The sequence below is a fragment of the Chryseobacterium sp. MMO-72 genome, assembly GCF_037146035.1.
In the GTDB taxonomy this organism is placed as follows: domain Bacteria; phylum Bacteroidota; class Bacteroidia; order Flavobacteriales; family Weeksellaceae; genus Chryseobacterium; species Chryseobacterium indicum.
The window spans coordinates 1-57671 of record NZ_JBBCWG010000004.1 but is presented as its reverse complement, the minus strand read 5'-3'; the positions used below and the strand labels follow the sequence as shown (position 1 = coordinate 57671).

General features: G+C 35.4%; 48 protein-coding genes and 2 tRNA genes (1 of these 50 running past the window's edge). 25 read left to right on the top strand and 25 right to left on the bottom strand.

Annotated features, from left to right (window positions below; genetic code table 11):
* Together WFH39_RS07270 and WFH39_RS07265 are read left to right on the top strand one after the other, a co-directional pair.
* Window positions 1-1669: the 3' portion of a hypothetical protein gene (locus WFH39_RS07270; protein WP_336689360.1), read on the top strand. It extends 341 nt beyond the left edge of the window; only the last 1669 of its 2010 coding nucleotides appear in the window; the start codon falls outside the window, past its left edge; the stop codon is at window positions 1667-1669.
* Entirely contained in the window at window positions 1669-3534 is a 1866-nt protein-coding gene (locus tag WFH39_RS07265) for a hypothetical protein (RefSeq protein WP_336689359.1), read from the top strand. The genes WFH39_RS07270 and WFH39_RS07265 overlap by 1 nt, the downstream gene beginning before the upstream one ends.
* On the opposite strand, the gene WFH39_RS07260 is transcribed toward WFH39_RS07265, so the two are convergent.
* Both WFH39_RS07260 and WFH39_RS07255 read right to left on the bottom strand, forming a co-directional pair.
* On the bottom strand, window positions 3531-4652 hold the full coding sequence (locus WFH39_RS07260) for a tyrosine-type recombinase/integrase (protein ID WP_336689358.1): 1122 nt from the start codon (window positions 4650-4652) through the stop codon (window positions 3531-3533). The genes WFH39_RS07265 and WFH39_RS07260 overlap by 4 nt on opposite strands.
* 204 nt (window positions 4653-4856) lie before the next feature.
* Window positions 4857-4930: transfer RNA gene (locus WFH39_RS07255), tRNA-Arg, on the bottom strand.
* Window positions 4931-4989: 59 nt separating this feature from the next.
* Between WFH39_RS07255 and WFH39_RS07250 the strand changes: the two genes are divergently transcribed.
* From WFH39_RS07250 to WFH39_RS07240, 3 genes are read left to right on the top strand one after another with little or no spacing between them, the layout of a single operon-like run.
* Window positions 4990-6036, top strand: a complete 1047-nt coding sequence (locus tag WFH39_RS07250; protein WP_336689357.1) for an ABC transporter substrate-binding protein — start codon at window positions 4990-4992, stop codon at window positions 6034-6036.
* A gap of 40 nt (window positions 6037-6076) precedes the next feature.
* Window positions 6077-6721, top strand: a complete 645-nt coding sequence (mtgA, locus tag WFH39_RS07245; protein ID WP_336689356.1) for a monofunctional biosynthetic peptidoglycan transglycosylase — start codon at window positions 6077-6079, stop codon at window positions 6719-6721.
* A 13-nt stretch (window positions 6722-6734) separates the two neighbouring features.
* The gene (locus WFH39_RS07240; protein ID WP_336689355.1) at window positions 6735-8765 is read left to right on the top strand and encodes a recombinase; all 2031 of its coding nucleotides are present in this window, start codon (window positions 6735-6737) and stop codon (window positions 8763-8765) included.
* Window positions 8766-8769: 4 nt separating this feature from the next.
* Here the strand turns inward: WFH39_RS07240 and WFH39_RS07235 are convergent, their stop codons facing one another.
* The 4 genes from WFH39_RS07235 to WFH39_RS07220 are packed head-to-tail and all read right to left on the bottom strand — an operon-like array spanning window position 8770 to window position 11558.
* Complete coding sequence (locus WFH39_RS07235) at window positions 8770-9063, bottom strand: hypothetical protein (protein ID WP_235131001.1); 294 nt, start codon at window positions 9061-9063, stop codon at window positions 8770-8772.
* On the bottom strand, window positions 9063-9716 hold the full coding sequence (locus tag WFH39_RS07230; RefSeq protein WP_336689354.1) for a hypothetical protein: 654 nt from the start codon (window positions 9714-9716) through the stop codon (window positions 9063-9065). The genes WFH39_RS07235 and WFH39_RS07230 overlap by 1 nt, the downstream gene beginning before the upstream one ends.
* A gap of 3 nt (window positions 9717-9719) precedes the next feature.
* Window positions 9720-10799, bottom strand: coding sequence for a DNA replication/repair protein RecF (gene recF / locus WFH39_RS07225; RefSeq protein WP_336689353.1), 1080 nt, complete (start codon window positions 10797-10799; stop codon window positions 9720-9722).
* Between the two features lie 3 nt (window positions 10800-10802).
* Window positions 10803-11558, bottom strand: coding sequence for a hypothetical protein (locus tag WFH39_RS07220; RefSeq protein ID WP_336689352.1), 756 nt, complete (start codon window positions 11556-11558; stop codon window positions 10803-10805).
* A gap of 18 nt (window positions 11559-11576) precedes the next feature.
* On the opposite strand from WFH39_RS07220, the gene WFH39_RS07215 reads away from it, so the two are divergent.
* The 9 genes from WFH39_RS07215 (at window position 11577) to WFH39_RS07175 (ending at window position 22567) form a co-directional block, all read left to right on the top strand.
* Window positions 11577-17513, top strand: coding sequence for an alpha-2-macroglobulin family protein (locus WFH39_RS07215; protein ID WP_336689351.1), 5937 nt, complete (start codon window positions 11577-11579; stop codon window positions 17511-17513).
* A 113-nt stretch (window positions 17514-17626) separates the two neighbouring features.
* Complete coding sequence (locus WFH39_RS07210) at window positions 17627-18196, top strand: pentapeptide repeat-containing protein (RefSeq protein WP_336689350.1); 570 nt, start codon at window positions 17627-17629, stop codon at window positions 18194-18196.
* 11 nt (window positions 18197-18207) lie between these two features.
* Window positions 18208-18822: an immunity protein Tsi6 family protein gene (locus tag WFH39_RS07205; protein WP_336689349.1), complete on the top strand. Its 615-nt coding sequence runs from the start codon at window positions 18208-18210 to the stop codon at window positions 18820-18822.
* 45 nt (window positions 18823-18867) lie between these two features.
* Window positions 18868-19506, top strand: coding sequence for a hypothetical protein (locus WFH39_RS07200; protein WP_336689348.1), 639 nt, complete (start codon window positions 18868-18870; stop codon window positions 19504-19506).
* A gap of 61 nt (window positions 19507-19567) precedes the next feature.
* Window positions 19568-19798, top strand: coding sequence for a hypothetical protein (locus WFH39_RS07195; protein WP_256040380.1), 231 nt, complete (start codon window positions 19568-19570; stop codon window positions 19796-19798).
* 329 nt (window positions 19799-20127) lie between these two features.
* Window positions 20128-21030, top strand: coding sequence for a hypothetical protein (locus tag WFH39_RS07190; RefSeq protein WP_336689347.1), 903 nt, complete (start codon window positions 20128-20130; stop codon window positions 21028-21030).
* A gap of 19 nt (window positions 21031-21049) precedes the next feature.
* The gene (locus tag WFH39_RS07185; RefSeq protein WP_336689346.1) at window positions 21050-21505 is read left to right on the top strand and encodes a hypothetical protein; all 456 of its coding nucleotides are present in this window, start codon (window positions 21050-21052) and stop codon (window positions 21503-21505) included.
* Window positions 21495-22055 carry an alpha-ketoglutarate-dependent dioxygenase AlkB gene (locus WFH39_RS07180; RefSeq protein WP_336689345.1) on the top strand — a complete coding sequence of 187 codons (561 nt, stop codon included), beginning with the start codon at window positions 21495-21497 and terminating at the stop codon, window positions 22053-22055. The genes WFH39_RS07185 and WFH39_RS07180 overlap by 11 nt, the downstream gene beginning before the upstream one ends.
* 101 nt (window positions 22056-22156) lie before the next feature.
* The gene (locus WFH39_RS07175; RefSeq protein ID WP_336689344.1) at window positions 22157-22567 is read left to right on the top strand and encodes a 5-fold beta-flower protein; all 411 of its coding nucleotides are present in this window, start codon (window positions 22157-22159) and stop codon (window positions 22565-22567) included.
* Between the two features lie 133 nt (window positions 22568-22700).
* On the opposite strand, the gene WFH39_RS07170 is transcribed toward WFH39_RS07175, so the two are convergent.
* The 15 genes from WFH39_RS07170 to WFH39_RS07100 all read right to left on the bottom strand — a co-directional run bounded on the left by WFH39_RS07170 (window position 22701) and on the right by WFH39_RS07100 (window position 42401).
* Window positions 22701-23768: a glycosyltransferase family 4 protein gene (locus tag WFH39_RS07170; protein WP_336689343.1), complete on the bottom strand. Its 1068-nt coding sequence runs from the start codon at window positions 23766-23768 to the stop codon at window positions 22701-22703.
* Between the two features lie 18 nt (window positions 23769-23786).
* Complete coding sequence (locus WFH39_RS07165) at window positions 23787-24998, bottom strand: DUF1972 domain-containing protein (protein ID WP_336689342.1); 1212 nt, start codon at window positions 24996-24998, stop codon at window positions 23787-23789.
* 127 nt (window positions 24999-25125) lie between these two features.
* On the bottom strand, window positions 25126-26202 hold the full coding sequence (locus tag WFH39_RS07160; RefSeq protein ID WP_336689341.1) for a glycosyltransferase family 4 protein: 1077 nt from the start codon (window positions 26200-26202) through the stop codon (window positions 25126-25128).
* A 2-nt stretch (window positions 26203-26204) separates the two neighbouring features.
* Complete coding sequence (locus WFH39_RS07155; protein ID WP_336689340.1) at window positions 26205-27437, bottom strand: glycosyltransferase; 1233 nt, start codon at window positions 27435-27437, stop codon at window positions 26205-26207.
* The gene (locus WFH39_RS07150; protein ID WP_336689339.1) at window positions 27385-28125 is read right to left on the bottom strand and encodes an acyltransferase; all 741 of its coding nucleotides are present in this window, start codon (window positions 28123-28125) and stop codon (window positions 27385-27387) included. Before WFH39_RS07150 ends, WFH39_RS07155 begins: the two co-directional genes overlap by 53 nt.
* Window positions 28122-30431, bottom strand: coding sequence for a hypothetical protein (locus WFH39_RS07145; RefSeq protein WP_336689338.1), 2310 nt, complete (start codon window positions 30429-30431; stop codon window positions 28122-28124). Before WFH39_RS07145 ends, WFH39_RS07150 begins: the two co-directional genes overlap by 4 nt.
* A 133-nt stretch (window positions 30432-30564) precedes the next feature.
* The gene (locus WFH39_RS07140) at window positions 30565-31857 is read right to left on the bottom strand and encodes an O-antigen ligase family protein (protein WP_235130988.1); all 1293 of its coding nucleotides are present in this window, start codon (window positions 31855-31857) and stop codon (window positions 30565-30567) included.
* A 2-nt stretch (window positions 31858-31859) separates the two neighbouring features.
* Window positions 31860-32975 (bottom strand): glycosyltransferase family 4 protein, encoded by a 1116-nt coding sequence (locus WFH39_RS07135; protein ID WP_336689337.1) that lies wholly within the window; start codon window positions 32973-32975, stop codon window positions 31860-31862.
* The gene (locus WFH39_RS07130; protein WP_336689336.1) at window positions 32966-34192 is read right to left on the bottom strand and encodes a lipopolysaccharide biosynthesis protein; all 1227 of its coding nucleotides are present in this window, start codon (window positions 34190-34192) and stop codon (window positions 32966-32968) included. The genes WFH39_RS07135 and WFH39_RS07130 overlap by 10 nt, the downstream gene beginning before the upstream one ends.
* Entirely contained in the window at window positions 34189-36336 is a 2148-nt protein-coding gene (locus WFH39_RS07125; RefSeq protein ID WP_336689335.1) for a GumC family protein, read from the bottom strand. Before WFH39_RS07125 ends, WFH39_RS07130 begins: the two co-directional genes overlap by 4 nt.
* Window positions 36337-36347: 11 nt before the next feature.
* Window positions 36348-37079, bottom strand: a complete 732-nt coding sequence (locus WFH39_RS07120) for a polysaccharide biosynthesis/export family protein (RefSeq protein WP_214589537.1) — start codon at window positions 37077-37079, stop codon at window positions 36348-36350.
* A 5-nt stretch (window positions 37080-37084) separates the two neighbouring features.
* Window positions 37085-37525 (bottom strand): response regulator, encoded by a 441-nt coding sequence (locus tag WFH39_RS07115; protein WP_336689334.1) that lies wholly within the window; start codon window positions 37523-37525, stop codon window positions 37085-37087.
* Between the two features lie 119 nt (window positions 37526-37644).
* Window positions 37645-39903, bottom strand: a complete 2259-nt coding sequence (locus WFH39_RS07110; RefSeq protein ID WP_336689333.1) for a PAS domain-containing hybrid sensor histidine kinase/response regulator — start codon at window positions 39901-39903, stop codon at window positions 37645-37647.
* Between the two features lie 2 nt (window positions 39904-39905).
* Complete coding sequence (locus WFH39_RS07105; RefSeq protein WP_336689332.1) at window positions 39906-41045, bottom strand: FIST signal transduction protein; 1140 nt, start codon at window positions 41043-41045, stop codon at window positions 39906-39908.
* Window positions 41046-42401, bottom strand: coding sequence for a sigma-54-dependent transcriptional regulator (locus tag WFH39_RS07100; protein WP_214589541.1), 1356 nt, complete (start codon window positions 42399-42401; stop codon window positions 41046-41048).
* A gap of 620 nt (window positions 42402-43021) precedes the next feature.
* Here WFH39_RS07100 and WFH39_RS07095 point away from each other — a divergent pair.
* The 4 genes from WFH39_RS07095 (at window position 43022) to WFH39_RS07080 (ending at window position 47115) form a co-directional block, all read left to right on the top strand.
* Complete coding sequence (locus WFH39_RS07095; RefSeq protein WP_214589542.1) at window positions 43022-43237, top strand: hypothetical protein; 216 nt, start codon at window positions 43022-43024, stop codon at window positions 43235-43237.
* A gap of 392 nt (window positions 43238-43629) precedes the next feature.
* On the top strand, window positions 43630-44628 hold the full coding sequence (locus WFH39_RS07090) for an SDR family oxidoreductase (protein ID WP_336689331.1): 999 nt from the start codon (window positions 43630-43632) through the stop codon (window positions 44626-44628).
* A 294-nt stretch (window positions 44629-44922) separates the two neighbouring features.
* Window positions 44923-46446, top strand: a complete 1524-nt coding sequence (locus tag WFH39_RS07085) for an FAD-dependent oxidoreductase (protein WP_336689330.1) — start codon at window positions 44923-44925, stop codon at window positions 46444-46446.
* 6 nt (window positions 46447-46452) lie between these two features.
* Window positions 46453-47115 carry a DUF6766 family protein gene (locus WFH39_RS07080; protein ID WP_336689596.1) on the top strand — a complete coding sequence of 221 codons (663 nt, stop codon included), beginning with the start codon at window positions 46453-46455 and terminating at the stop codon, window positions 47113-47115.
* Window positions 47116-47172: 57 nt separating this feature from the next.
* On the opposite strand, the gene WFH39_RS07075 is transcribed toward WFH39_RS07080, so the two are convergent.
* Together WFH39_RS07075 and WFH39_RS07070 are read right to left on the bottom strand one after the other, a co-directional pair.
* Window positions 47173-47257 (bottom strand) — tRNA-Ser (locus WFH39_RS07075).
* Between the two features lie 242 nt (window positions 47258-47499).
* On the bottom strand, window positions 47500-48096 hold the full coding sequence (locus WFH39_RS07070) for a hypothetical protein (protein ID WP_336689329.1): 597 nt from the start codon (window positions 48094-48096) through the stop codon (window positions 47500-47502).
* 159 nt (window positions 48097-48255) lie between these two features.
* Here WFH39_RS07070 and WFH39_RS07065 point away from each other — a divergent pair, with 159 nt between their 5' ends.
* Window positions 48256-49128 (top strand): AraC family transcriptional regulator, encoded by an 873-nt coding sequence (locus tag WFH39_RS07065; RefSeq protein ID WP_235130977.1) that lies wholly within the window; start codon window positions 48256-48258, stop codon window positions 49126-49128.
* 90 nt (window positions 49129-49218) lie between these two features.
* Here the strand turns inward: WFH39_RS07065 and WFH39_RS07060 are convergent, their stop codons facing one another.
* Window positions 49219-49650, bottom strand: coding sequence for a hypothetical protein (locus WFH39_RS07060; RefSeq protein WP_336689328.1), 432 nt, complete (start codon window positions 49648-49650; stop codon window positions 49219-49221).
* Window positions 49651-50221: 571 nt separating this feature from the next.
* On the opposite strand from WFH39_RS07060, the gene WFH39_RS07055 reads away from it, so the two are divergent.
* The 6 genes from WFH39_RS07055 to WFH39_RS07030 are packed head-to-tail and all read left to right on the top strand — an operon-like array spanning window position 50222 to window position 57504.
* On the top strand, window positions 50222-51694 hold the full coding sequence (locus WFH39_RS07055) for a hybrid sensor histidine kinase/response regulator (protein ID WP_336689327.1): 1473 nt from the start codon (window positions 50222-50224) through the stop codon (window positions 51692-51694).
* A 6-nt stretch (window positions 51695-51700) separates the two neighbouring features.
* Entirely contained in the window at window positions 51701-55312 is a 3612-nt protein-coding gene (locus WFH39_RS07050; protein ID WP_336689326.1) for a response regulator, read from the top strand.
* 15 nt (window positions 55313-55327) lie between these two features.
* Window positions 55328-55693, top strand: a complete 366-nt coding sequence (locus WFH39_RS07045) for a response regulator (RefSeq protein WP_214589553.1) — start codon at window positions 55328-55330, stop codon at window positions 55691-55693.
* Complete coding sequence (locus WFH39_RS07040; RefSeq protein WP_214589554.1) at window positions 55694-56524, top strand: CheR family methyltransferase; 831 nt, start codon at window positions 55694-55696, stop codon at window positions 56522-56524.
* Window positions 56525-56535: 11 nt separating this feature from the next.
* Window positions 56536-57108, top strand: a complete 573-nt coding sequence (locus WFH39_RS07035; protein ID WP_235130973.1) for a chemotaxis protein CheB — start codon at window positions 56536-56538, stop codon at window positions 57106-57108.
* Window positions 57109-57141: 33 nt separating this feature from the next.
* The gene (locus WFH39_RS07030; RefSeq protein ID WP_214589556.1) at window positions 57142-57504 is read left to right on the top strand and encodes a response regulator; all 363 of its coding nucleotides are present in this window, start codon (window positions 57142-57144) and stop codon (window positions 57502-57504) included.
* A gap of 84 nt (window positions 57505-57588) precedes the next feature.
* Here the strand turns inward: WFH39_RS07030 and WFH39_RS21190 are convergent.
* Window positions 57589-57671 (bottom strand): IS3 family transposase (locus tag WFH39_RS21190; RefSeq protein ID WP_442891700.1); only part of this gene is annotated, 83 nt, incomplete at its 5' end.

The following is a 57671-nucleotide window of genomic DNA, read 5'->3' as shown; positions in this document are numbered from 1 at the left end:
TGGCGCGGAAATTCTTTTGAATTCGGGATCAGTTTACTTTGATCTGAATGTAACCGGTCAGATAGATAATATCTCTACTGATAAAGCGGAATATACACTTATCTTTGATCGCCAGTCTGATGTTCTTTCTGGAGATCTTAACGTTAATATTTTGGATAACGTTAATAATGCCTCTTTAGGTTTTTTTAATAATCTTGAAATTTTCAAAAATAGGAATCCGATCATCAATGATACTTTTGTTTTGGAGCCAAAAACACCTTTATCTACAAATCCAAATTTACCGATTGAAGGAGAGTATAATATCAGTTCTTATATATTTAAAAATATTGTAGGGGGAACTTCAGTAAAGCTTAAGACTTTTGATATCCAGCTTTTTGTTTTAAATTCAAACCTGCTCGTATCGCCTAACTTTTTGCAATTCACATTACAGCAGGTTAACTCTGAAACAAAATTTGATGTTGTAAAAATAATTAATCCATATAATATTCCTTTTACGATATCGGGTCCGTATTGGTTAACTTTTTCAGCGAATTCTGGCTCAGGAACTACCAATATTACTGTGACTACTTTAAATTCTGCAATTCTTCCGGTGGGAGAAGCTACTGGAGATATTGTTATCAGTTTCGGATCCTCCTCAACAAAAATAATACCTGTAAAATTAAATGTAATCAGTTTCATATATCTTACAGGTTTGGAACTATATAATTTTTGCCTGGATGATAAAATACTTAATTTTAACAGAAGGGAATTATTAGCAAGATTTGTAAGATCTACTCTCTCAATCAAATTCAGAACTGAGATTGAAACCGTAACAATGACTGTTCCTTTAGTGGTTCCATATTTCAATGACAAAGCATCGTTCGATTTAGGGAAAAAGATTCATCAATATTTTTTACGACTTAAAAAGCCTGTTCTTAAGGAACCTAAAAAGCCGAATGTTTTTGATAATAAAGTTTGGATGCATCCCGCTGAAGTCTCAATCTTAGTAGAGGAGCTGGATGTGGATTATAATGTAGTTCACACAGATAATGTTTCGCAGATTAAATTTTATCCGGGTAAAAAGCCTAAAGCTTTTCCTTTGCTTTCCGATAATTTAGTGAAACAAAGAGTTTTAGGGTCTAAATATATTTTTTCTTACATTCAGGGGTTACTTGATTCTGAAAAAATATCAATGGCAGCTCCAAATGCTCTAGAAGATGGACTGATGGTAAGAGTAAAGATTGAAGACGATGAAAATAAAATAATTTTTCCAAAAAAGAAGGTTTTTGAAATTGCTGAGAATAAGCAGCTTATTTATTATACGATTCCGAATAACGGTTCACAACTCATTCATATACAATATGAAAATCAAAACCTATGTCCCGAATCATTTTTCTTCACGGGGCACATTAAAAAGAATCCTGAATATTCTCAGATTTATAGTCAGAGTGTAATCACCTCATTACAGGAAAAATACGATGTTAAAAAGGTTACGATTTGGAATGTTAACACTGGTTTTGTTATAAAGAAATGTGTCCCGGAAATCGGGCAGATTGTGGAAAGCAGATTATCTTATCTTGAATTCGGTGGTATTGTTTATCGTGGATTTTTTATTACTCAAAAATTGGTAGAAGAAGATTCTTCTTTAGAATTAGTTCAGTTTGATTTAGAATTTTTATTGTTAGAATAATGGAGATTAAGTTTTATACAGAAAAGTTTGTTTTGGATTTATCAGATGTTAAATTCAGCACTCAGGAAGAAAATTCCATGATGAGCGATAAGACATTTACTAAATTCTTTTTCCCGTTCGAGGTTAATATTGATGATAAACTTTACCATACATTGGGAGATTATGTAAGTCATGAAAGCAAGGATCTGGAAACTTCAATAGATGGATATCTTTTTCACGAAAATAAAACCTTTCAGGCTAAACTTGACATTCAGAATGTTGAAGGTAATATTCTCACCGGCCAGATAGATTATGGACTTGAGGAAATTCCCAATTTTGATAAGAAACTCAGCGAGCTTCCGACTGAGAAGTTTGAAGTTTCAGATATATATGCATTTGCCGAAGCCTGTGTTTTAAAGAAATGGCCTCAAATCAATTATAATTTTCCTAGAATTTTCACTAAAAAATATTCTTCAGATAGTGGTTTGTGGGATGCTTTCGACGGATATTACAATGATAGTAATCTAGAAAATGGTGTTTGTAAATTTAAAAGAAATTACATCAACAGTAGTGGTAATATTTTCAATGTAAATATTGTTCACCCTTGTCCGCATCCAATATATCTCTTAAAGGTAGGTTTTAGAGATGCCGGTTACGAATTGTTAGGAGATATTTTAACGGATCCGGATTTGCAGGATCGGTGGGTCTTCTCCGGAACGGAGGTTTTTACTAAAAAATCTCAAATAAGTTTGTCTGCAGTTTATACTCAAATGGATTTCGATTCTAGTGAAAAAACACAGCTTGTTATTGGTAATAGCGCGTATACCGCATACAAAAGATCTTATGATAAAACAATAGGGGCTTTAAAACCGGGTAATTATAAAATTATGGGAAGTTTTACTTACAAAACCAATCCGGGAGATACTGTAAGGTTAAAGATTTATGTAAATGGATCAGAAGTATTCAGTTTCGAAAAATATTGGAGTAATAGCTACGTAGAAACAATAAGTCTTGAAAAAACCGTCCCTTTAAATCTTTCCGCTAATAATTCAATTCGTTTTTATGCTTATTTCATTCCGCTTGATCCTGATGCTTCAGATTATAATGTAATGGATTTTCACCTTTTTTCAGATGTTCTTGTTGATGAAAATGCGACTGACGAAGATAATGGAGTTATTCTGAATTTAAATGAAATCAATTTAGCAAAGGCTGTTCCGGACATGACATTCGGAGATTACGTTAATGCTGTTAAAAATTGGTTCAATTACGATCTGGAAGTATCCGGAACCAAAATTTACATGAATCGATTAGGTAGCTCAAAGCCTGTTCCTATTAATGATTTTCGGGATTTTGAAGTGGAAAAACCAAAAAAAACCTTCTTGCAGAAAAGGTCTTTTCTTCACAAATTTTCAGATTTGGATGATGGTTATAAAATGGACAGTATTTTATATGATATCAAAGGGGTTAAGATCAATGGTTCAAAAAATAAAGATACAAAGGAAATTGAAGTTAATGGATATCCTCTTCCTGTGCTTAAGCCTAAAGATAATAGTGTGGCTACTGCTATAGTAAAAAAAGATTCTACGGATGTCTTAGCATTGGTTTTTTATGATGGATTGGTTAATGGACAGAATAATTCTAAAAATGTTCCCGGATGCGCTCATCCGGAATTATTTGATAAGAATTGGAAATCCTGGCTGAGAAGACGAATTAGGGGATATCAATACGAATGGGAAAGAGAAGTAAATGCTGAAAAGTTTGGATTGGTAAATATTAAAGATTCACAATTTTGTTATAATAATATTCATTTGATTGTATCGATGAATAAAGATAAAATCGGTGACAATACTTATAAGGTTAGTATTGTCACAGAAACTATTAATTAATCCATAATGAATGTAGCCATATTAGATTCCTTTTCAACAATATGTACGTAGATCATTGTCGTCAATATGCTGGCATGATTCAATATTTGCTGCAGATCTCTAACATTGCCACCTTTCCGAAGGAAATTGGTGGCATAGGAGTGCCTTCCGGTATGCATACTTACATTTTTTTTAATGCAGATCTTATCCAGCTTCATAATGTTTTTCAGCGTTCTGTTAATCGATTCTGGAGTAATATGTTCTATAAATAATTCTGGGTGTCTATCAATGATTGATTTTGCTGTATTATTCAGAACAATGGTGTGAGGCTTATCCGTTTTAACTGAAGTGAAGGTAATAGCATCACCTTTGAGATCTGATCTTTTCAATTTTTGTATGTCACTTATCCGTAAACTAGTGTAGCATGAAAATAAGAAATATCCAAGGCTTAACAAGTGACCTCGCTCTACCTTTTCACTAAAATAATATTCTTTAAGTTTTTCGACTTCTTTGATCGTTAAGTTTGTTTTACTTCCGGCCATGGATCCAACTTTAAGATCATCGGGATCAAAATTGATAAATAAACCATGCTTTTTCGCTAGATTAATAAACTTTTTTATTGTCTTGATATTTCCTGATATTGTTGTTTGCTTATTTCCTATTTTATAAAGATGGCCTCTGTAGTCTTCAAAAAAGCCAAGTGATAGGCTGCTGAAAGGAATTACACTTTTGTAGCTTTCTAATTTGGCAATCACACTTCTTGCCATTCTCTTTGTGCTGTCCTTTGTCGGTGTTTCTTCCAAATGATGTTTTGAGAATGTTATGAAGTCATATTTCGGCGTTTTATTAAAAAATTCTTCCCGGAAAGTCTTTATGTCCAGCGAAGCAGATTTTGAAAGCCTGTAATGTGTACGAATTTCCGTTGTTTTAGCTTCCATATTTTCTAATGAAAGATTTACATCTTCAGTATCGTGTTTTTTCTTTACCCTTCGAAGAGTATTATCCCAGTGCTCTGGCTTCACGTAAAGTCCTGTTGGTATACGTTCCCTTTCTTTATTAATGGTTACGTCGTAAAATACCTGACATTTGCCGTCTTTTCTTTTATAATTATTTAAATAAAAATGAGTGGTGATTGTCATAAATTTATTTTTTGTGACAAGCTTTGTGACAAGAAATGAAGCTCTGTTCTGAATCATGCTAATAATATTTTTAAATTAAAATTACTGGCCGGAATCGTTGTGACAGCTTTGTGACAAAAGGATAAAAGAAACAGGTTAACTTCTAAATCACAATACTTCAGATGCTGAAATAAGCTTGATTTAATAGTTAACCTGTTATTTTTGTGACCTCGACAGGATTCAAACCTGTAACCTTCTGAGCCGTAATCAGATGCGCTATTCAGTTGCGCCACGAGGCCGTTGTTTCCTTATCGTTTAAAGGTTTGCAAATATAGCACTTTTTTCTTTTCTTTGAAAGATGAAACCGAGAATTTTACTATTAATCGCGTTTTTCGCGCTAACCTCTTGTAAAAGAGAGACAAAAAATTCACCTTCGGAAGCTGTTTCAGTTTCAAATTTGGTGCAGTACAAAGAAGAGAATGGAGGAATACACATCAAATCCGGAAATTTCACCTATGATTTCAAGAAAAATCAGATTCCGTTTAAAAAAATTATCCTGCTGAATGCAAGTATGGCAGGCTATATTTCGGAGCTGAATGCAGAAAATCTCATTATCGGCGTATCAAATCCGGAATATATTTATTCAGAAAAAATTCAGAATTTAATTAAACAGGGAAAAATTCAGAATTTGGGAAGTGAACAGAAATATGACGTAGAAAAAATTATTTCCCTGAAACCAGATGCCATTTTTACCAATCACATTGCAAGTTTTGACAATACATACCAATTGCTGAAAAACAACGGAATTCAGGTTGTCTTTCTGGATGAATATCTGGAGCAGAAACCTTTGGAAAAGACAGCTTACATTAAGCTTTTCGGAAAACTTTTAGGAAAAGAAAAAGAAGCGGAAACAAAATTCGCCGAAGTTGAAAAAAACTACAGTGATCTGAAAAAACAGGCGCTTACTGCAAAAGAAAAACCAATTGTTTTAGCAAACGAAATGTATGGAGATTTATGGTATCTTCCCGGAGGAAAAACTTCTGCTGCTAATTTTATTTCCGATGCCAATGCAGAATATATTCTTAAAGACAATACAGATCAGAAAGCTGTAACGATGAGCTTTGAAGAGGTTTTTGCAAAATCCGGTAAAGTACAGTATTGGATCAATGCAGGAAATCATATCTCCAAAAAAGAAATGCTTAGCATGAATTCTTTTTACAGCAAACTCAATGTTTTCAATAAAGGAAAAATCTATGTGATTACAGGAAAAGAAAAAGCACAGGCAAACGATTTCTTCGAAAGCGGTGTGGTACGTGCAGATCTGGTGTTGAAAGACTATATTAAAATTTTTCATCCTGAACTTTTACCAGGATATCAGCTTACTTACATGAAAGAATTGCAATAACTCGGAGTATTTCCTTATTTTTGACTTTCTTTTTAAAATTATGTGGAAAAAAATTAAACAGATTATATTCGTCCTTCTTATTCTTAACGTAGTTTTTATTGTCTGGGGAAGATTTTTCAACCCTCCCATTACGCTTACCCAGATTGGAGGACTCTTTGAATACGGAAGATTGCAGAGAGATTATATTTCCTATGATGAAATGGGAAGTAACGTAAAAAAAGCAGTAATTGCTTCCGAAGATCAGAAATTTTTCGATCATGATGGTTTTGATTATCAAGCGATTGAAAAAGCGATGAAAAACAACGAAAAAGGGAAAAAATTAAAAGGAGGAAGTACGATTTCTCAGCAGACGGCAAAAAATATTTTTCTCTGGCAGGGCAGAAGCTGGATCAGAAAAGGACTGGAAGCTGTCTATACTTTTATCATCGAAAAAGTCTGGAATAAAGATATCATTCTGGAAAGATATCTGAATTCCATAGAAATGGGACAGGGTGTTTTCGGGATAGAAGCGGCTTCAGAATATTATTTCGGAAAATCATCCAAAGATCTTACCACTTCAGAAGCAGCGTGGATTGCAGCCGTTTTACCCAACCCTAAAAAATACGATCCTAAAAATCCCTCTCCTTATCTGAGAAAGAAGCACAACTGGATCATGAGACAGATGAGGAATGTGAGTCTGAAATAGTATCTTTGCACCAATGAAACTCTTTAATTCCAGCACAAGTTTTGAGTCTGCTCTTAAAAAATATTTTTCTTTTAGGAATGAAACACTTTCGCTCGATCCGTTTGCCGAAATTTTAGAAAGCGTAAAAAAGTCAGATTTTGCAGATCTTCTCAGCTTTTTCAGAGCAAATACTGAAATTCTTGAGAATTTTAAATATTACCTTCAAAATATTTTTAAAGGAAAAGCATTCAACTTATCGCTTACAGAAGCCAATATTTTATCGGAAAATGCCTTTATTCCGGAGCTTAAAAAAAGAATTCTGAATAAAGTGCTTCCACCGGTCGTTAACGAAAATACGATCTGGTATATGATTGATAATGTAAGTCTTACTCCGAAAAAAGATCTGAGTTTCTTTCATAATCTTCCTGAAAATGAAATAGATGAACTTTTCAGATTGCTGGAAATTTCAGATTTTATCGTCAGTCCGGAAGTGAAAAAAGAAATGCTGTTTTCCATGAACATCCTTTCATGGCGCGTTACAGGTGCAGCGATGGAAGTTGAAGTCGTAAGAATGGCTCCTGAATACAGAAAATTTGATAATCCTTTTCTTGCCCTTCAGAACGAGCTTGAAGAACTGGCTGCAGATTTCGAAAAAGACAATCAGCTTCAGCTTAGTTCCAGAAACAGTCGTTACAAGCAGATTAAAATTTACATTGAACAATGTCTGGAATTTGTAAATATTGCCTTTAAAAACTCTTCCAAATACGGAATTTCGGGGAAAATCAATCAGTCGCTGCTTAAAATCCGCCAACAGGTACAGAGAATTTTTGAAATTATTCAGCTTTTGGTTATTGATGAAGAGAAAGATGTTTTGTTAAATTCCAAACAGTTGGTTTTTAATATTTTAAGCTATAAATCTCACAGAAATAACATTTCTGAACTCATCAACGACAGTACAAGGCTGATTTCGCATCTGATCACGAATCACACTGCTGAAACAGGAACCCATTACATTACTTCGAGTCGGAAAGAGTACATGACGATGTTCTATAAAGCGAGTGGAGGAGGAATTATTGTAGGTGCATTGTGCGTACTGAAAATGCTGTACGGATACATTCCCGGAAGCGATTTTTCCCATGCCTTTTTGTATTCCATGAATTATGCGATGGGGTTTGTGATGATTTATCTCATGGGTTTCACCTTAGCAACAAAACAGCCTGCAATGACGGCGGCAACAATGACGAAAGTGCTTGCCGAAGAAGGAAATATCAAAAGCAGCAGTACAGAATTTGCCCATTTGGTTTCCAAATTATTCAGAAGCCAGTTTATTGCTTTTGTAGGAAACGTTTTGCTTTCCTTTCCTGTTGCTCTACTCATTATTTACGGACTTGATGTATTTTTCTCACAAAATTTAGCCATAGAACGGTCAGATAAATTGCTGAAAGATTTAGATCCCTTTAAATCCAAAGCCATTCTTCATGCATGTATTGCCGGATTTTATCTTTTTATTTCAGGGATCATTTCAGGAAATATCGGAAACAACTCGGTATTTTATCAGATTCCGGAAAGAATTGCTAAAAATATTTCCATCAGCCGATTGTTCGGTAAAAATTTCGCTAAAGGATTATCCAAATATTACGCGAAAAACTGGCCCGGAATTGTATCCAACTTCTGGTTTGGGGTATTTCTTGGGGCGACAGCTCCGGTAGGATTGTTCTTGGGACTGGATCTTGATATTCGACACATTACTTTTGCCGCTGGAAATTTAGCTTTGGGATTGTACGGCAAAGATTTTACAATTGATTCTTATACCTTTTTCATTTCTCTGGTAACGGTTTTCCTGATCGGGTTTTTCAATTTTCTGGTAAGTTTCAGTCTGTCTATGTTTCTGGCTTTCAGATCCAGAAAACTGAATTTCGGACAGGTTGGGGAACTGTATAAAGGAATTTTTAAATATTTTTTAAAGCATCCGCTGAAATTTTTCCTTCCGATACGATCCGGTCTTGATAAAAGAGCAGACGAACTGATGAGCAGTACCAAAACGGCAAAATTTGAAGAAGAGTAAAATTTTATAATATCTGAAGATCATCAAACTTCTCCACGCCGAATTTATCCTGAAATTTTCTTAGGAAAAAGCTTTTACGCATCTGAAAATCGTGCTTTAAAAGGGGAGAACTGATTTTGATGTAAACACATTTATTTTCAATATTTACGCTCTGAATTTCGTTGAAAAGGCTTTCATCAAGATAATCCGAAAGAAAATCTTTAATTTCAAAAGCTAAAAGTTTATGCTCAAAACCATGAATTTTGGCAAAAGATTTCACAAGTTCAGACGACTGGAATTCACGTTTTTTCTTCTTCATTATTTACTGATGTGTTGTGTTTGTAAACCTTTGCTTTGGAAAAATTTTTCTAATTCCGGATATATAAATTCACAGGCTTTTTTCCAGTTGAAAAATTTTGAAGGATAGCTTTCTACATTTCCGCACTCAAAGCAAATTTCAATTATTTCGAATATTCTGTCGTTTTCATCATAAAAAACAATGGCATTTCTTGGGAAAAAGCATCCTGACTGAGAAAACATAGTAATAACATGTTTATTACAGGTATTAAAAATAATATGACTGAGTTTTGATATTTCTTCTAAATTCAGAGTTTTAGATTCTTCAATTTCTTTTTCAGATTGATTTTCTATAATCTCTCTGAAATCTATGGACTTTGGAAGATGATAAAATTCGTTCAATTTTACAGAATCTTCTTTTGTTTTTGGCGGCGGTGGAGGTGGTATATAGCCTGAACTCTTTTTAAAATTTAAGTTATAAGAAACGATTTTGATTTTACTTGCTTTATTAAAAGGATAGTTTTTTATTCTCTGACCAAATGAAACCGGCTGGTAATTTTTATTGATTTCACCTTCTGAAGCATAATCATCAGGCAAGTCTTTCGGATTTTTTTTCTTTTGACCTGAATGAAAACAATAGCAAAAAGCAAAAAATAAAAACAGTATATTTTTCATGGCTTAAATCTCAAAAATGATACTTTCTTCATTAATCTTCTTCACCACACTTTCCGTACGTTCCCGATGCGTATCCGTAATAAAAATCTGTCCGAAATTTTCCTGATTCACCAGTTCTATCAATTGAGAAACACGGCTGTCATCCAGTTTATCAAAAATATCATCCAGCAAAAGAATAGGCGTTTTTTTTGTTAACTCTTTTATCAGACTCATTTGCGCCAGTTTTAAAGAAATTAAGAAGGATTTCTGCTGTCCCTGAGAACCTATTTTCTTAATTAAAACGGAATCCATTTCAAAAAGCAGATCATCTTTATGAATTCCTTTCGAAGTATAAGTCAGCATTCTGTCTCTTTCCAGACTTTCTTTCAGCAAATTTTCAAAGGAATTTTCAAGCAAATGAGACTCATAAAGCACAGAAACCGTTTCTTTTCCTCCGGAAATAATCCTGTAGAAATTCTGAACGATCGGATTTAATTTTTCAACGAATGTTTTTCTTTTATTAAAAATTTTTGTTCCGAATTTAATAATCGGATCATCATAGATTTCCAGTGAATCTTTATCCCAGACTCTGTTTTTGGCAAAATATTTCAGCAAAGCATTTCTCTGCTGAATGGTTTTCTGGTACTGAATTAAATCAAAAAGATACTCAGAATCCGTTTGTGAGATCATCGAATCCAGAAATTTTCTCCTGCTTTCTCCCGAATCTGAAATTAAATTTGAATCGTATGGGGAAATCATCACACTGGGTAAATAGCCGATGTGATCCGCCATTCTGTCGTAGCTCTTATCGTTTTTCTTAATGACCTTTTTTGCTTCTTTGGGCTGAAGCACTTTAATGTTGTCTTCACTGTCATCATTCTGGATTTCAGCATCTATTGTGAAGAAATCTTCGTCATTTTTAATATTGTTGAGATCCGTATTTCCCAAAAAACTTTTGCCTACGGAAAGATAATGAAGCGCATCCAGAATATTGGTTTTTCCCACGCCGTTATTCCCTACAAAACAGTTGATTTGCGGAGAAAATTCGAATTTTTTCTCGGTGTGGTTCTTAAAATTGTACAGGGAAAGCTTCTTGATAATCATTCGTCAAAAATACTTCATTATTCCTAAAAATAAAAAGGGAAGTGCCGAACAAGTTTCTACGCCAAAAGAAAAGTATACATCATCTCTTTCATTTTCAGAGAAATAGATGAAAATATACGTAATGATGCTTGAAAGAAAAAAAGCAAGAGCATAATTGAAATCAAGATAAAAAACAGACAGAATATTGCTGATAAAAATAAGCAGATAAGCCAGATATTTTGTGTTCTGAATGCCGATCATCGTCGGAAATGTTTTCACGGTATCTACATTCATATCCCGAATGTCGAAAGGTAAAACCAATGCTGTAATGAAGAAAAAACTGATCAGGAAGATCGGGATACTGAATTCCGGCAACGTAAGCCAGCAATTCATCAGTCCCCAGACCAAACCTACATAAAATACTTTCAGCAGAGGAGTTTTCCGGATATATACATCAAGAAAAAAGCTGTTGTACAATAAACCTAAAACAACGATCACAAACCATTTCATCAACCGTACTTCATTATGGTTATGAATAATTAAAAAAGCACAGATGATTCCTGCAAAAGCATTCAGAATCAGAATTTTAAAAAAATACTTTGTTTTTTGGTATTTGGTGTACAGATAACCGCTGAAATACGTTATGAAAAGAAGGAAAACCGTCGGATAGCGGAACGTATTTTGCTCCAGCATGAAAAATACTGCAAAAAGAGTTCCCGTTAAGGATACGTAAAACTGACTGTCTATAACGGATTTTTTCAGTACTTTTAAGAAATTCATTTATCAAAAATAACATATATGAAAAGATTTTCCAAGATTTTTATGCTTTTGCTTCTCCTGCTGAATTTTTCGGGGATTTATGCCCAGAAATATTATGAAGAGCAATGGAAAAAAATATCAGCAAATTCCCAGAAAGGAGCGTATAAATCTAATCTTCCCATCATTTCAGAAATACAGAAACAGGCGATGAAAGATAACAATATTTTACAGCTTATTCAGTCTTTAAAGGCAGAATTCAGCATTGTAAATCAAACACAGGACGATGAAAAGAACGATGCGGTAAGTCGGCTTTTCAAAAAACTGAGTGATGTAGAAAAACAACTGAAAGACGATGACAGGATATTATTTGAAGTTCTGCTGAACGGTTTTTTCCTCGATTATTACAACCAACATTCTTGGGAGATCGAACAGCGTACCAATATCAATTCTCAGGATCTCTCGCAGATCGAGACATGGAGCAAGCTTGATTTTAAAAATTATCTGAATAAAAAATATCAGGAACTTGATCTGCAAAGAGATAAAATGAAAAAAATTTCTCTTATAAAATATGAGAAAGCTTTTTCATACAATGATTATATTTCTTATTTCCCGACTTTATGGGATTGGTATTCGACCAAAAAGATCGAATTTCTTTCTGATAATGGTCTCTTTACCAAAAATGAACTTACGGAAAATCAAATAAAGATTAACACGATCTATGATGATCTGATAGCGCAGAATTCGGGCAATCCCAAATTGTATTTCATGCATAAAAAATTGCAAGCCAACTGTAATCTCACACTGTGTAAAGATCGTCTGACTCAGCTTCAAAACCTTTTGAAAACGGAAACGGAAGGCGATTATAAAGTTCTGATCATGGAAGATATAATGGAACAGTTGCTTTCCCAAAAAAAGGAAAAAGAAGCTCTTGCAATTGCGAATCAGGCAAAAAAGCAGTATCCCAAATCTCCTTTTATTGATAATATTAAAAATAAAGAAAATCAGATCTTAAATCCGTTTCTGAATATTAAATATGAGCAGCAGACCCAAAGCAAAAAGCCGATTCATTTTGTGGCAGAATATAAAAATGTTTCCGCTTTTTCTATTACGATTTACGAAGTAAAAGAGGATCTCACTACTTTTTTGCAGTACGCCAAAAACTCGTATTCTACTGAATTTAATAAGATTAAAAAAAATCTGGTTAGGAAAGAAACTTATAAACTGGATGACCCGAAAGATTTTAAAAACCATAAAACGTCCTTAGAAATACAATCTCTTCCGCCGGGAATTTATCTTGCCGAATACAACGTTGCCGGAATCAGCGACAATGAAACCGAAGCGGAAAAAGACTTTTATTTTCTGGTTTCGGATAACAGAATTATTTATCAGTCAAAAACAGACAGAGATCAGTTATCCAATCAGTTGAAATTAGTGAACAGTGAAAACGGACAACCTGTTATTAATGAAAATCTTACGTTTTATGAATTTGTTTCCAATAATAATTTAACCAAAATAAGCGGTAAAACAGATAATAACGGTATTTTCAGATTTCCTGCAACAAAAAACAATGATTATTACAGAACATTCCTGATCCGACAGCCAAAAACCAATGATGTGCAGATCATGGAAGTCTATGGAGAAAGGGGCTACAATAATGATCAGAATACGGAAACAATACGCAGTAAGGCGCAGATTTTCACAGATAGGGCAATTTACAGACCGGGACAGACGGTTTATTTTAAAGTCATTAATACACAGCGTGATAAAGATATAGAATCTGTAGTGGCCGGATTAAAACAGAAAATTACATTAACCGACACCAACGGACAGGAAGTTTCTTCGCAGACATTTACCACCAATGAATTCGGTTCTTATCACGGAAGTTTTGTGCTTCCGAAAGGGAAACTAAACGGAACTTTTTATATGAGAACGGATGGAAATGACGGGTATAAAAATTTCAGAGTGGAGGAATATAAAAGACCGAAATTTGAAGTGACTTTTGATCCTGTAAAGGATGAGTACAAATACGGACAAACGATAGAACTGAAAGGAAAAGCCATGATGTTTTCCGGAGTTGCTTTAAGCAATACAACCGTTAATTATGAAATTAAAAAACGAAATATCCGCGGGAGATATTTTTCATGGTATCCGCAAAATGATGATGATAATGAAAACTCAGTTTTAGGAGAAGCAAAAACCAATGAAAAAGGAGAATTTATCATTAAAATTGATCCTGAAAAAGACGAAAATGTAGAAGGAATTCAGATTGATAATTATGAAATTAATGCCTCTGTAACTGATATTAACGGTGAGACACAGACTGCAGATACCCAGTTGAAAGTGGCTTCCGTTTCTCATTATATTCAGGCTGATGAAATAAAGAATGTTTTTTCTGATGAAAATGTAAAACTGAATGTTGAAACAAAAAATTACAACGAACAGCTTCTTAAAAAATCGTATCAGGTAAAATTATCAAAACTGGTTTCTCCGGACACAATTTTCAGACAGAATTTCAAATCGGAAGTTCAGGATTTACCAAAATTATCAAAAGAAGAATTCATCAGCAGATTTCCGCATGATTTTTACGATAAAAATGATGAACCTAAAAACCGGAAATCAACCGTAATTCTTGAGAAAACACAGCAACCAATAACTAACGACCAACAATCATCAACCAATCTGGACTTAGGAAAGCTGGAAGCCGGAGATTATCAGTTGGAACTGTATAATATTGAAGGAAAAGACACGATAAAAACGCTGCAGAATTTCAGTGTTTGGGATAAAAAATTGCTTAAACCTGATCAAAAAACTTTCCTGACGGTTGTACAGTCCAAAAAAGAACTGAAAAGAGGAGAAAAAGCTGCATTTACGGTTTATTCTTCGGTTCCGAACGCTCTTCTGAATATTTTTGTACAGAATGGTTCCGGAAAAACGGTTTCTGAAGTTTTGCCTTTTAAAAACGGAATGCTGGAATATACAGCAGCTATTCCAAAAGATAAAGATGTACGAATTTTGAATGTACAGTTTCAGGTAGTTGCCTTTAATGACGTTCAGACAGAATCTGTAAATCTGGATATAGATGATACTGACAAGTCTTTAACGATTGAAACCGTTACTTTCAGAGATAAAATTCAGCCGAATTCAAAAGAAAAATGGTCTGTAAAAATTTCAGGAAATGAGAAAGAGAAAATCAACGCCGAAGTTTTAGCGAATATGTATGATATGTCTTTGGATAAATTTGCTGTTAATCGATATGACTGGTACACTTTATATGCACCGTTTATAAGTACAGTATCATACGATGTGAGAGTGTATCTGCGACAAAAATATTATCAGAAAAGATTGGATTATTTTTCGGGAGAACAGGTTGATGTTCCTGTTTTTGACTGGTTTGACGGAAGTATATTATGGATGTATAACAAAAGTAACCTTTTAGAAACCAGAACAGGAATGGTTAATGTAGAAGGCGTAAAAGCAGCGGCATATACACCGCCACCTCCGCCGCCAACTAAAGGCGCAAGAAAAGATGTTGCAATGAAAGTGGCAATTTCAGAAGATAAAATGGAGATAATTCAAAATGTTGTTCCTGAACCTTTAAAAGCACCTAAAATAGAAACACCTCCGCCAACGGAAACTATTTTAACCCAAGTTCCCGTGCGCCAAAACCTAAACGAAACCGCATTTTTCTACCCGGATTTGAGAACCGATTCCGAAGGCAATGTAAGCTTTGAATTCACTTCTCCGGAAGCACTGACAAAATGGAAGCTGATGTTTTTGGCGCATACGAAAGACGCAAAAGCAGGAACGCTGGAAAAAGAAGTCGTAACGCAGAAAGAATTTTCGGTAACGCCAAACTACCCAAGATTTTTGAGAGAAGGAGATGAACTGAATCTCCAGTCCAAACTATCGAACTTAACGAAAAAAAAATTAAACGGTTCGGCAAGTTTGCAGATTCTGGATGCCTTTACCAATGAAGATATTTCGGCTCAATTTGGTTTAAATTCAGGCATTCAGAACTTTGATCTGAATGAAAACGGAAATTCAGCCTTGACATGGAAAATAAAAGTTCCGGAGAATGTTTCATCCATTGTTTTAAAAGTCGTTGCAAAAGCAGGACAATATTCCGATGGAGAACAGAAAGCCATTGCAGTTTTACCCAACAGAATGCTCGTAACAGACGCGGTTCCTGTTTTTGTAAAAGAAGGCGAAACCAAAACATTTGAACTGGAAAACCTTAAAAATGCGACTTCCACCACGATTTCCAATGTCTCCAATACACTGGATCTCACGACCAACCCGATCTGGGAGATCATGTTTGCGCTTCCGAGCCTGAAAAATGACCAGAATAATTCTGCAGATGTCATCTTTAATAAATGGTTTGCCGATGTTTTGGCATCAGAAATCTTTAAAGCCAATCCGAAGCTGAAAACCGTTTTCGAAGAATACCAGAATAAAGGATTATTAAATTCCAGTCTTGAAAAAAATCAGGAACTGAAACAGTTGCTTTTGGAAGAAACACCGTGGGTTCTGGAAAGCAAAAATGAAGAAGAACAAATGTCGAAACTGGCTTTGCTGTTCGATGTCAATTCAATGAAAAACTCCATTCAGCAGGATTGGGAAGATTTAGAGAAACTGCAGAATCCGGATGGAGGTTTTTCGTGGTATAAAGGTTATCCGAGTTCGTATTCCACATCATTGTACATTCTTAAAAATTTAGGAAAAATCAATGTCTGGCTGAAAGATAACGTAAAAGATTACCAAAGTACTGAACAGAATGAAATGGTTTCCAACCTGATCAAATACGTAGATAATGAAATTGAACAATACACTTCGACTTCGCTCAGTGCGGGAAAAGACAATGTAATCAATAACTGGACTTTAGATTATCTCGACACCCGAAATTACTGGGAAAAACAGTATCCGTTAAAAGGAAAAGGAGTTACTTTAAAATCCCTGGTAAAACAGAAAGTAAAAACGATGAAAATTACAGATTTTACCTTCTTCGGACTGCATCGTGCCGCTTTACTGATGAACGATTATGGATTAAAAGAAGTTTCAGATAAACTTTTAAATTACCTGAAAGAAACTTCCGTAGATTCAAAAACGCAGGGGGTGTACTGGAAACAGAATCTTGATGACTGGGGCTGGTTCAGCTCGAAAGTGGTGAATCATGCAGGAGCACTGGAAGCATTTAACAAATTAAAACCCAACGATCAGAAATTCATTGAAGATTTGAAAATCTGGCTGATTACGCAGAAAGAAGTGAATTCATGGGGAAGCTCAAGAGGAACTTCGGAAGTTATTTTTACGATTTTAAATTCAGGAAAATCATGGACGAATGCGGAAAGTGATAAAGCAACGATTGTTTGGGGCGGAAAAGAACTTCAGCCACAGACTCAGACAACAGGTTATGTGAAATCTACCGTGAAATCGGATGTTTTGGATAAAAATTTAGCCACCGTTACAGTAACAAAACCGGGAGTAGGAATTGTTCAGGGAGGTTTGTTCTGGCAATATTACGAAGATCTGGATAAGATCAAATCCTCTGAAAATTACCTGTCCATAACCAAAGAACTGTACAGAAAAATAAAAACCGTGAACGGGGAAGAATTACAGAAAATCACTCCGGAAACTCCATTAAAAGTGGGCGATAAAGTGACGGTACGAATGATCTTAAATACTGACCGACCGATGGAATTCATCCACATCAAAGACATGAGAGCGGCAGGATTTGAGCCTTTGGATGTACTTTCGGGGTATCAGTGGAAGAATAATTTGGGATATTATCAGTCGACCAAAGATGCTTCCACGAATTTCTATATTGAACACATGCCGAAAGGAAAATATGTTTTTGAGTACGATTACGTTGCCAATGCATCCGGAAGATTCTCGAACGGAATTACCACGATCCAGAATTATTACGCACCGCAGATGAATGCGCATACGAAAGGAAGTAATGTGATGATTTCGGAATGATTTGTTTACAAATGATAAAACGGTAAAAAAGATATTTTAAAAAATCATAAAAGATAACGCGATAATTAGAATATCTTAAGTTTTCAAAAAGAATAAAATTTCAATTTTAAGATTTGGAAAATATAAAAATTAAAATAGAGCTTCATAAAAATTGGATACATGATAAAGGAGGAGAGCAGCTGAACGTTGAAAATGAAGAGTTGAGCAATATGGAATTATTTGGTGAAAATTTGAATTCAGCTGTGTTTTATAATACAAAATTTATAAACGGAGTTTTCCGAAATGTAAATCTGGGCGGAAGTTCTTTCTTTAACTGTGTTTTTTCTTCGGTCAATTTTGAAAATTCGTATCTCAGAAAGTGTGAATTTCACCAGTGCAGATTCCAAAACTGTATTTTTTTAGAAAGTGAAACAACAAAAGCAGAGTTTTATGATACTTCCGTGGAGTTTTGTCTTTTTAAGAATTTAAAATTAGGCTGGAGTTATTTTGGGAATTGTATAATTTCTGGCTCAAATTTTCAGTTGGTAGAAGTGGATGGTTTAATTTTTTCTGACTGTCGGTTTCAGAATCTTGATTTTAAAGATCTGAAATTCAGCAAATCGTATCCTGTGAAAATAAATGACTGTACAAATATTATTGCTGTAGAAGAATTAAAAAAACAAATGAAATGTACATCCGCCTGAACAGTGAAAAAATGAGACAAGTGTATAGAGATACCCTTAATCTGGCGATACAGAAAACGGAGGAACTAATAAAATTATCTCCTGAAATTCCCATGTATCATTCCATCTATAATCAATTACTGGATATTGATGAAAAAATAATAAAGAATACTACTGTTTTTTCTGAAAACGAATTATACAAAAGATATTCTTTAGGACATTTGGCGGTGAAAAATTTCGATTACGAAAATGATGAATATGCAAAATTGTTGATTGATATCTTCGGAGGAGCATTTGATTATCATGTATCATCCGAAAGTTTCAGGCAGCTTCTGTTTGATGGAGATGAAAGAGAATGTGTAAACAAATTGTTTGAAGTTAATTATCAGAAAATCAGGCTGATTTATTTTTGTGACAATCCGTTAAAAGAACTGAAAAAAGAAATAGATCATGAAAGTTTTGATCTGATGATAGAAGAAAACAGCTTTAAACAGATCAATAATTTTATTGAAAAATACATTTCTGAAAAAGGACTGGAAATATATTATCTGAAGAAAAATGATCTGATTTATTTATTTTCCTACGGCGAATATCAACCGGGAAGATATATGCTTTTTTTAGAAGACATCCGAATTTGGAACTCTTAAAATTACGGACATTTTAACTGAAATAAATTATTTAATTAAGAAGAATTGGAAAACGAAATATATGATACGCTGTACTACTACAGCGAAGATGGCGAAGAAGGTTATGATCTCACAGAAGTGCAGCTCATCGGCAAAACCGACGAAAACCGTGTCGAAAAGCTGAAACTTCTGCTTCATCATAAAAATCCCTACATTTCTTATCAGGCAATGCTTATTTTGGTTGCTTGGGCAATTCCGGAAGGATTTGTACAGCTTGACCGTTTCATTTCTGAAAAATGGGATGAAAAGCACAGCTTTGAACCTCACAGAATTTATAATGAAGATAATGTATATGATGTTATCGTGGATGCATTATACATTTCGACACTCAATGGAAAAGAAGAACAGGAATTATATCCTTATATAAAACATTTCTTAAGCATTTACGGAAATAGGTTTTTCGAATCCTGTTTGAAAGATTTTCTGTTGAAAAAAGACTGCAAACCGCTATTGAAAGAAATTGAAGAGGCGATGAAAAGTGCTTTGAAAAATAAAAAATACTATCAGGCAAGTCAGCTTTTTCCGGTCATTGTTCATTACGATAAACACAGGTTTGAGGAATATTTTGAGGTTTTCAGTTCTTTATTAAAAGATGATAAGAGGATTGAATACAATATTGAAGAGGCTGAAAAAATCAGATCATAGATGATTAGCTCTGAATGAAGGAAATTATATTTTAATGTTTTAAGACCAATAAAAAATAATCATGAAAAACCTTTTAGAAAAAAAAGACTGGTATTATTATATTTATGAAAACGGCGACACCATTGAATTATCCGTTCCGATTTCTGCTCCGGCACCGGGTTTTGATGCAATCCATACGCTGACTGATCCTGAAAAAGAGGAATATCTTACAAAAGGAATTACAGCTCTCGAAGACCGAATAAAAGATATGGAAATGAATTTTACAAAGTATGTTTTGAATTCTTGGAGGTAAAATAATAAGAGTAAATTTTTATTGTAATCATGTTTGAAATAAAATTATATATAAAAAACAGAAGTGTAGATTCTTAATATTTCTATATCAGTGAAAAATCCGGAATACTTAAGGTTGAAATTTTTGTCTCAAAATGTTATAAATTGCTAAAAAGTATGAAAGAAGGTCTTTTAGCATTATGCTACAATGTAGATTTGGAAATTTTGAATATCGGAAGAGCCTACAGACTAGAATAGGGAAGCTTATTTTTCCATACTCTTTTAAATAAAAAATATGTACTAATGAAATTAACCAATTATTTTGCGAAGGCAACAGACCTCGATGATAACGTGATAACAATTCCTGTTGATGAAGATGGAACAATTCAGATTTCAAGCAGTCAGAAAATTAAATCATTAAAAACAAATGCCTTATACGTTTTTTGCCGGAACAATGAATTGGAAATCTTAGAAGCACCAAATGCAGTCATTGTAGGATGTAACAAAAATAAAATTACTTCTTTATCATTAGAAAATGCAGAGAAAATAAATTGTGCTGAAAATAAACTAACAGAGTTATATGCTCCAAAAGCGACGCAGATAAATTGCTGCCTGAACAAAATAACTCAACTGAAGCTTGAGAACATCATAGATTTAAAGTGTTCCGGCAATGAGATCGTTTTGTTAGAAGCGCCTAAACTGCGTACAATCGACTGTGAGATTCCTGCGTCAGAAAATCAGAAGGCGATTACTTCCGTTAAAGAAATAGAAATTGAACTGAAAAATATATTTGACCGAAAAAATGTATCAAGCTATGATATTGGTTTTCTCGATTTGGAAGTAAATTTAAATTTACATAAGGAACAGTTGGTAGAAGACATGACTTTTTACATTGCTTTGCAGGAAGAGAGTTTTTTTAGCTATGAAGATGAATCTGATATTGACGGTTTTGAAATTGAGCTGATGACTTTTGACGATAAATTTGGGCAACATCAAAATATTATTGAACAAGTATCAAAACTTCCGATTACATTTAACAGTCCGCAAAAATTAAAATTTTCAATTCCAATTTTTTCATCTTCTGATGGATCTCAGAACTTTTTAGATATTATTAAAGAAGCTCCAGATCATATTTTATATTATGAAAAAGAGCTAGATTTATACATTACTTTCTATTTGAATCCAAACAAAAACAACGAGAAGTATTACTATAAAATCTTTAAAGTTGCTAATCCGTTTTTTAAATCATTGTAAAAATATCATGATAAAAGAGATGAACGAAGTCGACAACCTCATGCAGCAAATCGCTTCAAAATACAGGCTCGAAACTTTAAATAAAGAAAGAACAGAAAATCTGTGGGAAGAAGAAACTCTGGGAATTATGAAGCAGGCTGCATTTATAAAAGACGATGCTTATTTTTATTTTTTAAGTCAGTATGGAGGCTGCAATATTTATGGAGACGGTTTTGATATTGGGATTTTTGGTTTTGACGACTGGCTGAATCCAAGTCTTTTGACCTCTCCTTTACTGAATGATGCGGATATTTATTTGTTGGCAGATCATTATCAGGATCATCATGATGAGATAATTTTTTACGGATATCACGCCACACAGGAAAATGAAAATTCAATCTGGGTTTCTACTGAACTGGAGTCAGGATATCAACCGGTTTATAAAGATTTTACAGATTTTTTAAAATATATTTTAACTATAGAAAATGGAGAATAAGATAATTAAAGGTCTTTATTATAAGGAAGTTTTTTTTAATACAGACGAAGAAAAAGCAATTCTTTCGCGGATTGAAAAAGAAGAGTGGGACAGCAGTCTGAAGCGAAGAGTTCAGCATTACGGTTATATTTACGACTATAAAAAGAAAAACATCAGTCAGGATTCAAGAAAAGGTGAACTTCCGGATTGGCTTTTTGCATTGGAAAAAAAGATTAAAGCAACTTTTAATTTAGAACAGTCTTTTGATCAGGTCATCATCAACGAATACGAACCGGGACAGGGAATATCAAACCATATAGACTGTGCACCTTGCTTTGAAGATGTCATCGTTTCCGTAAGTCTGCTTTCTTCCTGCGTGATGCAATTTTCAAAAGATTCGGAAAAGCATGAAATAATACTGAATCCCCGAAGTATTCTTCTACTCAGCGGAGACGCAAGATACCTTTGGAAACATGGGATCAAAGCCGTAAAAAACGATCAATGGCAAAATACTGCAATCCCAAGAAAGAGACGGATATCAATCACTTTCAGAAAGATAAAGAAAGCTTAAGTAAAAATTCGTATTTTAATTTACAGTTCGTTTTTTCCTGTGGTATTTCATTTTCAATAAAAACTTCCTATATTTCGAAGAATTTAAAAATTTTAAAAACCATGAAAAAAACACTATTCGTTTGTGCTGTTTTGTTTAACTTATCACTTTTAAGCGCACAAACCATAGAATCGGGAAACCGCAGCACAGCAGGATACATTAAAAGCAATGGAACCATTGAAAACAGCAGTCATTCCACAGTAGGTTATATTACAGGAAGCGGAACCATCGAAAACAGCAGTCATTCTACAATCGGATATATTAAAAGTGACGGTAGTATACAGAACAAAAACAGTTCTACCGTAGGTTACGTAAAAAAGGACGGAACCGTGGAAAACAGCAGCCATTCAACCATTGGTTATATAAAAGATAACGGAACGGTAGAAAACGGCAGTCATTCCACTATCGGTTATGCAAGCGGAATTAAAAAAGAATGGGCGGCTGTTGCATTTTTCTTTTTCAAGCTGAATTAATAAATGGTTCAACAGACTTTAAACCAGTTTAAACAGACAATAAAAAAATACTCCTGACAATTACTGTCAGGAATATTATTTTTATTAAGGGCAAATAAGGGCGAAATAATAATTTTTACATCAAAATTTGGTTTTATGAATTTTCCATGTCTTTAATATTCTTTTTCCACGTAAGGAAAAGATTCAGCACTTTAATAATTTTAAAGATGAAAATAAAGACAAAGAATGAAATAAGCGTTGTATAAATAGAGTAGTTCGGGAAGAACATATACTGAACAATAAATGTCACGATATTCAGAACAACAAAAGTTAAAGTGATTCTTTTGTGAGACAGTCCCAATTCTAAAAGATGATGATGGATGTGCGATTTATCTGCCTTGAATGGCGATTTTCCCCGCGAAATTCTGTCTGCATACACTCTCACGGAATCAATCACAGGAATCGTGAATACAAAAAGGATAAAGAAAATACCATAAGGAAACTCTTCCGAACCTCTGTCGAATTTCGTAATATAAATTCCTAAGCAGATTAATAAATATCCTAAAAATAAAGAACCTGAATTTCCCAGAAAAATTTTGTTCTTCAAAGAGAAATTATACCGTAAAAAAGCGGCAATACTCCCTACGAAAAGCAACCCGATTCTTGCCAGTCCGAAATGTCCTTCAATTAAAGCAATGACGAAAAACAAAGCAAAACCTACTCCCGCAACACTCCCTGCCAAACCGTCAATACCGTCAATCAGATTAAAAGCATTTACAGCCGTTGTAATGATTAGTACTGTAAGAATATACTGAAAATAAACATTCATTTCATGGATTCCGAAAAGTCCGTAAAGAGTGGTAATCCGGATTCCTGAAGTTGCAATAATCACACTCACACAAATCTGTATTCCCAGTTTATAAATCGCTCTGATGTCTGTTTTATCATCCAGCGTTCCTACAAAAAGCATAATGTAGGACGTAATGATGATCGGAAGAATATCTTTCCAGCTTTTATCGTCAGAAATCCATAAAAGCAAAAAAACAACAAGCCCGATCACAAGTCCTCCGATCAGCGGAATAGCAGTCTGGTGCACTTTTCTTGCATTGGGAAAATCCACCAGCTTAATTTTCTGGGCAATCATTCTCATGAGCGGAATGACGCACATAGAAAGTATAAATGCAAGAATTCCGTATATAGACAGTTCTAAAAAGTTTTTCATAGCCTTCGTTTTAGCAGTTTATTTAGAGTTGTTGAATAGTTTAATGTGTTTAAGATGCTCTACATTATACTTTTCCAGAATAGCTTTGTCCAGTTCGGAGATGGCAGGCATTACATTTGTTTTCTCATTGATAGTAAAGGTTTCTTCTATAAGCTGACTGTATTTTTTTGCAATTCTTTTCCAGGTATATCTTCTTTCTGCTATTTTTTTCATCGTTCCGGCACAAATCTCAAGATCCTTTGCGGTTAGCTGTTCCAGAATATTTCTGAGTTCATTTTCATTGGAGAAATAAAAAGCCTGATTCTCGGTTGTGGTTCTGTTGTAAGAAACGCCGTTGCTGATGATCGGCAGACCTAAAAACATAGCTTCCACAAGCGAAGGATTGGTTCCCCCAGCAGAATGTCCGTGAATGTAAAGTGAAGCATTTCCGCGGATAAGATCGATGGTTTCCTGTTCGTAAATTGGATCAAGCAGGAGAATATTTTCAAATCCTGAATATTGTTCTTTCAGATTTTTACCGTACTCACTGTTCTTCCAGTTTCCTACCAATACCAACTTGCGGTCCGGAAGCGTGCTGAATACTTTTAAAATCGTATGCACATGGTTTTCAGGTTCAATTCTGCATACTTTTACTGCATATTCTTCATTTAGGAAAGGATATTTTTCAAGATTCTCAGCAGATGGAAGATGATTTATTTTCGTATGATCGGCTCCGTATTCAATTACGCGGCTTATCGTTTTGTACCGTACAGAAGTATAATCCTGAATCGATTCGTTGTCGGAAATATCAATATGAGAGAATTTTACCGCCAGTTTTTCTGCCCACCACAGATATAATTTTGCAGGAACAGACCATTTATCTCTTTTCCATTCGATACCATCGATGGAAATTATAATTCTTTTATTTGTGAATAATCTTACTAATGGTAAAAGCCATGCTCCCGCAACGCCTAAAATCAGAAGAACATCACTTCGGAATAAAGCATGAAAAATAGACCATGTATCATAAGGAATGCTCTGGATTCCGTTTGCATCCAGGGGAAGGTATTTCAGTTTTGCTCCTTTCCAGCTTTTAATTCTCTCTTCTTTGCTGTATTTTTTGGAAGAACAGTATACAGTAAAATCATACATATCGGAAAGCTCTTCTACAAGATGAGCAGTTAAGGTTTCGAAGCCTCCGTATTTTGCAGGCAGACCTACAGTTCCTATAATTGCCACTTTGGTTTTCATAATTGTTTTATTTTATTATGTAATGACCATTAATATTCCAAATGATAAAAAATTTTTTAATTCACTGATAATTAAATAGTTATAATTGAAAGAAAATGTTTTGAATTTCCACAATCTGGAAAATGGATTATAAATTGGAAATAATTTCGAGAGATTTTCTCTCGAAATAGGCTTCAGAAAACAAAAGGCTTTTCTCGTAAGATGCTTCGCTAAAAGATTGATAGACAGATGGGTTGTTCAATATGTAGTTTAATTTTTCAGAAAGTTCATTTGTGTTTTTAGAATCAATTAAAAAACCGTTTTTATTATCTTCAACCAGTTCTGTAACGCCTCCTATAGGCGCAACGATCGCAGGTAAGCCGTAACGCATTCCTTCCAGAATCGTAAGTCCGAACGTTTCCACCCAAAGATCGGGATGAGAGAGATTAAGAATGATACCGGCTTCCTGGTAAAAAGGATGGGTGTCCGTTTGCGTAGGATAAATTATAAGCTGTTTTGGAATTTCCTTTCCTTTGAAATATTCCTGAATTTCCTTTTCCGTAGCATTCACCACAAGTTTGAATATGTAAGAAGGATTTTTTTTGGCTAATTCCAGAAATTCATCCACTCCTTTGTAAACTTTTAAAGAACAGATCATTAAAACCACAGGAGTTTCTTTTTCCACATTTCGGAAACGGTCTGCTTTTTCGGCAAAATCGCTTTCCAGAACATTGTATAACAATTCCTGATTTTTAATTAAAGATTCCTGTTTCAGAAGATATTCCGAAACAAAAACAATTTTAGAGGCTGTCATTTTTGCCGTTCCGAAAAGAAAATTTTTAAATAGTTTCGGCTTTACCGAAGTTTCATGAATATGATAAATAATTTTACAGCCTCTCAGCTTTCCTGCAATTGCCGCCCCGAAAGGCAGCACTGTATTGATGTAAACAACATCACTTTTTTTCAGGAAAAAGAGTAATTTAATCATCAGAAAAAACTGACTAAGAAAGAAATTAACAATTCTTACCAGTGCATTGGATGAAAAGCGATACCAGAACAGATGATTTTTAACCTTCGGAATATCAGATAAAAATCCTTTTCTTCCGCCTGAAGTAAAAAGATGCGCATCCATCCCGTTTTTTGTCCAGGATTTCAGAAGCTGCATCAGAACTTTCGGGCTTCCGCTGTAATCATTCAGAAGATGAACAGATACAATTCTTTTCATGGCTAGATTTGGTTATAGATTGTATTGAGATGATCCCCTCTTTTTTCCCAGGAGAATCGGTCAAGGTAATGCTTTCTGGCTTCGATGCTCATTTTTTGCTGAAGATCTTTGTCTGAAAATAATTTCGTTAAAGCATTGCTTAATTCCGTTACCGTTTTATCATATTCCTGCTGTGGAACAGTAAAACCGCATTTTTCAGTGATAAATTCTCCGGGACCTTCATTTTGAAGGCAGACAACCGGAAGTCCGAAAGAAAGTGCTTCCGGAACCACCATTCCCGCTCCTTCATGAGACGGAAAAAGAAAAACCGAAGCTTTTTCATACATCTTCATCAGTTCTCTGCGGTCGATCCATTCAATGATTTCAATATAATTTTCAGCGTTATTTTGCTGAATTAAATCTTTGTAAAACTGCTTTTGTTCGCCGGTTCCCACCAAAATTAACTTGCATTTCGTTTTTTCTTCTTCAGAAAGCCGACTGATAAATTGAATGAATGAACGAATCGTAAGATCAAAACCTTTCAACGGAACAAATCTTCCTACGCTGATTACGGCGAAATCTGATTTTACCGCCACTTCATCTTTTTGATAAAAATCTTCCGAAGCAACAGAAGGATAGAGCGAATACTGATTTTTTTTAAGTTTAAGCTTATCCAGAACTCCGCTGTTCATGCACCAGATGTGATTGGAATGCTTCACGGTCTTTTTCAGAGAAGGCGAAAGGTTCCAGAAAAAGTTTTTCACCATCCATGTTAAACGGTCTTTAAGGAAGTATTTTTGGGAATAATCGTTCAGATATTGTTTAGGAATAAGAGGATGATGTCCTACAGGTCCCCAAACCAAAGGCTTTTTTAATTTCCATAAAAAACTGGGTGTCCAGTCGTTATGAAAATTTACATTGTGGGCAATATCAAAGTTCACCTTCTGTTTTTTTATAAATGAAACAATTCCCCGTTGCCATAAATAATAGTACAGAAGCGCACCACGACTTCCTTTTTTCCAGAAACGCATCCAGTAAGGAAGATCAAAATAAAGGAAATTCATGTTCTGATATAACGGATCAGGATTTTCCTTCATGTATTTTTCAATATGTGTTTTATTGTTTTCTCTTGTTACGACAAAAACTTTACGAAATCTGGCGATCTGATACACAAAATTCCATCCCATCGCATCTTCCGATCCTTTATACGGATTGATAGCGTAGCAGGTTGCGAGTATCGTCTGATTGGTTTTCATGGGTTCTTGTTTTTAAAAGTTTAGCGGGAACTCCGCCGATAATGCTGTTATCCGGAAAAGATTTGGTAATTACACTTCCTGCAGCCAGAATACATCCGTCTCCGATTTCCACACCGTCCAGAATGGTGACTTTACTTCCGATCCAGCAGTTTTTCCCGATCTTTATTCCTTTTCTGTTGACACCCTGAAGCCGGATTGAAGTTTCGGGATCTTCATAGTTGTGATTTTCGGGGTGACAGCTCAGATATTGTCCTACAATGCATTCGTCTCCGATTTCCAGGCCTCCGGAACCGCCGAGATAAGCAAATTCTCCGATCCCGACATTGTTTCCTATTTTTATTTTTTCTCCGATATTGTTAAAAGAGGTGGAAACAATCACTCTGCTGAAAGCGCCTATCGATACATTGTCTCCAAATTCAATTCCGTGTTTTGCAAGGGCAGAAACATACACATCATTTCCCAAACGCAGAAACTTTCCCCATTTTATTTTAGAAACATTAAAGAAACTTACTCTTTTGCCTAAAAGCATTCCTTTGGGATTTCTGAAAGAGAGAAGCATCCTGAAACCTCTGATGATGCTCCAGAGCTGGATCCAGATAAACTGCAGAACCGCTCCGGAGTTCAGATCATCATCTATAGTAAAGTAGGGACTTCTTAGTTTTATGATTTTTACGACAAGCTTTTTCATCTTTCTGTGATTATTGTGTTCATGATCGTTCCTAATGTCACATCAAGATCATTGTTTTCGATTGCTAAGTACTTCACTCTCTGGTTCTTTCTTTCCAGTTTAGAGAAAAGGGAACTGTACTCTGAAGTAAGGTCGCAAATCGAGTGATACGAAAGTTCTTTTTTTCTGCTAAGTATTTTTTCAGGCGCAGCATACAGGAAGAAGTTGAATTCCGGCTTCATCAGGAAATGATATCCTGTCTCCGTTACGGATTTCGGAAGCTGAATGTTGCTTCTTCTTGCATCGGCAATAAAATCGAAATAATACCTGTCGTATAAAACTATTTTTCCCCTCAAAACATATTTTGTGTAAATAACAAATTGTCCTAAAATATAATCTGTATAATAATATCCGAATCGTAATAAGGAAGAAAGGGAGTTTTTGTTGTTTCCCTGTCTGGGTAAAGAATTCACCGCGTCCTCATGTGCTTTTTCCTTTCCTTTTGTCCATACACTCAGGATGGGAAGCAGGGAAGGTCTGTGTCTCAGTACTTTTACAGGTCTTCTGTAACGTTTTTCAATAAGTTCGGAAACTTCCGAGATCACGGTAGATTTTCCGGCTCCGTCTACACCGCTGAATGTGATGATGAAGCCTTTTTCCGCAAAGGAATCTCTTAAATAATGAAATGTATTTTTAAAATAACTGAATCCTTTATTGTAATTCTTCATTTTCAGTGTTTTAATCGTGAGTTCTCTGTCGGTTATTTTGTTTGATTTTAAATGTTCTGAAACAAATTTAGCGTACGTTTCAGGAATTTCTGCGCCGTTCAGACTGTAAAAAAGATCAATAAATCGGGCAGTGTCTTTTTCTGAAACTTTATAAACGCCATATCTGTTTTTCTTTCTGTTTTCCATAATTTTAGAAATATCCATAATCTGCATATGCTTCCATTTTACCTGATGGATAAGATCCAGATTAAGAATCTCGTTTTGAAGAGTAACAATTCTTACCGTCTGCATGAAAGATTTCTTTACTGTTGAAACTTTCTTTACAAGGCTGTGTCCGGATAAATAGCTGACTAATTTCTGCGCGTTTTCAGAAGAAATAATCATATCAATATCAGAATTCAGCTTCAGTTTTTCAGGTTCTTCACTGTGGAATTTCAAAGCCGCATAATCTGTGTGATAAAGCGCATCAAAAGTATCTAAAATTACCAGTTCTCTTTCGGTAGAATAGTTTTTTAGAATGATATTTAAAGCTTCATTCCATGTTTTTAACAGCCAGTGAATCTGAAGATGCCATTCTTCCTGTGCAGCATAAATGGTAAGGTAAGACAGCGTATTGGTCAGAAGATAGTACTTCAGATAGTTCTGAAGTTCGGCTTCGCTGAACCGGAAGGTTATTTTATTTTTTTCTTCAATCTCTGCATAAATTTCTTTCCAGCTTTTTTTCTGGATTAAAATTCCGTTCTGGATAATAAAATGAAAGAAATCAAACGCTTTTGGCTTTTCTGTAGAAGATAGCTCCCAGTCATAAACAGCAAGTTTTCCATTTTTTATATAACAGTTCCACGAGGTAAAATCTCCATGAGAAAATGCAACTTTAATGTTTTCTTCTTCATTGGTATGTCTTAAAATCGCTTTTATCTTTCGGATGATATTTTTCGGAATTCTTTCATCTTCAATTGTTAAAAACTGTTCTTTTACACTTTGAAAATACTTCCATTCCGATATTTTTACGCTTCTTTCATGGTGTGCTGCAATCTTTTTTACGGCTTCCGCATGAATTCCGGTAAAAGCGTTTTCACGAATTCCTTTGTTTGAAACATCCGATAACCGAAGAATATTTTCACTGATCATTGAAGCTTCAGGAACCTGTAATATATTGCCCGAAATAATTTTTCTCACGTTTTTGTTTTCCGTAGCAATGAGCTTCTTTGCTGTTTCTGTTTCTGCAATTTTATAAAAGTATCCTCCGCTGTACAGAAGCGCTTTGTTGTTCGGACCTACTGTTCCCGTAAAAATTGCCCAGTCGTTTTCGATATCAAAAACCGGCTGACCATTTTTTGCATAATAGAGCGTTTCTTTCTTAAAAACAATTCTCTGCAGATGTAGTGCAAAAACAGTTTTTACCAACAGTTCAAAAAGTTTTGCCTTCGGAGTAGCCGCATTATAAAATTTTAGAAATAACGGCTTTGCGGAATCTGAGTTCCAAAACCATCTTACTGTTCCGTCAGGATTTTTTATATAAGAAAAAGAAATCTTTTTACTGTTCTTTTCCTGTTTTGTAAATAGTTTGTACCCTGTATTTCTAAATAATGTTTTCATGATGATTATTTATATACCAAAATAGTATAAAAATATCTGCCATAAATTCAAATAGCTTATAATCAGTAATTTATGTTGTTTTTAATCTGATTTTCATTCCAGAATCTGGAAAATGGAACTGTCCTGTGGAATTTTAATCAGCAAATAGATCCGGTCTTTTCTTCTTCAGGATAATTTTCTGCCATCTTGTAAGATGATTATTGTTGCGGAATGCAATAGAAAATATAATGATCTGATAGAACATGATCCCATAATTACTTTCTCCAAAAATCCCGAATTCTGTAAAGGAATTAATAACGATAGGAATAAGAATCCCGATAAGCATCAGTTTCAGTTCTTTCTGTTCAGACAATATAGATTTTACAGTAAAAAATACCTGGAAAAGTACAATGGTAAACCCGATAAATCCAAGATTCATCAGAACCTGCATAAAAGTGTTGTGCGTCATTTTTCCCGGATAGGTATGTGCGCTCTGGAAAAACTCCTTGTAATCGATCCTCATAAAGCCAAAACCTAAAAGCGGTTCTCTTGGTAAACCTTCAGTAATTAAAGCCTGCCAGAAAGGAAGCCTTCCGGTAAGACTCATGATTTCTTCCAGCCTTTCCTGATCTCCACCTTTCAGAATAACGGTGTATACCGCAAAAGGTGCAACCATGGCAACAAGCGCAATAATGGCAAATTTCAGGGTCTTCTGTTTGGTCTGGTTGATGTGGAAAAATACGATCAGCAAAACGCCGATCAGGGAAGATCGCGATCCGGTCATAAATAAGGCATATAGAATCACCATAATTTTTATGATGGTCCAGACTTTCTTTTTGAAACGGTAAAGATCAAAAATAAGACATGCAGAACCTACTCCTGCAAGCATTCCAAGCTCATTGGGATTCATCATTGTTCCTCCAAGCCTTGCTTCTTCGCCACCGTCTGTAAGCCGGAAAAATACATCGGGATTAATCCACATTCCAATGACGAAAACCAGTTGAAGCACGAAAACGGTGTTTCCCAGAAGATGATATAATCTGATGTTGTGTCCTTCAAAATAAACGTCTAAAACCTTCAGACTTTTTACGAAAAAATAAGCAAAAACAAAGCTCTGAAAGGTCATAAACCACTGCAACGCACTGAATCCCGGATTGGTACTCCACGAAAATGAAATGAATCCCAAAATTAAATAGCAGATGTATAAAATCGGCGAAAATATGTTTTTGTATTCCAGAGAATTGATGCTTCCGTATCGGATGATTTTAAAGTAAATGAGAATAGAAGAAATCATAACACCCATTCTCCCGACAACTTTTATGGCTCGTGTAATGTTTACATTTTCGCTCCATGTAAAAAAACATGCCACCATAAGCAGAAGAATGATGAAGAGCTGATTGTTCAGCTTTTTAAGAAATTGCTGATGATGAAGAGGTAGCGTTTCCATTTTCAGCAGTTGTAGAGTTTGGTATTCATTTCATGAAGAATTCTATTCCAGTCGAAAGCTTCTTCTACCATTTGTACTGCATTTCCGCAGATCTTTTCATAATTCTGCTGATCTTTCCATATTTTGGAAATATCGAAAAATGCTTTGGTAAGAAGCGTTGTCTTAGGTGAAGGAATATTTATTCCCGCATTGTATTGTTCAACAAGATAGCCGATATTGGTATTTTTTGTAACAATACAGGGTTTGCCGAAATTTGCGGCTTCGATTACCGAAACCGGCAATCCTTCGTTTCTGGAAGGATGCACAAAAATATCCATCTTTTTCAGAAGATCATTTTTTTCTTCTCCAAATTTACTTCCGAAAAGAATTGTTTTATCTTCAATTCCCAGTGCTTTTATTTTTTGATGAAGTTCATCTTTTTCATCGCTGTCGCCCACAATCCACAATTCAGAATAAGGATCCGCTTTAGAAAATTCAGCAAAACTCTCCACAAGCAGATCCAGACCTTTTGTGTAAATATCCAGCCTTCCGATAAAACCGAAAATTAAAGTTTCTTTATACGGATTAGAACAGACTTCATCCTTTATCCTTTCAAATCCATAGGGAATCAAAGTACCTTTTCGGGTTGTATAAATCGACTGTAAACCCTCCATCTCGCTTTCGCCGATGCAGTGAATTTTTGAAGCATTTTTGATGACGCTTTTTTCAAAAAACTCGAAGTAAAGCTTTTTGGTAATCATACTTTTCTGCATAGCGACAGCATTGTACGCTCCGTGGGGCGTAATAATATAATTGAATCTGTGTTTTCGCAAAAATCTGCTTAAGGACGAAAATACAGGGATCCATCCGCCATGAAGGTGAAAAACTGTAGATTCGCTGCTGTTAATAATTTCTTTCTGAAGATCTTCCGGAATGGAAAAAGGATTTTTTTTCCGTTTAAAAATCTTCGTTTTAAAGTTTCTTTCGGGGTAATTAACCTCTGTATTTTCGGAGATTCCCCAAACTTCTACATCCTGTTTATTTTCGGCCTGTTTTGTCGCGATATTATAAACGACTTTATTTACGCCGTTCATCTTTTCAGGGTTAGCTTTTCCTAATATCAAATGTACTATGCCCATACTGAAATCTGTTTTCTGTTAAGTAAAATTTTCCAGTACACGATCATTAAAATCTGATTAATCACAAGTCCCACAACTGCGCCGTAAAGTGCTCCGTATTTTAGTAAAAAATGAAAACTGAGTAATGAAAACACAAACGAAATGCAGTATCCTGTAAAAAAAGCTTTATTCTGCTCCAGTACTCTTATGGAAAGCCGGGTAGGGTAGCTGTACAAAATTACGACATATAGTACCGAAACCAGTTTAATTACAAAACCATACTGCTTGTATTGTTCTCCGCCCAATAACGTAATGAGAGGTTCCGAAAAAATAAAGAAACCGATGATCAGAATTCCTAAAACCAGCATTCCTTTCGACATACTGAAAAGCAGGGATTTTTTTTCTTCTTTTTTGTCCTGATAATGGAGCTTCGCTGTTTTCGGAAGGTAATAATTTTCAACGGTCTGAAGAATGACATTAATAACCCCGAAAAATGACTGAACCAGCCTCAAAGCTCCCAAAGCATTGACTCCTAAATAGATTCCCGCAGCCAGAGTGAAGAAATTACCCGAAAACCACTGAACTATAGAAGCGCTTAAAAGCCATTTTCCTTCTGTAAAATGATAATGAAACAGGGAAGCGTTACTGAAGCTGAAGTCTGCATTTTTCAGACCATACCAAACTCCGGGAAGGGAAGCAATGGCATTAACAATTCCTATAATCAGAAGGCTTTTTCCTAAATCGAGACTGTTTTCAAACCATATTAAAGGAAAAACAATGAGAAAAATATTGTCGATAAAAAGTACAAGTTGTATGCGGTCTATCGTAAGTAAAACTTTTCTCATAAAGTCCTGAAAAACATACGCTGCTGCAAAAACAATGATTGCCACTGTATTCTCTTTGAAAAATGACAGTGCAGAAACCGGTATAAATTTAACAGCAAAAATAAGAGCAGCAAAAATAAGAATTAAAAGTACCGCTGCCTGAAAAACGAAGCCCAGAGACTTTTTACTGTATTCTTTTGCTGCAAGAATCTGGAAAGGCTGTACTACAATGGCATTGCAGATGCCCACCAAAAGATACGTAACCAAAAGCACAGACGAGAACAGACCAAAATCTGAAATATTCAGTTTTCTGGCAAGTAAAAACGTCAGAAGAAAATTGCTTCCGCTGAAAATCAGCTGGTCTGCGAAAACCAGAGATGTGGGTCTGCGAAATATTTCTGTAAGCTTTTTCACGATATTTTTCTGTTTATAAAACGTTTAATAGAGGTCATTAAACTCGGGTTGTAGCCTTCTTTATTCAGAACAAACCACAGATTGGTCAGTTTGTATTCATCCTTCAGAAGTTCTACGTTCATAATTGTTTTTTCGGCTGTTCTTCGGCTGTCTAAAACAAAAAGATTCTGATCTGCCATTTTCAGGAATAATAAAGGAAGTTTTCCTTGTTTTATCGACTGGTTATTGATGATGCAGATTTCGTTTCCTGTCATTCTTTCACGGATCAGATTCTCAATGTCCGTGGAAGTTAATCTTAAATTTTTTTCTTCTGAAAAGTCGATATAATCAATGTTTTCAATATTTTCTAAATTTCCCGCTACATCAATTACCAGTACTTTTCTGGATTGCGCCTGCAAAGCTTTTATGATGTTTTTTGAATGAAACAAATGCTGTTTCGATTTATCATAAGAAGTGATGCAGATGAGATTTTTATCTTTAATAATTTCTTTCAGTTCCATTTCCAGCACGTTCTCGAGAAAGTGATGCATTATGTTTTCCCTGTTTTTAATAAAAGGGGTTGTAAATGCAACAGGAATGGTGCTGTTTTTTTCGATGGTATACACATCATTTACTTTGGCTTTTGCAAAATGTACAGCGTAGATCAGCGCAATAGACCCGATCATACTCATAATGGCTGCAACAATGATGATGATGGAGCGCATCGGTGAAACCGGCTGTTTAGGAAGCTCTCCTTTTGTAATAATTTTATGAAAAGAAATTTTTGCCGCTTTTGCAATTTCTGCATCTATTCTTTTTTCGTTCAGGAAATTATAATTCTTTTCGTAAAGATTAAACTCACGGTTCATGATGTTCAGCAGTTTTTCCTTTTCAGGCAGACCTATAAAAGCCTGCTCTGCAATCTGGATGTCGCGGTCGATATCGTTATACTTAATCTGTAAATTTCTCTGTGTATTTCTTATGCTTTCTGTTTGATAATCAGTAAGATCTTTAATTTTAGCATCAATTACTTTTACCTTTTCATGTTCGGGCGTATAAGTAAGCAGGAGTTCCTTCTTTTCAGCCTGAAGCAGCTTCATATTTTTAATCATTTCCGTAGAAAGAAGGTCGTTGAATGCTTCAAAATTTGGGGCAAGTTCAAGATAATTGTCTTTTCCTTCAGAAATATAGCTGTTGAGATTTTTAATCGCATCCAGATTCATTTTCAGGTTGCTCTTCTGGATTTTAAGCTGAGAGATCTTTCTAAGATCGGTTTCTGTTTCCTGCGGTATATTAATGATATTTTTTCTGTCTCTGTAGTTTTCGATGCGGTTTTCTGCATCGCTAAGTTTGTTGTTTGCCTGCCCGATTTCTCCCTTAAGAAAATCTACGGTTGTATTGGCAGCGCGGTATTTATTTTCAATATAATCTTCAATATATGTTTCTGCAAGTGTGTTCACGAGAAGACTGGCTTTTTCCGGAACGTTGCTTTTATAATTGATTCTGATGACGGGAACGTCTTTATCCACCGAAACAATATCAAGATTCTTATTTATCTTGTCCAAAAGTTTTTCTCTGCTCAGGAATTCAACTTCATAATGATCGATGATTTTAGCAGCAGGTTTAGCCTGAAGCAGGCTGTCGTTTTTAGTAACGAGAATTTTTCCTCCTTTAATATCTGTGGGCGTTCCGAAAGTTCCCTTTATTTCTTTTGTGGAGTCTGAAGCAGCTATCGTAAAATTCTGGGTTGATGTTACGTGGATGCTGAATTTTTTATCGTAATTTTTTTCATCTGTTAAAAAGCCCTCAACTTTTATCGGAGAATCATTAAAGAGTTCTACGGAGCGTACTTTTCCTTTTCTGTAAATTTCGGTGGAAAAAGGTAGTTTTTCAAGTGTTTTTTCAATTAAAGATGTAGATTTAAGAACTTCAATTTCTGTGCTTATCTTATTTGGGGTAGCAAAAACGTCGAAATCTTTGAAGAGATTTGCACTTGGTACACCTTCCTGTGTATCTGCAAGTTTCAGTTTTGCAGTACTTTCGTACATAGGTGTTACGTAGTTAAGGTACTTTTTTGCTGCCAAAACCGCAATAATCATTGCGAGAACGACGATAGGAAATCCTCGTAACAGCGGTTTCAGAAATCTTACATTCTCGTTGTTCATGGTAATAAGTTTTATAATAATCCTATGAGGATGGCTGCTGCGGAAGTAACGGTTGCGAAAGGAATAATGGTTGAAATTCTTTTATCGAAATCTTTACTTTTCTTGGAAGGAACAATGATGTAATCTCCCGGATGAAGAAGGATATTCTGGTTGGGAACGTCTTTCATTTTGGTAAGATCAATATTGGTTACGCGAACATTTTCCCCTTCCTGCCGCAGAATTTTAATTGATTTTAAATTGGCGTACATTTCAAATCCTCCCGCTTTGGAAACAAGCTCCAGTAAAGTATTCTGGTCTTTATCTACCTGAATTACAGCAGGGTTTCTCACTTCACCCATCACTGCAATCTCTTTATTCAGAACCTTTACATCCACGATAGGATTTACCAGCCATTTTTTAAGCTTTGTTTTTATTTCTTCCTTCAGCTCCGGAACCGATTTTCCTACAACTGGAGTAGTTCCCAATTTTGGAATTTCTATATTTCCGTTGATGTCTACCAGAAGCCATTTTCCGTATACTTCATTAGAATTGTAAATTCCGTACACGGAGCCCACACTTAAATCATCTTCACCCCAAACGGAAAGCGTAATTTTATCGTCCTTACGGATTCTGTATTCGTAATTCGGATCATAGCTGAAATCCTGCATATTTCGGGTAGCCTGCTCTTCTTCAAGTACATTGTACGTTTTACAGGATACCAGAAGCATCAGGAAAAAGAATGATAGTGTGAGTTTTTTTAACATAAGATTTAAAATAAAACTGTAAAGAATTTTCTAAAACCTTTCCGTTGGTTCTGAGACAATTCTTCTTTAATTTTTAATATTTTCTCTATTGTATCCGTCATTTTATCGCATACATCAGCATCTTTTACGATGTAATCGAATGCTCCGTACTTCAGGGCGTTTACTGCGGTGTCTATATTTTCCTGCGCAGAAACCATGATTACGTAAATGTTCGGATCGTATCTTTTTATCTTTTTTAAAACCTCAAAGCCGTTAAGATCTTCCATGTTGTGATCCAGAAAAATAATATCGGGTTTCTGGTAAAGCTCGTCCAGACATTCTTCTCCGCTGCTGAATGAGGTAATATCTTCGTAATGGTTATTCTTTAAATACTGCTCATAAACTGTAGCACAAAATCTGTCATCATCTACAATAAAAAATTTCAATTTTTTGTTATTTGTTTCCATCTCTTTTATTTGATAATGATAACGCGATTACCGTGCCTTTATTTAAGTTATTGATAATCAGTATTTATTTAATTGGTTAAATTCCAAAATAAAGACGTTTTCCATATTTTGGAATAAAACTATGTTATTTCCTTTTCCAGTTGTTGTATGGCGGCGGAAAGTGTGTTTTTCACCTCTAAAAACATGGTGTAAAGCTCCGTAAAATCTGTCTGTTGTTCTTTGGATTTTACCTCAAGTTCTTTTACGGTTTCTTTGATGGAGTAGATTCCGACTCCTTCAATACTTGGTTTTATTCTGTGAATAAGACGTGATATTTCTGCATAATTTTTTTCTTCAAATGCCTGTTCTACCAAAGGAATCGTCTGTTGCGTCTGAGTAATGAATATGGAAAGCATTTTTTGAATGAAATCTTCATTTCCCCGGCTTAAAGCCTGAATATTTTTAAGGTCATAAAGTACTTTTTCTGCTCCCGAATCATTGATTTCCGGGGCATTCTGCATTTTAATATTTTTATAAATTACTTTCAGAAGCTCATCTTCATCAAAGGGTTTGGTGATGTAGCTGTTCATTCCGGCAGCAATGCAGTTGTCTATTTCTGTTTTAAAGGCATTTGCTGTAAGCGCAATAATGGGTGTGGTAAGCCTGAAATCTTTACGGATGATTTTAGTGGCTTCAATACCATCGAGCTCGGGCATCTGAATATCCATTAAAATAATATCAAACTGCTGTTTCGAAAGAATATCTATGGCTCTTCTGCCATTATCTGCTTTTGTAACTTCACATCCGAAGTGGGTAAGAGAATTTTCGGCAACAAGCTGATTAAGTTCGTTGTCTTCCACCAGCAAAACACGGGTTCCTTCAATGGAAACATGTTCTTTTACTTCAATGTTTTTCAATGTTGTTTTTTCTTTACTTTTATCCATATCCAGAAAAATACTGATCTCAGTTCCTACATTTTTTTTACTTTTAATTTTAATTTCTCCTTTCATCAGGTAGATAAGTTCCCGGGTAATTGCCATTCCGAGACCGGTTCCTCCGTATTTTCTGGAAATAGAGCTGTCTTCCTGATTAAATTTCTTAAAGATCTGCTTTACATATTCTTCGCTCATTCCTATTCCGGTATCAATAATACAGATCTGAAGAGATTGATGGTTGGGGAAATCTTTTATGACACTGCATTCTACCCGTATTTCTCCTACGTTTGTAAATTTTAGGGAATTTCCGATAATATTATACAAAATCTGTTTTATTTTCAGGGCGTCGGCTTTGAATTCTGAAAAAAGATCATCAGAAAATTTAGCTTTCAGCATTATTTTTTTCTGTCTTGCTTTGGGCTGAAGAATACTGATGATATTACTGATGCATTCTTTCAGCGAAAAAACAGTATTATCCAGAGACATTTCGCCGGATTCTATTTTGGAAATATCCAGAATGTTGTTAATGATGGATAAAAGATGCTGCGCGGCGTTGAAGCTGTTTTCTACAAACTGATTCTGGGTTGTTGTAAGATCAAGCCTTTTAAGTTCCCGGAGAAAACCGATGATGGCATTAAGCGGAGTTCTGATTTCATGACTCATATTGGCTAAAAATACCTCTTTCGCCTTGGAAGCTTCAATTGCTTTAGATTTTTCCTGTTTTAGATCTTCTTCCAGCTTTTTCTGGTCTGTAATATCAAGATGAATACCTATGGAGCCTAACAGATTTCCGTGATCATCATAATTGGGTGCACCGCTGATTGCCCACCATCTCAGTTCGCCTCTTTTATTTTTTATAGGAAGCTGGTAAACGCTGGAAATTCCTTTCTCTCTAAGGTCAATCTGTTCCTGTATAAATTCCAGATTGGCTTCACCCTGTACAAAAAGCTGCGAAGGATTTTTACCGATAATTTCGTCCAGCTCAAAGCCTGAAACGTTGCAGAAACTCTGGTTTGCATAGCGTACAATCTCATCATTATCCACCTCAATAAGCCCGAGATTCATATTCGCAATAATGTTGCGGTATTTTTCTTCCTGACGTTTGATGTTATCCTGCGCTCTTTTTCGCTCTTTAAGCTGTTCTGCCAGATATAAGGAAAGTTCTTTAAGGTCTTTATTTTTTTTCGTATCAAAAGAATAATCCAGTAAGCTTAATGATTCATAAAGGCTCGAAATGGATTCCTGCTTGAGTTCATTTTCTTTCTTCAGATCATTAAACAATTCTTTATATTCTTTTTCGCTTTGCCTGAATGCATGATCGGTAAGTTCTTTATCGCGCTCAAATGATTTATAAGAATCGTTGATTGCATTAATAAAGTTCTTAAATTTCGGGTCGCTGTGGCAATCTTCGGGCAGATGTCTTTTAATCTGTCTTCTGAGTAAATTGTGCAAATCGATTTCCATAGCTATCGTATTTCATTTACAGTGGTGATGGTGATTGTCTGATTGTGAAGTGCACAGTCTCCGAAAGGCTTCACCGGGGAAATTTCTCCATAAGAATAAAAGCCGTTAAGAAAGGTATTTTCACCCAAAACATCTCTCACAATCTCTACTTCTTCAGCAACTCGCTCTCCTAGAACCATTTTTCTTCCAACGCAGCTTACAATAATCCCCAGTTTAGGATCCGGATTCATCTGAAGACATGCATTGGCAGCGTCATTCGCAGCATCAATGAGGCGGTCCAGATTGGCTTTCATAAATCTTACATGGCTTCCGTCCGGCAGATCTCCTGCGAAAATCATCATGTTATTCTTTTCATTGATGGAAAGTATGGTTCTTACCACTGGAGCAGAATCTTCGTCAATTTTTAAAGATAATGGAAAGAGCAGGGCAGAACTTGGGAGCTCTTCTGCATATTTTCCCAGATAGCTTTTATAGAGGTCAAGAGCATTTTTATTATCGATCTCAACAAGGATATTGTTTTGGGATTTGGTAACAGTTCTTTCCAGCCCGAAGCTTTCCCAGCCGCCAAATGATGCGTGAGAAAGTTTCAGCGTATGACCATAAAAACCAATGGCAACGATTTTATTGCTCACCGGAGCTTCATTAAGACCTACAACGGTTTTTTCGAAACGGTCGCTGTCACCCGCCAATCCTCCGGATATTAATACGCCTTCCGGCCGTCCTTCATTAAGGCCTTTCACCAGCTGGCTTCCGTTCACTTTGCTTCCGTCCGACAAAACAAAGACCCATCTGAGGTTTTCATGAGGCAGATTTCCGATTAGTGCTTTTCCGGCTTCATAACTGTTTTGGAAATCATTAATATCAATCTGTTGGGTTTTTATCTGTGCAGAGAAAAATTCAATGGCGGTAACTGTTACAGTTTCATCAAATACTTCATTGCAGAAAATTTCTCCCGAAGAAGAACATAAGGCAATTTCCGCGTTTGGAAACTTTGTTTTTATGATATTAAAAAAATCTGGGTTTTCAAGGATGTTTCGGCAGCCGTATCCCAGTATCAATTGAACTTTATGATCGTCCAGTTCATCATCGTTTCTTTCAGATATCCAGTTTCCGCCTGCAAAAAGTAGTTTAGCAACTTTCATTTATTCTTTAGTTTTTTTTAGATCTACACTGTTGATGAGGTTATAAACAGTGGATTTTCCTATGTCTAATATTTTGGCCGTCTTAATAACATCATTATTATTCTCTTTCAGAAAATGAAGAATAATATCTGTAGTGTACTGTTTCAGCGTCTTTTGCTCAGAAAGAAAAACTTCGGATTCTTTTTCCAGGCTGTAAAAGCTGATATCGTCCGCGGTTATTTCATTGCCTTCTGCCATTACACAGGCAAGATCCACTACAGATTTCAGTTCTCTTATATTCCCCGGAAAACTGTATTTCATAAGTTTTTTTCTGGCATCCGAAGACAGGCTCAGTGGTTTTATTTTGTTTTCTTTGGCAAAAAGATCAATAAAATGTTTTGCAAGAATTAAAGTGTCCTGATCTCTTTCCCGCAGTGGCGGTAATTCTATCGGAAGACCAATAACACGATAATAAAGATCTTCTCTGAAATTCCCTTTTTTTACTTCATTTGCAAGGTTTTTATGAGTGGCAATAATGAGTCTTACATCTAATTTTATTTTTTGAGTTCCGCCAACTCTTGTAATCTCTCTTTCCTGTAAAGCGCGGAGAAGCTTGCTCTGAAGATTGAGATCCAGTTCTGCAATTTCGTCCAGGAAAATAGTTCCGCCGTTTGCCTGTTCAAATTTTCCGACCGATTTATCTGTAGCGCCTGTAAATGCGCCTTTTTCATGTCCGAAAAATTCACTTTCTACCAGATCTTTTGGGATTGCTGCCATATTTACCGCAACAAAAGGTTTGTTTTTTCGGGAGGAATGGTAATGAATTGCCCTTGCTACAACTTCTTTACCGGTTCCCGTTTCTCCGGTTACAGAGACATTAATGTTGGATTTCAGAGCCTTATTAATTTTTGAAAAAATATTTTTAATAGATTCACTTTGTCCGATGATCGTTTTCTCGAAACTGTATTTTTTTTCAAGTTCATCTTTCAGTTCTTCGACCTCCTGTTTTAAAGAGATATTTTCTCTAAGACGGATGATGGAGTTCCACAAAAGTTCTTTTGTATGTTCATTTTTTACAATATAATCTTTTGCTCCCTGTTTTAGGAAATCTATAGCAACGGAAATATTTTCCTGACCGCTGATCACGATGATCGGCAGGCTTGGATATATGCCTTTAATCTGCTTAAAAAGGTCATCTCCCTGTATGTCCGGCAGTCCAAAATCAATACAAATGATATCAGGATTCCGGTAAAGTTCAGAAAGACATTCTCTGCCCGAACTATAAAGAAAAACTTCATAATCAGGATTAAGCTCAAGATGATATTTTAGCATTTCTCCGAAGAATGGATCATCATCCACAAGGAAAATTCTGACCATTATGATATTTATTAAAAATTCTGATTAAAAGTAAAATTTTTTATTTACATAATGAAATATTTTAATCAATATCTGAACTATAATCCTTTGTTAATGGGTTTTGTATTGATTTTTGTATAGTTAAGCCAAAAATTTTATTTAATGAATAAATTTACATATAAATATTTACACGTTTATAATATTCAATGTTTTTAAAAGTTTAATATTGTAAGGTGTTGATTTTTAAATTGTTGTTTTGTTTTTTTGTAGAGTAATAATAGCATTTTCGGGGTGGAAATTCAGATTGTTAGAATACTTTACATTTTCAGTTCGAAGTAATTGAAATAGTGTTGAAATCGATAATAAAAGATAAAGTTTTTCCTATAGAGATCTGCAATATTGAAAATGACAAAAATACAACTGCAGCAACTTTGAATATAGATAAACTTCTTTTGATAAGCTGATCGGAGAAATTCTACTAAAAAGCTTCCTGTAAAATGCTGTATTAATACGTATTAAATATTGTGAATATAATCGCTGTTTTAGGGTATTTTCATTTAAATTTTAAAAATTTAACTTTATTAAAGAAAATTGGCAAAGAAATTGTGTATATCTATTTGAAACTCTTAAAAAACAAAGCTATGATTTCTTACTACGATTTTAAAAATTTGCCAAATCAGGCACAGTGCAGTTTCGTGATGAATGAAGGACGTGTCATGAGCGAAAGAACAGTAAATTCTGTGAAATATGTACTTTATGAAGTCTCTTATTTTACGGTCGAAGTTATTTGCAATACAGTTAATAATAAAACGGAAGTCATTAATGTTTTTCAGAACAAAGGAGCTTACGCAATATAAACATACTTAAAGCGACATATAATTTATTAAAACAGATCTTTTTAAGGTCTGTTTTTTTTGTTTTAAAACTGGTTGATGAAAAATAAAAAATCCTCAGAGAGAATCTGAGGATAAAAACTAATAACCATGAAAACTCAAATTAAACATGAGTATTAGAGAATATTAAAATATTGTGCCAAGAAAATAGAGCGGCTACATTATTTAAGATTAATTAAGAATATTAACGAAAATTTATATTATTAAATGATTAGTTTAAAACAAGATTGACTTTAAAGTGGAAATTGGAATTCCAGTTAAAATTATTCACAAGATTTAAATTTAACTTGAAAATTATGCTCATTATGGCATAATAATAGGTTGATTATGGGTAGTTAACCAAAAACCATCACAAAATGAATTCTAATAATGAACAAAAAAATCTCAGAGGAAAAACCGTAGTAATTACCGGAGGAAGCAGTGGAGTAGGAAGAGCAGCTGCGGAAGCATTTGCTTTGGAAGGCTGTAATATTGTGGTTGCGGCAAGAGGTAAGGAAGCTCTGGACGAAACAGTTGCTCTGTGCAGGGATTTAGGCGTTACGGCGATGGCTGTTCCAACGGATGTTTCTATTGCGGGCGATGTTCAGAATTTAGCCAACAAAGCATTGCAGTTCAACGGCAGAATAGATATTTGGGTAAACAATGCAGGGGTAATGTCGAGCGGAAAATTCGAAGAAATTCCAATGGATATCAATGAACAGGTGATTAAGACTAATCTTTTTGGCTATATGCATGGCGCGTACAGTGCTTTGCCTGTCTTTAAAAACCAGGAAGAAGGAATTTTAATTAATAATGTCTCTATCGGCGGTTTTATGCCTGCTCCGTACAGTGCGGTTTATTCGTCCACAAAATTTGGCATTCGTGGACTGATGGAATGTCTTCAAGGCGAAATTTCAGATTTTCCGCAGATCCATATCTGTAATATTTATCCGCAGATCCAGCGTTCAACTGGAAATATGCATTCTGCAAAATATTCTGGGCTGGATTTTAAAATTCCTCCTTTTGCGGCAGATCCGAGAGATACAGCTGCTAAAATGGTAGAATTAGCTAAAAATCCTAAAAAAGATTTGTTTCCTGATTTTACGTCTATGGTATTGAAAAATGTGTACGGATTATTTCCAAAGCCTGTAATTAACAGTGCTTCAGCAGTTATGAGGCTTATGATGAAGGTGAAAAATGCTCCTTCAGATTCAGGCAATATTTTAGAACCATCTTCGGAACCTCACCGGATTTACGGAGAAACAATGCTTCCGGTTCCTTCCAGAAAGACAAAAATGGCAATTTTGGCGGGATTGGGATTAGGGTTGGCTTATATGTTTGTGAAAATAAAATCCGGCACTTCTGATAATGCTTAATAAATGCAATGATCCAAAAATACCACCTTCAGATTTTTAATTTGAAGGTTTTTTATTGAAGTTTCTGATAAAACAATTTATTCCTGAAATTTCATGACTGCGGTCATAAATCAATACTTTGTTGAAATTGTAAATTTGAGATAGATGATCTTTCAGACTGATTTATAAATGCAAATTTATAATTAGTTGTCAATTCAAAAATGATAAATTTTAGTTGATGATCACATATTATATGCTGCAATAATCTGAGTAAACAAGGATTAATTGTTTCGGATTTTAATTAAACAATAAATTATGAACAGAGACGGAGCTAGGAAAAGCATTTGGCAGGAAGAAATTAAAAGTTTCTCTTCCGATCCGGATTTTGAAACGGTGTATGATGTAGCAATTGTCGGAGGCGGTATTACCGGAGTTTCAACGGCGCTGAAACTTCAGCAGGAAGGAAAAAAATGCATCATTCTTGAAGCATCAAATATAGGTTTCGGAACAACTGGAGGAACAACGGCACATCTTAATGATTTTTTTGATACCACTTTTTCGCAGGCTGTCAAGGATTTTGGTCTCGACAATGCAAAAATATTTGCAAAAGCAGGGCAGGATGCGATTCAACTGATAAAAAACAATATTCAACAGTTTAATATAGACTGTGATTTTGAACATAAATCGGCTTACCTTTTTGCGCTCGACGAAAAGCAGAATAAGCAGTTGAAAGATATTGTGGAAGGAGCTTCAAAAGTAAATCACACGATGCATTTTACAAGAGAAATTCCCTTTCCTGTTCCTTTTGTAAACGCGGTACTTATTCCAAATCAGGCTCAGTTTCATCCGATAAAATACATAAAGGCGCTGTGTGAAGCTTTTTTAAATCTTGGAGGCGAAATTTTAGAAGATTGTCTCTGTGAAAATCATGAAGAGCAGGAGGATTTCATTATCGTAACGACCTCAAAAGGAAAGATCAGAGCCAGAAATCTTGTTTATGCAACACACATTCCTCCCGGTAAAAATGTGCTGAGTTTCGTAAATGCACCTTACAGAAGCTATGCAATGGCGTTCAGCTTAAAAAATAAAAACTATCCGACGGAACTGGGGTATGATCTTGTAGATCCTTATCATTATTACAGAACTCAGACAATTGGCGGTGAGACACTTTTGATTGCTGGAGGAGAAGATCATAAAACCGGACACGCAGAAGATACAGGAGAATGTTTTTCAAAACTTGAAAATTACGTTCGTAAATATTTTGAAGTTGATCTTGTTTATTTTAGCTGGTCAAGTCAGTATTATGAACCGATAGATGGCTTTCCTTACATCGGAAAAAGTCCGGGAAGTAACGGGAGTGTCTTCGTTGCAACGGGATTCAGAGGAAACGGGATGATTTTCGGAACGCTGTCCTCACAAATTATAACCGATCTCATCCTCGGACGCGAAAATAAATATGCAGATCTTTTTAATCCTTCAAGAATTAAACCGGTTGCGGGAATGGCAGATTTTATAAAAGAAACTGCTGCGGCTGCATTCGATTTTATCAAAGACAAACTTCTAAAAGAAAAGATTGAATCTTTGGGAGGAATTACCGAAGGTGAAGCTAAAGTAGTAAAGTATGAGGGGAATTCTTATGCGCTCTACAAAGAATCGAATGGAAAAGTACATCTGTTAAAAAGCAGCTGTACTCATGCACATTGTGATGTACGGTGGAACAGTGCGGAGTTGAGCTGGGATTGTCCTTGTCATGGCTCAAGATTTAATGTTAATGGTAAAATATTAACAGCACCTGCCGTAAATGGACTTCAAAGGGTTGATTCTGATGAGAATTCTTAATTTTTTCTGAAATGTCTAAAAGAAATTTTTTTTTACCGGAACAGTTTAAGTATTGTCCTGCTTATTTTTATGATAATCTGTTTGTTGGGTCAGTTTCTTACAGGCTGGAAAACAGAAAATAAGGAACTCGCCGAAAATGGGAAATCTCTTTTGTCAATAGCAGAGTACATCCACAGCGGACATTTTATTCAGGCAACATTTGAAAATTGGGAAAGCGAATTTCTGCAAATGATGCTGTATGTAGTTCTTACCGTCTCTTTAAGGCAGAAAGGATCCAGCGAATCTAAATCCTTAGATGAAAAAGAGGAGGTTGACAGAGAGCCTAAAGTGCATCCGAAAGCTCCATGGGCAGTAAAAAAAGGCGGAATCTGGCTTCAATTGTATAAGCATTCCTTATCGACGGCATTTGCGGTTTTGTTTTTGGCGAGTTTCCTGATGCATTTTTATGGAAGTCTGAAAGATTATAATGAAGAACAGATTATGAAAAATAAAGAGACAGCAACAGCGTTACAGTATATTGTGGATTCCAGATTCTGGTTTGAATCTTTTCAAAACTGGCAAAGCGAATTTCTTGCGGTATTTTCACTGGTCGTTCTCTCCATCTGGCTCCGTGAAAAAGGCTCCCCAGAATCTAAACCCGTAGATGCTGCGCATGATGAGAACGCCTGAATTTTCAGATGGGATAATAAAAAATCCTTCAAAATTTACTTTGAAGGATTTTTTTTGCGGAGAGTGAGGGATTCGAACCCCCGGACCTGTTACAGTCAACAGTTTTCAAGACTGCCGCAATCGACCACTCTGCCAACTCTCCAGAAACTCCGATTATATCGTTGTTTTCAGTGGTGCAAATATAGAAAGATTTTTTATTCCCACAAAATAAATTTTCAGGTTTTGCTGAGAAATATTAAAAGCTACTTAATATCAGTAAGATAATTTTAAAAAAAATTAAGGCAGCCATTTCTCCGTGATTTAAAAAAGAAAAGCTGCCTTAATAAACTAATTGTACGTAAAATTTTAATTCCGATATAAGTATACGGAAATGTATAGAATCTCTTATTTTAAAGTGATTGTTCTGTTGAATGTATTGCCGTTTTCTTCAATACTGATGATGTATTGATCTGCAGTTTTAGGATCAAAATTAAAAGTCATATTCAGTTCGTTGGCATTTCCTTCTTTCACGGAAGAATAATACGTATTTCCCGAATAATCGGTTACGGAAATATTTACCTTATTTTTCAGATTGGCAATATGCAGATTAACAATATTTCCGGAAATGCTGTATTCCGGTTTACTGATAACCGCGAAAGGAGTCTTTTCAATATTTACCGTATGATCATCACTGATTTTAATCTTATATTTTTCGATCTTTTGTTCAGATTCCGCTATAAGATAATAGGTTCCCTCTGTTAAATCTTCAAGATTGTAGGTTTTAATAACGGAATCCTCTTTCTCAAGCCTCTCCGAAAAAACCTCCCCGTAAGAATCATTATATATAATCAGCGATAGATTTTTAGCATTGCTCAATTCAAAACTTAAAGTTTTGGATGTTGTCGTTCCAAAAGAAAGAGAAAAATCTCTGTCTTTAGCCATTGCTTCTGTAGAAACAAAAAGAAATCCTGCAAAGAAAACGGACTGTAATAATTTTTTCATAATGATAAGGGTTTTATTATCAGTTATTTATATTGCAAATGTAGACTTCTTTTAAGACAGCTGCTACCATACAATTTTCATATTTATGTTTTATTTTAACCTTTATTTTTATTAATTAATAAATATTTGTTAATTTTGTGTATGATTTAACCGTTGGCTATGAAACATTCGCATCCTGCTTTTGAAGCTGTAAAACCCAATATTGGAAGCAGTTTTACAAGTCTTAAATTCCTTCGTAACGAAAATATAAAATCTCATGTCTGGCATTATCATCCGGAAATAGAGCTGATTTTTGTATGCGGAGGTTCCGGAAAAAGACAGATAGGAAGTAATATTTCCTATTTTTCAGACGGAGATCTTGTGCTTATGGGAAGTAATCTGCCGCATTGCGGAATGACGAATGAAAACACCAATAACGATTACGAAATGGTTATTCAGTTTAAACCCGATTTTTTAGGAGAACATTTCTTCGGACTTCCCGAAATGCAGAGAATTTCTGCCCTCTTGGAAAAATCAAAGGCAGGAATTGTTTTTTCTGAAAATATTAAAAAAGAAATAGGAGAAAAAATCGTAGAAATGCACGAGTCTTCCTCTTTGGAAAAACTTGTGAAATTTTTGGAGATTTTGGATACTTTGGCTTCAACCTCAGATTACAGAATTCTCAATGCCGGAAAATATTACCTTCAGACACAGGTTGAAGACAATGAAAGAATCAATCTTATTTTTAATTACGTGAAAGACCATTTTAAAGAACAGATAACCCTGGAGCAGGTTGCGGATCTTGCTAATATGAGAGTGCCTTCATTTTGTCGTTACTTTAAAAAAATCACCAATAAGACCTTTACTCAGTTTGTTAACGAATACAGAATTACCCATTCACTCAAGCTTCTTGCCGAGCAGCCTTTAAGCATTACTGAGGTTTGCTTTGAATCCGGCTTTAATAATTTCAGTTATTTCAATAAGACTTTCAAAGAATATACACAGAAAAGTCCCTCTCAATACAGAAAAGAATTTAATTTTCTGATAGATTAATTTTATCAAAAAAAAGAAGTATTTAAGGTAAGTTGTAAAGCTTACATTCTTAAATACTTGAATAGGAAAGGATAAAATCGAATATTTCAGTTAACGGAATTTTCTGCCCGAACTTCCATAATGATTGGCAGAACTTAGTCCGTGAAAGTTATTGTAGGTGTGATAAAGATCCTTAAAATAGATTTCATTATCAGTTTCCTGTTTTTCAGAAACAAAATGATTGGTGGGAATGTTGTAAACTTCCTTTTGAGAATATACCCTTTTCTGAATGGCTTTCTTTGCGCAATTACAATTCAGATGATCATTTTTTTCATGTTCAGCAAGATCCATGATGATGACTTTTGTATTTTCTAAGTTTCTGTATTTATCAAAAGTTTTCTGATCCAGTGTAAACGCAGGTTCGCCATGATATAAAAAATGGTCGACGATTTCCGGATGATAAGTATGTTTGGAATCGAGTGGGGCAGCGGAAGTGTAGCCTTTGCATTCTGTACATTGGGCAACTTGTATCTGTATCGGCATATCTATGATTTTAAGTGTGCCTTATTTATATCACAAGTTGTGCCATCATCTTTACTTTTTTAAACAAATTGATGAGATTTAAGAATAATATTCAGAAAATAAGTGCTTTAAAAAAGTGAAATATGTTGAATAAAATACATAAAAAAATCCCCGACTTTCGGCGGGGATAAAAACTAATAACCATGAAAACTCAAATTAAACATGAGAAATTCACTGCAAATATAAGAACAATAAAACAAACCCACGCAATAAAACGTGGGTTAATTTTGAAAAATATATTTAAGTGAAAAAGTGTTGTTATCCTGTATTCAAACACTGTGCCGTGAATAATTTTATTAAATTAAAATTTTAACTAAAAATGTGGTATGTGGTTAAAATTTTACTCTTAAATCACTGAATTGAAGAAAGAAAAAAAATCCTGATTTTTTTTAAAAAATTTACAGATGATAAAATTTTTTTCCACTATTGTGGTATGTGTTTTGATAATAGGTAAAAAATTCCTGTTTTTCGAAATATTGTGAGTATTTTTGAAGCTGAAGTAAATATAATTAATTATTGATTTAAAGTTTATATGATCTTAATTGTTGATGACAACCAAAGTAATCTCTATTCACTCAAAAAATTACTCGAATCCAAGGATTTTCAGGTGGAAACAGCAGATTCCGGTGAAGAAGCTTTAATAAAAGCTTTGAAAAATGATTACGCACTGATTATTTTGGATGTTCAAATGCCGGATATGGATGGCTTTGAAGTGGCAGAAACTTTAGCGGGCTACAGCAAAACAAAAGAAGTACCTATCATTTTTCTGTCGGCTGTGAATACCGAGAAAAGATTTATCACACGCGGCTACGCTTCCGGAGGAAAAGATTATGTAACGAAACCTGTAGATCCGGAAATTCTCATGCTGAAAGTAAAAACTTTCTACAACCTTCAGGAGCAGAATCTTGCGATGAAAAAAACGCAGCAGAGTCTTGAGCTTGAGGTAAAAGGAAGAAGAGAATCCCAGGTAACTATGAAATCGCAGATCGATCATTTTCATTTAATGCTTGAATCTCTCCCTCAGATTGCTTTTACCCTGAATGAGCAGGGAACAGTAGATTTCGTAAACGGTAAATGGTATGAGTATTCTGATTCTGAAAAAGACTTTCCCGAAACCCATCCGGATGATTATAAAATTAAAGAAGAATTTGAACGATGCAGGAAAAGAGGAAAATCCTTAGATCTTGAAGTCAGAATAAAAAATAGAGAAACGGGCGATTTCCGCTACCATCTTTTACGCGTAACTCCCGTGTACGAGGAAAACGCAATCAAAAACTGGGTAGGAACCTTCACAGATATAGACGATCAGAAGAAGGTGGAAAAAGAAAAAGATGAATTCCTGAGTATTGCGAGCCACGAACTAAAAACACCTTTAACCAGTATAAAAGCATACGTACAGCTGCTGGAAAGAAAGTTAAAACTTGATAAAGAAAGTGCAGAAGCCGGTTTTCTTACCAAAGTACAGGATCAGATCGAAAAACTGAATACTTTAATTACAGATCTTCTTGACGTTTCCAAAATCGAAAACGGAAAGCTGAAAATCACCAAAAAACCTACAAATCTGGAAGGCGTTATCAGCAACGCAATAGATACAATAGTGCAGACGCACGAAAGCAGAGTGAAGATCAAACGAGACGGAGTAAAACCGGATATTTTAATTCCGCTAGATGAAATCCGTATCGAGCAGGTTCTCATCAACTTTTTAACGAACGCTATAAAATATTCACCTCAGAACAATCAGGTTATTGTAACCACTTTTGTAGATGAAGAAGAACAGGAAGTAAGAGTAAGTGTTACAGATTTCGGAATCGGGATTCCGGATTTCAAGCAGGAAGCTGTTTTCAATAAATTTTACCGTGTAGAAGAGTCTTCACTCCAGTTTCAGGGAATGGGGATCGGTCTTTTCATCTGTTCCGAAATCATCAAACAGCACCACGGAAATATTGGAGTTTCCAGCAAAGTTGATGAAGGATCTACGTTTTATTTCACTTTACCTTTAAATTAATTTTCCATGCCGAAAAAATTTATAAGAAATCTTCAGTTCGGGGTAGGATTTTCCATCCTGATCCTGATCGCAAGTTCACTGGCTTCATACTTCAGTATACAGAACCAGATGGATCACCGCGAAAGTGTTGGTAAAAGCAGACGTGTCGTAACGGCAGTAAAAGATGTTTTGGTGGCTGTTCTGGATGCGGAAACAGGAAACAGGGGATATCAGCTTACCGGTCAGGAAAGTTTTCTGGAACCCTTTAAAAGAAGTATTTCTGAATATTCCAAAACCTTTGAATATGCAAGAAGTCTCGGAATTACAGATCCACATCAGAAAAGACTTCTGGATCTGCTGGAGAAAAATGTAGAGATCAACCTTGCCAACATGAAGCTCTTTGTAGAAAACCGAAGAAGAGGAGTCATGATGACGCAGGAACAGATCGAGGAAAGCAAGCAGCATATGGACCGATGCAGACAGATTGTAAAAGAATTTTCTCAGTACGAAGAAAATCAGCTTGCCATAAAAACCAAAGATCTTAATAAATCTTCCCGAACTACCGTTTTCTTCATTATATTTTCTTCTATCGCAGCAGTTGTGGTTACTGCATTTTTCTACATCAAATTAAGAGCAGATCTCATCAGAAGAGACAAACTTGAAAAAATGCTGAAAGCAAAAGATCAGGAAATGTCCAGAAGAGTAAGTGCCATTAAGCAGATTGCCAACAGAATTGCCAACGGAGATTATGACCAGAGAGTTGTAGATACGGCAGAAGATGATCTCGGAGAATTGGTAGATTCTTTAAATAATATGACGGAATCCCTGAAATTGTCTTTCGATACCATTAATAAAAGCGACTGGAGACAGAAAGGTCTTGCCATTCTTAATGAATCTCTCGTAGGAAACAAATCGGTGAAAGACGTTGCCAAAGCATCTCTTCATCAGCTTATTGAATATGGAAACTGCATCAACGGATCAATTTATCTGTATGATGAAGGTTTACTAAAACTGAACATCGCTTTCGGTCTGGAAAACAACATGAAAAAAGTTTTCGAACCGGGAGAAGGAATGGTAGGGCAGACTTTCGTCAGCGAAAAAACTCAGGTATACAATAATCTTCATGAAGATGATTTTGTGGTAACCTTTGCAAGCAGCACCATTCAGATTTACGGAATTATGCTGATCCCGATCTTTGCCGACGGTTTCATCATCGGAGTTCTGGAATTAGGTTCAACTACCAACTTTGAAAAAGACAGAGTCAATTATTTCGTAGAGTGCAGCAGAAATATAGGAATTGCTTTAAGTGCAGCAAAAGGCCGTGAAAAAGAACAGCAGTTGCTGGAAGAAACACAGGCGCAGTCGGAAGAACTGCAGGTACAGCATTCTGAACTTGAAAATCTGAATACCGAGCTCGAAGCACAGACGCAGAAACTTCAGGCTTCAGAAGAAGAGCTGAAAGTTCAGCAGGAAGAATTAATGCAGGCAAATGCAGAGCTGGAAGAACGTTCAAGATTATTGGAAGAAAAAAATCATCTGATTGCAGAACGCAACACAGAAATTCAGAAAAAAGTAGAAGAACTGGCTTTGAGTACAAAATACAAGTCGGAATTCCTTGCAAATATGTCTCATGAGCTTCGTACACCGCTGAATTCAATTCTCCTCCTTTCCAGGCTGATGGCAGAAAATCCGGATGAAAATCTTAATGAAGATCAGATAGAATCTGCAAAAGTAATCCAAAGCTCAGGAAGCAGTTTACTAACGTTAATTGATGAAATTCTGGATCTTGCAAAAATAGAATCAGGAAAAATGACACTTGAATATCAGGATGTGGTGATCAATGATGTGATAAAAGATTTAAAAGATCTTTTCAATCCGGTATTTCAGGAGAAAAAGCTAGAGTTTAACATCAATATCGACGAATCCGTTCAGAAAAACATTGAAACCGACCGTTTAAGAGTCGATCAGGTTTTGAGAAACCTATTATCGAATGCGTTAAAATTTACTACAAAAGGAAGCATCGATTTAAATATTAAAAAAGATCCTAAAAAAGCAGATTTTATAATCTTTTCCGTAAAAGATACGGGAATCGGGATCGCTGAAGACAAACAGAAAATCATTTTTGAAGCATTTCAGCAGGCAGATGGTTCCACAAGGAGAAAATTCGGCGGCACAGGTCTCGGATTATCCATTAGTCGCGAAATTGCCAGATTATTAGGCGGAGAGCTTACCTTAAAAAGTAAAGTGGATGAAGGAAGTGAGTTCAGTTTAAGTATTCCTGTAAAAGCAGTTCCTGAAGTTCCTCAGGTTGAAAAAGATCAGAATCTGGTAGAAATCATCCGTGAAGATGTTGAAGAAATCCAGAATATTCTTGATGAAAAACAGACGGAAGAAAAAGAAGCGGTGAATACACTTCAGATTCCTGAAAATGTGGACGACGACAGAAATACCATTCAGGAAGGAGATAAAACCATTTTGATTATCGAAGATGATACCAATTTTGCCAAAGCATTGCTGAAATATGCTCATTTGCAGAACTATAAAGCTGTGATTGAAGTAAGAGGAGACCGCGGTCTTGCTGCTGCACTGGAATATCGTCCGCAGGCAATTCTGCTGGATGTTCAGCTTCCTGTAAAAGACGGATGGCAGGTAATGGATGATTTAAAATCCAATGCGGAAACAAAGCACATTCCGGTACACATGATGTCTGCACTTCATGTAAAAAATGAAAGCCTCATGAAAGGTGCGATTGATTTTATCAGCAAACCTGTAGCACTGGATCAGATGACGGATGTTTTCAGAAAAATTGAAGAAGCCCTTAAAAAAGGTCCGCAGAAAGTATTAATTGTAGAAGAAAACGCAAAACACGCAAGCGCATTGTCTTATTTCCTCAGCAATTTCAATATTTCGTTGTCGGTAGAAAATAATGTGGAAGACAGCGTAAAAGCTTTAACAGCCAATCATGTAGACTGCGTCATTCTGGACATCGGAGCTTCAAGAGGAAACGAATACGAAATTATAGAATCCATAAAAAGTTATGAAGGACTAGAAAATCTTCCGATCATCATCTTTACCGAAAGAAATTTATCCAAATCCGAAGAACTAAAAATCAAACAGTATGCAGACTCCATTGTTGTAAAAACAGCACATTCTTACCAGAGAATTCTGGATGAAGTAGGATTGTTCCTGCATCTGGTGGAGGAGAAAAATAATTCCATTGAAAATGTAAGAAGCAAAACAATGGGATCGCTTACGGAAGTTTTAAGCGGTAAAAAAATACTCATTACCGATGACGATGTCCGAAATATTTTCTCCCTTACCAAAGCGCTTGAAAAATACAAAGTAGAAGTTGTGGTTGCTATGGACGGAAACCATGCGATCCAGCAGATTAAAGAAAATCCTGATGTAGACGTTATCCTGATGGATATGATGATGCCCGAACTCGACGGTTACGAGGCAATCAAGGAAATCAGAAAAATGCCTAAATTCAAAAGACTGCCGATTATTGCCATTACAGCAAAATCCATGATCGGAGAACGTGAAAAATGCATTACCGCAGGGGCTTCAGATTATATCTCCAAACCGGTGGATATCGATCAGTTACTATCCTTACTTCGTGTTTGGTTATATGAAAGTTAAACAGCTAAAATTCTGATGAATAAAAAAATTCTGATCGTGGACGACGATCCGCGCAATATATTTGCTTTAAAGCTCACCCTGAAAGCCAGAGGCTACCAGATTGAAAGCAGTACAATGGCACAGGAAGCCATTGAAGTTTTGAATAAAGACAACCATTTTGATGTGGTTCTGATGGATATGATGATGCCGGAAATGGATGGGTATGAAGCCATAAAGATGATAAAAAATACCCCTTCTATCAGCAATATTCCTGTAATCGCAGTTACTGCACAGGCAATGCCGGAAGACCGCCAGAAATGTCTGGATGCGGGAGCTGCAGATTATGTTTCCAAGCCGATAGATGTAGACCTTTTAATGAACGCTATAGAAAAATTATCGTAAATGCTGGAACCAAGTATTGTAAAAGATGAAGAAGTAGAGTATCTCATAAAAGATGTCTACGATATGTATGGTTACGATTTTTCAGAATACAGCCGCGCTTCTTTCAAGCGCAGGGTGAACCGTATATGCCTGATCGACAGATTTACAAGCTTTGCAGAGTTAAGATATACAATACTTAATGATCCGGAATACCTGAAAAGATTCATCGAAGAAATTACCGTAAACGTAACGGAAATGTTCCGCGATCCTCAGTTTTTTAAAGCATTAAGAGAAAAGATCCTTCCACAACTGGGAACGTATCCGCTCATCAGAATCTGGGTGGCAGGATGTTCCACAGGTGAAGAAGCTTATTCCATGGCTATTTTGCTGAAAGAAGCCAATTTGTATCATAAATCTTTAATTTACGGCACAGATCTTAATCCTTCTGTTCTGGAAACAGCAAGAGCGGGAGTTTTTCCTTTACAGCAGATGAAGCTGTATTCCGAAAACTACATTTTATCGGGCGGGAAAAAAGATTTTTCAGATTATTATACCGCGAATTATGACAGTGTAAAATTTGATAAAAGCCTTCAGGAAAAGCTGATTCTTTCTACGCATAATCTCGTTTCAGACAGCTCTTTCAACAGTTTTCAGCTGATTATTTGCAGAAACGTTCTTATCTATTTCGATCGGGGACTTCAGGAAAGAGTCTTCCGTCTTTTCGACAACAGTCTGGAAAATTTAGGTTTTTTAGCTTTAGGTGCAAAAGAAACGCTTAGATTTTCTAAATTAGATAAAAATTATAATCAGGTGGATGATCAGAAGATCTGGAAAAAAGTAGATCATCAGTAAGCTGTTTTATCATGAAAACGAATAATACAAATATTGAACTGATTGCTATCGGAGGTTCCGCAGGAAGCTTGCAGGTCATTCTCGAAATGATTAAAAAAATAAAGGAAAAGCTGGATTTTGTAATTCTGTTGGTGGTTCACAGAAAGGCACATTCCAACAACATTCTGCAGACCTTGCTGCAGCAGTTTTCGCCTGTAGAAGTTATTGAGATTGAGGATAAAACAGAAATTCAAAGCAATAAAATTTACATTGCTCCCGCAGATTATCATTTATTGTTTGAAAATAAAAACCTGATGTCTCTGGACAGCTCGGAAAAAATGAATTATTCCCGCCCTTCCATTGATGTCACCTTTAAATCTGCAGCGGAAGTGTATGGTGAAAAAATGATTGGTGTACTGCTTTCCGGAGCCAATGCAGACGGAGTGGAAGGTTTAGCATACATCAAAAAAAATAACGGAAAAGTCTGGATTCAGGATCCTGAAACCGCAGAAGTGGATTATATGCCGAAACACGCCGTAGAAGAGATTGATTTTGACCTCATTATTAAACCCGATAATCTGGCAGATTACATCAATCAGTTATAAAAAAATGTAACCCCTAACTAAAGTTAAGTATATATGAATAAGAAGAAAATTTTGATTTTTGATGATGATAAAACTATTTTAGAAGTCATCACCATCATTTTTGAAGAAAATGGTTATCAGGTCGAAATTTCGGAAACTTCACATGACATTTTGGAGAAAGTAGAACAGTTCCAGCCGGATGTTATCCTTATGGACAACTGGATTCCCAAAATTGGTGGAGTGGAAGCAACAAGGCTTCTGAAGAATCATCAGGAATTTAAAAGCATTCCCGTGATCTATGTAACGGCAAATAACGACATTGTGGCTCTGGCGCAGGAAGCGCAGGCGGATGATTATGTTGCCAAACCTTTTAATCTTGAAGATTTAGAAGACAAAGTAGCAAAGTACCTGCAGTAATCTTCGGAAAGTTTAAAGTAATTCTCTCAAAAAATAAAACTCCCTGTACAAAAGCTTAGACTGCACCCAAAAGTTTAGACAAAATTACACAATATTTCGATAGAAAAGAGTTCGGTATTGTACCGGGCTCTTTCCTTTTAGATTTAATCTTATTCTGTCGTTGTTAT

Bases quoted from the DNA above. Each gene is read 5' to 3' on its own strand.
- WFH39_RS07085 (WP_336689330.1), top strand. From the start codon at position 44,923: ATGAACAGAGACGGAGCTAGGAAAAGCATTTGGCAGGAAGAAATTAAA.
- WFH39_RS07235 (WP_235131001.1), bottom strand. From the start codon at position 9,063: ATGAAGAAGAAAAAACGTGAATTCCAGTCGTCTGAACTTGTGAAATCT.
- WFH39_RS07180 (WP_336689345.1), top strand. From the start codon at position 21,495: ATGGAGAATAAGATAATTAAAGGTCTTTATTATAAGGAAGTTTTTTTT.
- WFH39_RS07195 (WP_256040380.1), top strand. From the start codon at position 19,568: ATGAAAAACCTTTTAGAAAAAAAAGACTGGTATTATTATATTTATGAA.
- WFH39_RS07160 (WP_336689341.1), bottom strand. From the start codon at position 26,202: ATGAAAAGAATTGTATCTGTTCATCTTCTGAATGATTACAGCGGAAGC.
- WFH39_RS07165 (WP_336689342.1), bottom strand. From the start codon at position 24,998: ATGAAAACCAAAGTGGCAATTATAGGAACTGTAGGTCTGCCTGCAAAA.
- WFH39_RS07215 (WP_336689351.1), top strand. From the start codon at position 11,577: ATGAAAAGATTTTCCAAGATTTTTATGCTTTTGCTTCTCCTGCTGAAT.
- WFH39_RS07230 (WP_336689354.1), bottom strand. From the start codon at position 9,716: ATGAAAAATATACTGTTTTTATTTTTTGCTTTTTGCTATTGTTTTCAT.
- WFH39_RS07105 (WP_336689332.1), bottom strand. From the start codon at position 41,045: ATGAAAGTTGCTAAACTACTTTTTGCAGGCGGAAACTGGATATCTGAA.
- WFH39_RS07040 (WP_214589554.1), top strand. From the start codon at position 55,694: ATGCTGGAACCAAGTATTGTAAAAGATGAAGAAGTAGAGTATCTCATA.
- WFH39_RS07170 (WP_336689343.1), bottom strand. From the start codon at position 23,768: ATGAAAAACTTTTTAGAACTGTCTATATACGGAATTCTTGCATTTATA.
- WFH39_RS07175 (WP_336689344.1), top strand. From the start codon at position 22,157: ATGAAAAAAACACTATTCGTTTGTGCTGTTTTGTTTAACTTATCACTT.
- WFH39_RS07045 (WP_214589553.1), top strand. From the start codon at position 55,328: ATGAATAAAAAAATTCTGATCGTGGACGACGATCCGCGCAATATATTT.
- WFH39_RS07095 (WP_214589542.1), top strand. From the start codon at position 43,022: ATGATTTCTTACTACGATTTTAAAAATTTGCCAAATCAGGCACAGTGC.
- WFH39_RS07030 (WP_214589556.1), top strand. From the start codon at position 57,142: ATGAATAAGAAGAAAATTTTGATTTTTGATGATGATAAAACTATTTTA.
- WFH39_RS07145 (WP_336689338.1), bottom strand. From the start codon at position 30,431: ATGAAAACATTATTTAGAAATACAGGGTACAAACTATTTACAAAACAG.
- WFH39_RS07050 (WP_336689326.1), top strand. From the start codon at position 51,701: ATGCCGAAAAAATTTATAAGAAATCTTCAGTTCGGGGTAGGATTTTCC.
- WFH39_RS07035 (WP_235130973.1), top strand. From the start codon at position 56,536: ATGAAAACGAATAATACAAATATTGAACTGATTGCTATCGGAGGTTCC.
- mtgA (WP_336689356.1), top strand. From the start codon at position 6,077: ATGTGGAAAAAAATTAAACAGATTATATTCGTCCTTCTTATTCTTAAC.
- WFH39_RS07135 (WP_336689337.1), bottom strand. From the start codon at position 32,975: ATGGGCATAGTACATTTGATATTAGGAAAAGCTAACCCTGAAAAGATG.
- WFH39_RS07060 (WP_336689328.1), bottom strand. From the start codon at position 49,650: ATGCCGATACAGATACAAGTTGCCCAATGTACAGAATGCAAAGGCTAC.
- WFH39_RS07265 (WP_336689359.1), top strand. From the start codon at position 1,669: ATGGAGATTAAGTTTTATACAGAAAAGTTTGTTTTGGATTTATCAGAT.
- WFH39_RS07260 (WP_336689358.1), bottom strand. From the start codon at position 4,652: ATGACAATCACCACTCATTTTTATTTAAATAATTATAAAAGAAAAGAC.
- WFH39_RS07240 (WP_336689355.1), top strand. From the start codon at position 6,735: ATGAAACTCTTTAATTCCAGCACAAGTTTTGAGTCTGCTCTTAAAAAA.
- WFH39_RS07065 (WP_235130977.1), top strand. From the start codon at position 48,256: ATGAAACATTCGCATCCTGCTTTTGAAGCTGTAAAACCCAATATTGGA.
- WFH39_RS07140 (WP_235130988.1), bottom strand. From the start codon at position 31,857: ATGGAAACGCTACCTCTTCATCATCAGCAATTTCTTAAAAAGCTGAAC.
- WFH39_RS07125 (WP_336689335.1), bottom strand. From the start codon at position 36,336: ATGAACAACGAGAATGTAAGATTTCTGAAACCGCTGTTACGAGGATTT.
- WFH39_RS07185 (WP_336689346.1), top strand. From the start codon at position 21,050: ATGAACGAAGTCGACAACCTCATGCAGCAAATCGCTTCAAAATACAGG.
- WFH39_RS07220 (WP_336689352.1), bottom strand. From the start codon at position 11,558: ATGAATTTCTTAAAAGTACTGAAAAAATCCGTTATAGACAGTCAGTTT.
- WFH39_RS07155 (WP_336689340.1), bottom strand. From the start codon at position 27,437: ATGAAAACCAATCAGACGATACTCGCAACCTGCTACGCTATCAATCCG.
- WFH39_RS07150 (WP_336689339.1), bottom strand. From the start codon at position 28,125: ATGAAAAAGCTTGTCGTAAAAATCATAAAACTAAGAAGTCCCTACTTT.
- WFH39_RS07055 (WP_336689327.1), top strand. From the start codon at position 50,222: ATGATCTTAATTGTTGATGACAACCAAAGTAATCTCTATTCACTCAAA.
- WFH39_RS07205 (WP_336689349.1), top strand. From the start codon at position 18,208: ATGAGACAAGTGTATAGAGATACCCTTAATCTGGCGATACAGAAAACG.
- WFH39_RS07100 (WP_214589541.1), bottom strand. From the start codon at position 42,401: ATGGTCAGAATTTTCCTTGTGGATGATGATCCATTCTTCGGAGAAATG.
- WFH39_RS07120 (WP_214589537.1), bottom strand. From the start codon at position 37,079: ATGTTAAAAAAACTCACACTATCATTCTTTTTCCTGATGCTTCTGGTA.
- WFH39_RS07110 (WP_336689333.1), bottom strand. From the start codon at position 39,903: ATGGAAATCGATTTGCACAATTTACTCAGAAGACAGATTAAAAGACAT.
- WFH39_RS07070 (WP_336689329.1), bottom strand. From the start codon at position 48,096: ATGAAAAAATTATTACAGTCCGTTTTCTTTGCAGGATTTCTTTTTGTT.
- WFH39_RS07115 (WP_336689334.1), bottom strand. From the start codon at position 37,525: ATGGAAACAAATAACAAAAAATTGAAATTTTTTATTGTAGATGATGAC.
- recF (WP_336689353.1), bottom strand. From the start codon at position 10,799: ATGATTATCAAGAAGCTTTCCCTGTACAATTTTAAGAACCACACCGAG.
- WFH39_RS07090 (WP_336689331.1), top strand. From the start codon at position 43,630: ATGAATTCTAATAATGAACAAAAAAATCTCAGAGGAAAAACCGTAGTA.
- WFH39_RS07250 (WP_336689357.1), top strand. From the start codon at position 4,990: ATGAAACCGAGAATTTTACTATTAATCGCGTTTTTCGCGCTAACCTCT.